The organism is Corynebacterium sp. HMSC072D12, from assembly GCF_001813925.1.
Taxonomy (GTDB): Bacteria; Actinomycetota; Actinomycetes; order Mycobacteriales; family Mycobacteriaceae; genus Corynebacterium; species Corynebacterium aurimucosum.
Genome location: NZ_KV814421.1, coordinates 1 through 40,874 on the forward strand (window position 1 = coordinate 1; position 40,874 = coordinate 40,874).

A 40,874-nucleotide genomic window follows, 5' to 3' on the forward strand; every position below is an offset into this window, starting at 1 on the left:
CCGGGCCTGCTGATCAGTCACGCTGCAGGTCTGTACTTCCACGTCTGCACTTTTGTGTTGCGGACCTTTATCACGCTCACGAACTAGAATGATGTCCGTGTACACACTTCGTCCTGAGGGGTCGTTGAGGAGCTAGCGATGAGGTTTCCACAATCGCCGAGTCTTTTTAGGCATTCTTATAACCCAGTCTTCCTCAGCGATCTGAAGTCCGTACCCTATTGCAGAGAGAACGATAGTCCCTCCCCCTATAACCTTTGTCCCGTTTTCGAGTCCGAGGCACGAGTTCCTCAGATGCGCGCTATTCGCGATGGGCTGGTCTTTTTCGGGGCGATAGCCTTGATAGCAAGTTTTATCTTGTTCTTTGGCTTGCTCTTGAATAGCATGCAGGTTCCAGGGCTATTGGCGCTTCTCCTTGGCGGGTTGTTGCTTTACCTCTTTTTCCTCGTGGCCCGGCATATGCTGTTGGCCTTTAGGATTAATAAGGCTTGGAAGAAAGGCTGGATCGACTTTTATCCAGTCCTCCTCGGCAGCTTTTTCTACGACAGCAAGAGCGGAAATACTGGAAAGAAGGGTCATTTTTATACCGCAAAAGCTGTTGTCGTGGCGCCGAGCGGCGAATCCCGGATGCTCAAGGTGTTGGTGGAAGGTCTGAGCCCAGACCGAATGATTGAGGAAGGCGCAGTCTTGGCGCGGGACCGGAAGGGTCTTCGGCTTGACGCGATTCACAATAATGGCTGGACATTCTGGGCTGTCGTCCGCGGCAAGCCATTGGAGCTCGGAAGCGTGGAACATGGACTCTCCGCTGCCCAGGTGGCTGCTGGCTTGGACCGCGTGCGGCATGATTGGTCACTGGAGAGGCTGGATGCTTTTTGGTTTTCCTGAGTCTTAGACGTCAAACGGTGGTTGCGGCCCGTTTCGCCTACCAGCCAGTGTATTGCCGGTTTTGCGAAGCTGACCTGTAGACTGGTTCGGTACATACGGACGCGTCTACCGCAGAAAGTGCATGGATTTAATGTCTGAATCTAACTCCCGCGACCACGGGCGTGGCCGCGAAGGTTTCTCGGAAAGCAACCGGGGAAACAGCCGCTCTGGTGGCCGGAAGTTTGAAAAGCGTGGCGGCGCATCGGGGCGTCGTCAAGAGCGTCGCGGTGATCGTCGAGGCGGCCGCGATGGTGCTAACCCTCGCCGCAATAATCCTAAGAGGCACGGTCGTGATAAGAACAAGGCCTCTCATCCGCAACGTTCGGGCTACCGTGAGGAGCGTATCAACCGCCGCATGACGGACCCGGATCTGCCTTCTGATATCGATATCACTGATCTCGATCCTTCGGTTCTGCAGGACCTCTCCTCGCTATCGAAGGAGAACTCTGAAGCTGTGGCTAAGCACCTCATCATGGCGGCAACCTGGCTTGATGATGATCCACAGCTGTCGCTTCGCCATGCGCGCGCAGCGAAGGATCGTGCCGGTCGTGTCTCGGTTGCTCGAGAGATGAACGGTATCGCCGCTTATCGTGCAGGTGAGTGGAAGGAAGCTCTCGCAGAGCTGCGCGCTGCACGCCGTATTTCTGGTGGTCCAGGTCTGATGGCGGTGATGGCTGACTGCGAGCGCGGTCTCGGCCGCCCAGAGAAGGCTGTCGAGCTGTGGCGTAGCGAGGACGCTAAGGAACTCGCCCCGGAGGACGCTATCGAATTGGCCATTGTCGCTGCAGGCGCGCGGCTGGACATGGACCAAGCAGACTCCGCTGTGGTCACGATTCAACGTGCGCAGCCCACGAAGGACGCCAAGGGTGTCTCCGCGTGCCGTCTTGCTTATGCCTATGCGAATGCGTTGCTGGAGGCCGGCCGTAAGGATGAGGCACGGGAATGGTTCCAGCATGCTATCGAGATTGACGAAGGAGACTGGACCGACGCCGCGGAGCGTCTGGCCGAGTGTAAATAATGAGTATTCTCAAAACTCACGATTCGTTGCTATTGGATCTTGACGGGACCGTGTGGGAAGGCGGACAGGCCCTTCAATGCGTCGTTGACGTTATTAACTCCTGTGGCATTCCCGCGGTGTATGTGACGAACAATGCGTCGCGTAGCCCCCAGACCGTGGCAGACATGCTCGGTGAGATCGGGCTGGACGCTGATGCCAATCGCGTTGTCACCTCAGCCCAAGCTGTAATAAAAATCGCGCGCGAAGATCTGCCCGCGGGCGCGAAGGTCCTTGTTATTGGCGCAGACTCCTTCCGCGCGCTCGCGCGGGACGCAGGTTTCATCGTCGTCGACAGCGCCGATGATCGGCCTGCCGCCGTGCTGCAGGGCATGGATAAGTCTGTGGGGTGGGAGCAGCTCTCTGAAGGTGCGCTCGCCATCAATCAAGGTGCCAAATACTATGCCTCGAACCTGGATACGTCGCTGCCGACGGAGCGCGGAATGGCTGTGGGTAATGGCTCGCTCGTCGCGGCCGTTGTTTCGACCACCGGTGTTGAACCTATTTCTGCAGGCAAACCGGAGCCCGCTATGTTTACGCAGGCGGCCAAGCTGGTGGGGTCGACCAAACCCCTGGCTGTCGGTGACCGTCTAGACACCGATATCGTCGGCGGCAACAATGCGGCCATGGATACCTTCCACGTGCTGACAGGCGTGTCTCGTGAGCTGGCGCTCATTGAAGCAACACCGGAGGAGCGTCCGAATTTCATTGGTGCCGGATTCCACGAGCTTTCCTTGTCGGAAGCGCAAGCGCGTCCGGGCGCCCAGGGCGGGTTTAGAGCACGTTTTGACGGCTATGACATCGTTCTGCAAGGCGGTAACGAGAAGTCTACGTCGGTCGAGGCACTGCGTACCGTTTTGGAAGTAGCCTGGGCAGGCTCTGAGCCTCCGCGCTACATTCAGCCGCGGAGCGAAGCCGCGGAGAGGGTAGTATCCACATGGCAGTAAAACCCCATGACCCACGCGCAGTGTTGGCTCCAGAGACCCTCAATGCGTCCATCACCGAGATTCTCACCGAGCCGACAGAGACTCTTGAGGAAGAGCTAGCCCAGCTGGACCGCGCTCATACCGTGTTGCGCGATGCGCTCCAAGATAATTAGCGCGAATCGCCAAGGAATCTAGGGGAAAGAGGACCTAATCATGCCACCGCAACGTCGCCGCCTTGACGCAGAATTGGTGCGCCGCAAGATTGCGCGCTCACGAGAACAAGCCGTTGAGATGATCAAGGCTGGTCGGGTGACGGTTGGGGGCTTCAAGGCTACGAAACCCGCGACAGTGGTCGAGCCTGAGGTGTCGATTAAGGTCGAAGCCAGCGAGGGTGATGATTGGGCGTCGCGTGGTGCGCACAAGCTCCTCGGTGCGCTCGCGGCTTTCGACGTGGACCTCAAGGGCAAGCGTGTCTTGGACGCGGGGGCGTCCACCGGCGGTTTTACTGATGTCTGTTTGCACCACGGTGCCGCAGAAGTGCTTTCTGTTGACGTGGGCTATGGACAGCTATTGTGGCGCTTGCAGAATGATGAGCGCGTTACTGTGCTTGACCGCACCAATATTCGCAACCTGACTCTTGAACAGACGAATGGGCCTTGCGACGCTATGGTGGGTGACCTTTCGTTCATCTCCCTAAAGCTGGTACTTCCGGCAATCGTAGAATGCATGGCTGATGGCGCATGGTTATTACCCATGGTCAAGCCTCAGTTTGAAGTAGGAAAGGACCGGATTGGGGCGGGCGGAGTAGTGCGCTCGCCTGAGCTTCGCGCGGAAGTGACTAAGGACGTGGCTGTCTTCGCCCAAGAGCTCGGGTTGAGCGTCAAAGGCGTGGCGGCATCCCCACTACCTGGACCAAGCGGCAATGTTGAATACTTCCTGTGGTTGGTCAAGGATGGCTTGTCCACCCCAGAAGATAAGCTGGATGTACTCATCGACACGGCAATCAAGGAAGGACCCCAGTGAGCAGGACTAGTGCCGCGGAGGGCGCCACTCGCCGCGAAATTCTTCTTGTCCCGCACGCTAGCCGCGAGGACAACCTCGCTGCCACACACCGTGCAGCAGAGCTGCTGCAGGAGGCTGGCATCAAGGTACGCGTTTGCGGAGCGGACACCGTTCTCCCTGGGCTGCAGCACGTGCGGCATACCCCGGCGGCAGCCGAAGGCTGTGAGTTAGTCCTCGTGCTCGGTGGTGATGGCACGTTCTTGCGCGCTGCCGACATGGCACGCGCAGTAGACGTCCCCGTCCTAGGCATCAATCTGGGGCACGTGGGCTTCCTCGCAGAATGGGAAGCGGAGTCCCTAGACCGTGCGCTTGTGCGCGTCATCGAGCAGTCCTATGACGTCGAAGACCGCTTGACCATCGACGTGAGCGTCTTTGATTCGGAAGGCGAGCTGCGGGAGCGTAGTTGGGCGCTCAATGAGGCCTCCATTGAGAACCTCAACCGCTCGGGGGTCCTCGATGCCATCCTCGAGGTAGATGGGCGCCCAGTCTCAGCTTTTGGGTGTGATGGTGTTCTTATCTCCACTCCGACGGGGTCTACGGCCTATGCCTTTTCAGCGGGTGGTCCCGTCTTGTGGCCCTCTCTCGATGCCATCCTGGTGGTTCCGAACAATGCGCATGCACTGTTTACTAAACCACTCGTAGTTTCTCCGGATTCGCAGGTGGCGGTCGAATCGGCCTCGGCTACGACTCCGGCCGTGGTAATCCTCGATGGTTTCCGTGAGATTTCTATGCCGCCGGGTTCGCGCGTGGAAATCGTGCGTGGTGAAAGGCCCGTGCGCTGGGTTCGCTTGGACCAGCAGCCCTTCACCGACCGCCTCGTGTCCAAGCTCCGCCTTCCCGTGGAAGGCTGGCGCGGACCGCGGCATTAACTGCCTTAGCGCGTTTTCAGGAAGGAAGATACCGCACTGTGCTCGTAGATATCAGCATCTCTGACCTCGGCGTTATCGAAAGCTCCGCTGCGGAGCTTTCGCAGGGTCTTACCGTGCTTACCGGTGAAACTGGCGCCGGTAAGACCATGGTTGTGACTGGACTACGCCTGCTGGCTGGCGGTCGCGCTGATGCCTCACGCGTGCGCGATGGGGCCGCGAAGGCGGCTGTGGAAGGTCATTTTTCCTCCGATTCACTGGCTGTGGCGGCGTTGGTCGAGGACGCAGGGGGAGAGCCGGATGAAAACGGTGAATATATCGCCTCCCGCACGGTGTCTGCGGCGGGACGTTCACGCGCGTACCTGGGTGGGCGTTCGGTACCGGCGGCGACATTGGGGGAATTCGCTTCCCACCTCATCACTGTGCATGGACAAAATGACCAGCTGCGCTTGCTGTCGGCTGATCAACAGTTGGCCGCCATCGATCGCTTCGAGCCTTCCATCGAGAAGTTCCGTACTGCGTATACCGAGGCTTTTAGGAAGTGGCGCGCATTGGCCAAGGACTACCAGCACCGGATGGAGTCCCGTCGTGAGATGGCCCAAGAGGTGGACCGCTTGCAGTTTGCCATCAAGGAGATTTCTGATCTCGAGCCGGAGCCTGGTGAGGATGCTGAGCTCGTGACCCTGATTAAGCGTTTGCAGGACGTCGATGCTTTGCGTGAAGGCGCAGCTACTGCTCTGAGCGCTGTGGACGGTGGAGAAGGTTTTGGTGATGAGGACACTGCTGTCAATCTTGTCGGCGCAGCTGAATCGGCACTAAATGGGGCGAGCGATGCCGAGCTGACCCGGCTGGGAGAGCGGTTGGGTGAAGTCACCGCGCAGCTGACCGATATCGCTGCCGAGCTCACCACGTATTTAAGCGATCTGCCCGCGGATCCCAACCTCCTTGAGGAATCTCTGCAACGTCAGCAGGAGCTTAAGCTCCTCACGCGCAAGTATGCCGCTGACATCGATGGAGTTTTGGCCTGGCGGGACGCCGCTGAAGCGAAACTTGCGACCTTAGATACCTCCACCGAAGCCCTCGAAGCCTTGAAGAAGGACGTAATGGAGGCCGAAAAGACGATGGTGGCCAAGGCAGAAGCACTCACTGCTGCCCGTACTAAGGCAGCGAAGAAACTGGGCACCCAGGTCTCCGAAGAGATCCACGGCTTGGCCATGCCCAACTCCACCTTGACGGTCGCCGTAAAGAAGGCCAAATATTCCAAAACTGGCGCGGATGAGGTTGAGTTCCAACTCAACGGCAAGCCGCTAGCTTCCGCGGCCTCGGGAGGTGAGCTTTCCCGCGTCATGCTGGCTATGGAGGTGGTCCTGGCCAGTGGCGACGGCACCACGCTGGTCTTCGATGAGGTGGATGCCGGCGTCGGAGGGCGTGCGGCGGTGGAAATTGGGCGTCGCCTAGCACGGCTTTCGACTACCAACCAGGTCATCTGCGTTACCCACCTGCCCCAGGTAGCTGCCTATGCAGATTCGCACCTGCATGTGTCCAAAGAGAAGTTCACGTCAGGCGTGGCGGATTTGACCCCTGAGGAGCGCGTCGAGGAGCTCGCTCGTATGCTCGCTGGTCTCGATGACACCGAGACCGGTCGCGCGCACGCTCAGGAGCTTTTCGATAGAGCTCAAGCAGAAGTGGAGACTTTCCGCGCGCCTTCCACACATTGAGCGCCTAACAGGGGAAACTGTCAGGCATGAGTCTGTTTTCCCGTAACACCGATCTGCCTGGAGAACACGGCGCGCTGCGTGATTGCACCCCGGGTGGCAAGGGCATGAAGAAGTTTAGCGCCGGTGACTTCGCCGTCATCAACGCCGCCAATATTTCCCGCCAAGAGGCCCAGACCCTCGTGGACATGAAGCCGGCCGCCGTTATCAACGTCGCCGAGTTTTCCACTGGTTCTATCCCGAACTATGGCCCGCATATGCTTCTCGACGCCGATGTCACCCTCGTTGAAGGCGTCGGTCAAGACTTCGTGAGTAACTTCAAGGATGGAAAGAAGGCTCGACTTACTGAGGACGGAGCGATTTATTCTGGCGATACCCAGTTGTCCTCCGGAACGGTAGTTACTCGTGACCGGGCGGAGAAGAATTTCGCTTCTGCTCAACAGGAACTCATCGATCACATGGAGGCATATTTCGGCAACTCCATCGAGTTCATTCACTCCGAGGGGCCGCTGCTCATCGACGGCCTAGGCGTACCCGATGCGGGTTCCGACATGGCTGGCCGTAAAGTACTCGTGGTCTCGCCCTCCGAGGAACACCGTAAGAAGCTAACACTTCTGCGTAATTTCATCCGCGAGTATGAACCCATCATCATCGGCGTGGATTCTGCAGCCGATACGTTGGTAGAGCTGGGCTACCAGCCTCACTTCATCGTGGGAAATCCCTCCGAGGTGAGCTCGGAAACCTTGCGCAGCGGCGCCCAGGTCATTCTTCCCGCTGAGCCAGACGGAACCGCTGAAGGGCTCGAGCGCATTCAGGATCTGGGGATCGGGGCGATGACTTTCCCAGCAGCTACGGACTCAGCCACCGACCTTGCCCTTCTGTTAGCGGACTACCACGAGGCCCAGATGATCGTGCAGGTAGGGGGAGCTCTCGACCTCGATGACATCTTCGCCAATGAGCCGAATGCTACGCCGGCAGCCTTGCTGTGCCACATGAAGGCAGGAACGCGCCTCGTGGATGCGGACGCTGTTATTAACCTCTATACTGCGCCGAATTCCGGCGCTATGGGGTGGCTGTGGGCGCTGCTCGGCATTCTCGTGGCGCTTGCTGTGGTTATTCTGATCGTCGGCTTGGGTGGCGATGAATCCTTCCTCCAGAACTTGATCGATACCTGGAATAACTTCGCACTGAGCGTGCAGGGGTGGTTCAAGTGATGATGTCTCCTAAATCCCTCGTCGTTGCCGGGCTCGGTTTCGGCGCAGCACTAGGCATTGCACTTGGCACATTGGTGATTGCCCCCAACATGGATTCTGCCCCTGGCCCCGGCGGTGAATCCACAGATGAGGTGCGGGAAAAGTACAGCGAGCTGGTACTGGACAATAAAATTGCAGAGGCTCAGCTGGACTCTGCGGATTCCGTCATGGGCGAACTCGGCCGTTTCGTAGTCGATGGAACCCTAGTCCAGCGCCCAGTCATGGTGCTGAGCATGCCCGATGCTGATGATGCCGATGTTAAGGCCGTGAAGGATCTGCTGGGCTCGGCGGATTCCACCGATGCCGGAAGCATCAAGCTGACCGATAAATTCCTTGCCCAAGATTCGGCAGACAAGCTCCTGTCCCTCGTCACCTCTACCTTGCCGGCCGGCGCGAAGCTCGACAAAAAGAAAGTCGACGCCGGTACTCATTCCGGCCAAGCTCTCGCCGCGGGCCTGCTGATGGATGCTAAAACAACCCAGCCTCTTGCCAGCGTTGAGGACCGGGCCACCTTGCTTCGTGCCTTGCGCGATGCCGGCTATATCGACTACAAAGACGGGACTATTCTTCCAGCCCAAGCAGTCGTTGTCGTGGGCGGCGGCTTGGTCCCAGGGGATGATGCGGACAGCCCTGCCAAGAAGTACGCTATCGATACCACCGTCAAATTCCTCGAAGGTTTTGATTCCGTAGACACCGCTATGGTCTATGCCGGTCGAGTGCAGTCTGCCGGCGATGATGGAGTATTGGATAAGCTGCGTGCCGCCAAGACAGGAATCAGCACTGTGGATTCTATTGATCACCCAGTGTCCCAGATGGCGACAGTCCTGGCGGTGAAGGAACAGCTGGATGGCGGTAAGGGCGTCTACGGTTCTGCGGCGAATGCTGAAGGCGCAGCTCCGGCACTGCCGAAGGACCTCTAGATGTCCCACGATTTTCGCACGGTAGGTAGCGAGATGCTTGTCGACGCTCCCATCATCGCCGTACGTCGCGATGACGTCATCATGCCAGGGGAGGTCGTAGCGCAACGCGAGATTGTAGAGCACCTCGGCGCTGTCGCCGTTGTGGCCTTGGATGAGAACAACCGGGTCGCCATGGTGCAGCAGTACCGCCATAGCGTCGCCAAGCGCCTGTGGGAGCTACCAGCCGGATTGCTCGACGTCAAGGATGAAGATGAGCTCAGCGGCGCGCAACGCGAACTCCAGGAGGAGGCCGGGTTAGCCGCCGAGGAATGGGCAGTGTTGACCGATCTGGTGACCTCCCCGGGCTTCTGTGAGGAAGCCGTGCGCGTCTTCTTAGCGCGTGGCCTGTCCCCCGTGGAGAAGCTCGCAGCCGAAGGCGATGAAGAAGCCGACATGGATTTCGCCTGGGTGCCCCTCGCAGAGGCCGTCGAGCGAATCCTCGCGGGGGAGATCGTGAACTCGATTGCGGTGGCGGGAATTCTCGCAGCTTATGCCTGCGTGCAAGAGGGACGCACAGCGCGCTCGGTCGAAGCGCCCTTCGAGCTGCGCCCGCAATCCCTAGCGCAACGGCGCCCCGGACCGGATCTGAAGAAGCTGTGACGCAGTCAAGCCCCGCCGCAGCTGCTGGACAAGCGTGGTTGATGCACCTCATGGTGGAAAAAGGTGCCTCAAAGAATACGGTGAGCAACTACCGCCGAGATATCAATCGCTACGTTGATTGGCTCGCGGAATCCGGCATCACGGATCTGCGCCGGGTGACCCGCGCGCACGTGGAAAACTACCTCGTTTTTCTCCGAGAATCTTTGGCGCAGTCCTCTGCTAGCCGCGCACTGATTGTGGCGCGCGGCTTGCACAAGTTTGCGCTAGCGGAGGGGATGATTGAGGCGAATGTGGCTGCGGAAGTGACCCCGCCCAAGCGGGCGCAAGCGTTGCCAGAGACACTCAGCGTGCACGACGTCGAGGCTCTCCTCAACGCGATCCCCACCAATGAATCCGCAACACCCATTGATATTCGGGATCGCGCCCTTTTGGAAATGCTGTATGGAACGGGCGCCCGTATTTCCGAAGTGATTTCGCTGAGTGTGGATGATGTGACGGGTGAGGGACCGACGTCGGTGCGCGATATTCTCCTGCTGAGCGGTAAGGGCGATAAGCAGCGCCTGGTTCCGCTGGGCTCGCATGCGGTGAAAGCGGTAGAGAACTACCTGGTGCGTGCCCGACCGGTTTTGGCAACGGGGGCCTCCCACGCCTTATTCCTCAACACTCGGGGAAGGGCTTTGTCACGGCAAAGCGCCTGGGCCGCGATCAAGACCGCAGCGCAGCGCGCACACTTGAGCACTAAAATTTCTCCGCACACTTTGCGGCATTCCTTTGCTACCCACCTGCTAGAAGGCGGGGCGGATGTACGTACCGTGCAGGAGCTCTTGGGACATTCTTCCGTGACGACAACACAGATTTACACGCACGTGACCGCGGATTCGCTCCGCGAAGTATGGCGCACTGCGCACCCACGTGCCTAAAGGCACCTAGAATCATCACGACGTCTACCAATGAAAAGGATTCTTATGGCTTCAACCGCATCTTTCTCCCGAGCTTATCGCGGGATGGCTCTGGCCTTCGCGATCACCGTAGCCCCGCTGTCCGGTATCGTCGCCGGCCCCGTGAGCGGGAAGGGTGGAATAGCTGGGTTTGGGTCGGCGGTTGCGCACGCGCAAGATGCCACCATCCCGGTGCCGGCTGGTCAGACGACAACCGTCTCCTTGCCTGTGCCTGTCGATGTCAACGTGGCCTCCGATGGATGGAATGTGAGCGCTTCTGGTGGTACGGCAACGGTGACCGCGCCGGCAGCTGGAGGACAAATCAGTGTTCCGGTTACCTACCAGGGCGTGACCATGACTATCGTGCTCGTGGCAGATGCTGAGGTAACTGCCGAGGAACTCAATGACGCGGCTGAAAGTGGTGATCCGGACAGCCTCGGAGGGGGACAGCAGAACCCAGGTGGTGCGGATGGTCTCGGGGATAACGGAGATCCACAGGGTGGCACAGGCGGAGATGAAAAAGAAGGCGGAAGTGATCCTGCCACCGGCGGCTCGGCACCTGCCACGGATGGCGGTGGAAAAGGCCAAGCGCGTCCTCCGCGCACTGGCCGCGGCTGGGAGGGTGTCGATGATTCCCACGCGGCTTATGTCAACCTGGAATCCACGATCGACGGACAGACAATTACCGCCAAGCTTGGCTTCAAGCAGGCTCTAGATCTGTACAACCGCTTCAAGCATCTCGAGGATGACGGGGTCACGCTGCGCTACCTCAATGCGGAGGGCGAGTTTGTGGAAGGCGTGAAGCGCGAGATTGATAAAGGCTCGCGCACAATGACGTTGACCTATCCAGAAGGTACGGAGCCTGACAATCCTTTCATCATGCAGTTCTTTAATAAGGACACTCAGTCCGCGGAGCTGGTAGTGACGCTTACGGATCCGACTCGTGAGAACGCTGGTGAGGTACCGCCGGAGCAGCAGCTCGATTCTGATGGCGCTAACGAGTCTGACAGCGAGGATCAGAATAGCTCGAAAGTGGGAGCTGGCGTGCTCGCAGCGGGCATTGTGGGCATCGGGATCATCGCTCTCATCGTCGGGTTTATCGTGAAAAGGCGCCGTTCGACATCGAAGGAAGAGCTTTCTTAATCTAGGCTGCAGGGTTTATTCTGTGGTTTGTGCTAGCTATAATCGCGGCGCGGGCACCCAAGGGGTACCCTATAATCACAAGGATGTAAGAATGTAGCGCCGGTCGGGGCTGCAGTGTCGAAGCGGAAAGGCCGCAGAGAGGCCGTAAGGTCAAGGAAGCAGGTGTGACTGTGAGCGACGAGGGACTGTTTGAGGCCTCAGAAGCACAGGTCGGGTTGACCGGCCGCCCACTGCGGGAGCTTCCGGAACCAAAGCCGTTGGAAAAGCATGGTCCCGCGACGATTATCTCCATGTGCAACCAGAAGGGTGGCGTGGGAAAGACCACGTCCACCATTAACATGGGCGCATGTTTGGCGGAGCTCGGGCGTAAAGTCCTCCTCGTTGACTTGGATCCTCAGGGTGCTCTTTCGGCTGGTCTGGGCCTGACTCACGACCAGATCCAGGACACCATCTATGACGTCATGCTTGACAGCGAGGTCTCGGTGCACTCGGCGATTGTGCATACCGGTGTGGCTGGGCTCGACCTTGTTCCAGCCAACATCGACTTGTCCGCCGCGGAGATCCAGATGGTCAACGAGGTAGGCCGCGAGCACACTCTAGCCCGCGCGCTGCGCCCTGTGCGCAAGGACTATGACTTCATCATCATTGACTGTCAGCCCTCCCTGGGCCTGCTGACCGTCAACGCCTTGGCCTGTTCGCAGGGCGTCATCATTCCTATGGAATGTGAGTTCTTCTCCCTGCGTGGTCTCGCCTTGTTGACCGATACTGTGGAGAAGGTGGCTGACCGAATCAATTTTGACCTCGAGATCATGGGTATTCTGGTCACCATGTTTGATCGCCGCACCCGTCACGCGCGCGAGGTCATGGACCGTGTGGTGGAGTACTTCGGTGACAAGGTTTTCGATACGGTGATTACCCGCACCGTGCGTTTCCCTGAGACATCTGTCGCCGGCGAGCCCATTACTACGTGGGCCCCGAGCTCCCAGGCGGCCAAGCAGTACCGCGACCTAGCTAAAGAGGTCATTGAGCGGGCTAACGGCTAGCCGCCTACTATGACCCAACCGGAGATCACCGGCTTTCGCATCGCGCTGGGCAACTTCGAGGGCCCTTTCGATCTGCTGCTCCAGCTGATTCAGGCAAAGAAGCTGGACGTTACGGAAGTGGCGCTGTCTGAAGTTACTGACGAGTTCGTGGCTTATACACGTGCACTGGGAGAAACTGCGGACTTGGATGAGACTACGGAGTTCCTCCTTATCGCCGCCACACTCCTAGACCTGAAGGCGGCGCGTTTGTTACCGCGCGGCGAGGTTGATGACGTGGAGGACCTAGAGCTTTTGGAGACCCGCGATCTTCTTTTCGCGCGTCTGCTTCAGTATAAGGCCTATAAACAAGTCGCCGACCAGTTCGCGCAGTGGCAACGTGCTGCCCAGCGGCGCTATCCGCGGGCGGTGGCCATGGAGGAACGCTTTAGTGATCTCCTCCCGCCGGTGAAGCTTGGGCACACTCCAGCGAGCTTCGCAGAGCTGGCCGCAGGTGTTTTCCGGCCTAAACCGCCGGAGGAGGTCGCGACGGGGCACATCCACCAAGTTGCCGTTTCCGTGCCGGAGCAGGCTGGAAAGATCCTCACTACGCTCAAGCTGCTGGGTACGGGGCAGTGGATGAGCTTCGATGCCTTAACGAGGGACTGTACTGTCTCTATGGAAATCGTCGGCCGCTTCCTGGCGTTGCTGGAGCTATATAAAGCCAAGGCGGTGGATGCTTCCCAGCCGGAATCTTTGGGGCCGCTCGAACTATCGTGGACTGGACTCGACGTAGATCCGGCCGTAGTCGCAGCAGCGAACTGGGATTAAGGTACGCTACCGAGACATGGACGACACGTCATCTCCGGCACCTAGCGAAGCGGCCACCTCCAGCGGACAGGGAGCTTTGCCCCTCATCCCGCAGCTGCGCTCACGCCTCGAGTCGATACTCCTCGTCGTCGACTCGCCTGCAAGCGTGGAAGAGCTGGCCCGCGTGTTGGACGCGGAGCCCACTGTTGTCAGCGATACCTTGCGGGCTGTGGAACGAGAACTGGCCGAGCGTGGTTCCGGAATCGACCTGCGCGAGACACCCGAGGGGTGGCGCTTCTATACGCGTAAAGAGAACGCAGATGCCGTCGAGCAGTTTGTTCTCGATGGCACCCAAACCAAACTCTCCCGCGCCGCCCTGGAAACCTTGGCGGTCATTGCATACCGCCAGCCGGTAACCCGAGCTCAAGTCGCAGGTGTTCGCGGCGTTAACGTTGATGGAGTTGTCCGGACGCTCTTGTTGCGTGGACTTATTCGGGAGATAGAAAGCCCTGAGCCCTCTGTGGGACATGCGCACCAGTATGAAACCACTGAGCTTTTCCTCGAGCTACTCGGCATTGATTCTCTTGAGCGCCTTCCGGATCTTGCTCCGCTGTTGCCAGACATCGAGCAGATCGAGGAGGACTACTCATAAGGGCATACTCTGCGGTAGGATTGCGGCCGGACAGAGGCGTGTTTTCGCGCCCAGCAAATTGAAGAACTATCGAGAGGACACACTCCCGTGACTCCACCCGCTCGCCGCGACGGCACACCGGAAAAGAAAAAGCGTGACAGCGACATGATCGTCTCGAACGCTAAGCCGGCTCGCCACCAGCATGTAAAGAAGAAGGCCACCGCAGATTCCGTCGCCCGAGACCTAGGCGCGGATTGGCTGGTAGGCGCCAACAACAAGAAGAATTCCCAGAATCAGGGCGAACGCCTCCAAAAGGTGTTGGCCAAGGCCGGCGTTGCTTCGCGCCGCCACGCTGAGATCCTGATCGATGAGGGCCGAGTCGAAGTTAACGGCCAGGTCATCATCAAGCAGGGCACCCGTGTGAACCCCAACAAGGACGTCATCCGAGTTGATGGCACCCGCATCAACGTCAACGAAGAGACACAGTACTTCGTGCTCAACAAGCCCCGCGGGATGCAGTCCACCATGTCGGATGACATGGGCCGGCCTTGTGTGGGTGATGTCGTGGCTGACCGCGTCGTGGCAGGTCAACGCCTATTCCACGTCGGGCGTCTCGATGCTGACACCGAGGGCCTACTTTTACTGACTAATGATGGCGAGCTTGCTAACCGCCTCATGCACCCTAAGTACGAGGTTTCTAAGACTTACCTGGCTACCGTGCTGGGGGAGGCCGATAAGAAGTTGGTTCGCCAACTGCGTGAGGGCATCGAATTGGAAGATGGCCTGGCACAGGCAGACTATGTGCAAATCGTGGACAAGAACCAGGGCTATTCGCTGGTGCGTGTCGAATTGCACGAGGGGCGCAAGCACATCGTTCGCCGCATGCTGAAGGAAGCCGGCTACCCAGTTCAGCGCCTCGTGCGCACCAAGCTTCACACAGTACAGCTGGGCGATATGAAGCCTGGCTCCCTGCGTGCTCTTAACTCCAATGAATTGACCAGCCTGTACAAGGCGGTGGGGATGTAATGATTTCAAATATGCCCGATCAAGGCCTCATCTTGGCTGTTGACGGCCCCTCTGGGACCGGTAAGTCCACGACGTGCCGTGCGCTGGCCAAGCGGCTTGAGGCGAAGTATGTCGACACTGGGGCCATGTACCGCGTAGCTACTCTGGCTGTACTGCGCGCAGGGGTGGACCCGGCAGATACTGAAGCGGTGATTGCCGCGACTGCAGACCTTCCCCTTGAGGTCTCCGATGACCCTGATTCCACCCAGGTTATCTTCGATGGTGAAGACGTTTCCCGCGTTATCCGTGAGGATGAGGTCACCCGCAATGTCTCGGCGGTATCGGCAATCCCGGAAGTACGTCAGAACCTTGTTGAACTGCAACGGAAGCTGGCGGCACAGGCCCACCGCGCGATTGTGGAAGGACGTGACATCGGCACTGTCGTTCTCGCGGACGCCCCCGCGAAGGCGTATATGACGGCCAGTGCCGAGGTCCGCGCGCAGCGCCGCCACGACCAGAACCTCGCCGCCGGCATTGAATCGGATTTTGACACCGTGCTTGCCGACGTCGAACGGCGCGACGCCGCAGATTCCTCCCGCGCCACCTCGCCGTTGCGCCCAGCTGAGGACGCGGTGCTCGTCGATACGTCCGAGATGACCCGTGAGGAAGTCCTCGACGCACTCATCGCCGTCGTGAAAGAATCTGCTGCAAAGGAGGCCTCGAATGACTAATGAACCGCAGAATCCGGACCTGAATCCCGAGCAGCAGCCGGAAGAATTCGAGACGGAGTTTCATTACCCGGTAGGCAAGCTCGAGGAAGAGGTCGTGCGCGATCCGCACGGCGGCTGGGCGCAAAAAGATTTCGATTCCGAGGACTTCGATTATGAGTTTGACGAGTCAGAATTCGATGATTCGGAATTCGGCGAAGCTGATTTCGGTGAGCAAGACGAACCGACCGAAGGTGATGCCCCGCTGAGCGAAGAGGAATGGGCAGCACTATCGCATGCCTTCGGAGTAGGCGAGGAGCACACTGAGGAAAACCTCTGCACTGTGGCCGTGGTCGGCCGCCCGAACGTGGGCAAGTCTTCCCTGGTGAACCGATTCCTTGGCCGCCGTGAAGCAGTGGTGGAGGACCATCCTGGTGTGACCCGTGACCGTGTGTCCTACGTGGCGGACTGGAATGGCCAGCGCTTCTTCGTTCAGGACACCGGTGGTTGGGATCCGAATGTCAAGGGCATCCACGCTGCCATCGCCCGCCAAGCAGAGCAGGCTATGGAGACCGCCGATGTCATCGTGTTCGTGGTGGACACCAAGGTGGGCATCACGGAAACCGATGCTGTGATGGCTCGAAAGCTGCAGCGCTCCGAAGTTCCGGTCATTCTCGTCTCGAACAAGTTTGATTCGGAGACGATGTACGCAGATATGGCCGAGTTCTACGCGCTGGGCTTGGGAGATCCGTGGCCGGTATCCGCCCAGCACGGCCGGGGTGGCGCCGACGTCTTGGATGAGATTCTGCGTTTGTTCCCTGAGGAACCGCGCCATTCTTCGATTACTTCTGGGCCCCGCCGCGTAGCGCTGGTGGGCAAGCCAAATGTGGGTAAGTCCTCGCTTCTGAATAAGCTGACGGCGGAGGAGCGCTCCGTCGTGGACAATGCTGCCGGCACGACTGTCGACCCGGTCGACTCCTTGGTGCAGCTGGATCAGCGGCTATGGAAGTTCATCGACACTGCGGGCCTGCGCAAGAAGGTCAAGAATGCGCAGGGGCACGAGTATTACGCTTCGCTGCGCACGCGCGGCGTGATCGACGCGGCCGAGGTGTGCATCATGCTTATCGATGCCTCCCAGGAAGTCTCCGAGCAAGACCAACGCGTTCTCAATATGATTTTGGAAGCCGGTAAGGCTCTGGTTATTGCCTTCAATAAGTGGGACCTTGTGGATGAGGATCGCCGCTACTACTTGGAGCGCGAGATCGATGAGAACCTGCGGCACCTGCCGTGGGTGACCCGCGTGAATATCTCGGCGGAGACCGGCCGCGCCCTGCAGAAGCTGGAACCCGCCATGATCGAGGCTCTCGAGAGCTGGGATCAGCGCGTGTCGACTGGTCAGCTCAACAACTGGATGCGCGAGGCAATCGCCGCCAACCCGCCGCCGATGAACAATAACCGCCTCCCGCGCGTGCTGTTCGCTACCCAGGCATCCACGCAGCCGCCGACCATCGTGTTGTTTACCACCGGCTTCCTGGATGCGGGCTACCGCCGTTACTTGGAGCGCAAGTTCCGCGAGCGCTTCGGATTCCATGGCTCGCCTGTGCGCATCGCGGTGCGCGTGCGCGAGCGCCGTCAACGCCGATGAGATGTCTGGTTAGTTGACTTTCTGATTGCTGTTGGGGCGGTGCGGCTCTCTTAACAGTATGGCCGTTACGCTGGCATTATACCCAATGAACCTGGTCATCCAGATGAATATGCTGGTGGCCGGCGCCATCATTTTGCTGAGCTGCAAGGTGGAACCGGCGAAGATCGCCTCAACTCCTGTCTTTAAAGCTGGTATGACCGCAGTGTTCTCAGTATTCGGCGTGGCCTGGATGGCAGACACCTTCTTCCAAGCCCACATCGATGCCCTGGAATCCAACCTTGGCAGCGTCGTCGAAGCCGCTCCATGGGCCTACGCTGTCGTCTTGGTTATCGTGTCTAAGCTGGTCAATTCCCAGGCTGCGGCACTCGTAGCTATTGCTCCCATCGGGCTCCAGCTAGGCATTGACCCAGCGGTCATCGTGGGCTTCTACGGTGCTGCTTACGGCTACTTCATTCTGCCGACGTACCCCTCCGATTTGGCCTGCATTGGCTTCGACCGAACCGGTACGACACACATCGGCAAATTCGTCATCAACCACTCGTTCATCATCCCCGGCGCCATCTCTGTCGTTACCTCCTGCGTAGTCGGTTCTGTGCTCGCGCAGATCCTGCTCTAAGTCCCTCCTAAATCCAGCCATTAGCTTCGGCTCGCCGTGCAGCTTCGAAGCGATTTGCTGCCCGCGTCTTCGCCATAATTGCGGAGACGTGGTTGCGCACGGTCCCGCCGCTGAGGTGAAGCTGTGAAGCGATGTCGGCGGAGCCGAGCCCACGCAGCAGTAGGCGACAGACCTCTACTTCTCTTTCGCTCAAAGGATTGTCGGGGGAGAAGAGAATATCTTGAGCAAGCTGCGGATCGATGACTCGCATACCGGAATGGACTCGGCGGATGGCATCAGCGAGTTCGTCGGGCGGGGTGTCTTTGACCAGAAAGCCATCGACACCTGCCTGGAGCGCACGCTTGACGTAACCAGAGCGCCCGAATGTGGTGACGATAAGGCTGCGGCAGCCAGTATCTGCGATAGTTTGTGCCGCATCGATGCCGTTCATGCCGGGCATTTCAATATCCAGTAGAGCCACGTCAACGCTGTGCTTAGCGACGAGTGCAGCGACCTCTGTCCCGGAAGCGCAGTCCGCTACGACTTCTATGTCCGGTTCGGTGTTGAGCAGTGCAGTGAGCGCTCCGCGGACCAGTGACTGGTCTTCGGCGATAAGAACTCGGATCGAAACTGTCATGGCTGCTGAAACTCCTTTACCTCGGTGGTGTTTTCAAGAGTCAAGAGGACAGAGGTTAAGCCGTCGCTACGCCGGATTATGAGGTCGCCGCCCGCGTCGTCAGCACGGCGGCGAAGGCCAGCAAGGCCTGTGAGGCCGGCGGCAAGCGCCTGCTTAGCGTCCTCCGTGAAGCCGCCGCCGTTATCCGTCACTTGCAAGGAGTTTTCGTCTAGGGTTACCCAGCACTCCGTGGCACCAGAATGCCGCACCACATTGGTGGTGAGTTCCCGCAGTGCCCAGGAGAAAAGATCCTCATGTGACTGGGGCTGCGTAAATGTATCGGGAAGGTGGGTTGTGATTCCGGCAGTGTCCAAGATGCGGCGGGCCGCCTGGATCTCACCGGCAAAAGTGGGGTTCTTCATCCGTGTAACTGTCGAGCGGATCTCTGCAAGGGACAGCCTTGAAAGAGCGCTAATTTCCTCGAGCTCGGCGGCTGCTGTCGACGGATCATGGTCGATCAGGCGGAGGGCTACTTCTGACTTGAGATTAATAGCCGTGAGGGTATGACCGAGGAGATCGTGAATATCTGCGGCGATGTCTTCACGTTGTTGAGCTAAATCCAAGTCGTGGCGCAAGGCGGTTTCAGTGTCATCGCGCTGGGACAAAGTGCCCAGCGTCAAGATGAGCAGCGGCCACCCGAAGAGGATGAGTGCGAAATCGATAAAGCGCTGCTCCGCGTAAAACCAAAGAGGGATACCAACTACGGCACCGGTCAGGGCAATGATGGTGGACGCTGTTTTGAGCGGTTGTGTGAAGGACACTAAGGCCCCAAGGTAGGGCGCGAAGACCACAGCCCAGACACCGTGAGATGGAATAGCTAAAAGCGCTAGCAGTGCGAGGATGAGCCACCACGTAGCTACGCGACGCTGGTAGGACCACTCCTGTGGGTAGGAGTGCAACGTTCCGAAAGCAAGAGAATAGGCCACGCAGAAGACGACGGTGATTGCCACTGCCCAGAAACGCCGTCCTGCAGAAGTAGTGGGTTGGAAGAGGATTTGCAGCAGTACAGGAAGGAGAAATATCAGCCAGACTGCGGCGAAGGCGGCATCGCGGGCCTTGAAGCTGTGCATCATGCTCGGTCTTTGTCGCGGCTGCGAAGAAGTAAGCACGTCCCGACGAAAACCACTGTCCATACCGCGATACTAACCCATGCGTACCAGAGAGGATCTTTGATAAAAAGCTGATGGCCATTGATCATTTGAGCTCCTTCAGACAGCGGCCAACGAGCAAGAGCTTGTGCGCCGTACATGGGGGAGAAGCGTCCTACGTCAAGAAGGTTTTCCTTGAGCGGCATGAAGACGTTTCCGGCAAAGGCGAGGATGACTATGCTAGAGGAAGCAATGGACACACTGTTTTCCGATGGAATGAGCATGGCCCAAGCCATGCCGTAGAAGCCGAAGGGGATGGCGCAGGCTACGGTAGCAAGAAAAGCCAGCACCCACTGTTCCAGCTGCATGTTGGCTTTGGTCAGCGCCCCAGTGATGAAAACGGCGGCGATAGGCAAGATAGCTCGAACCGCAATGTTGAGGAAGTGAGCGATTCCCAGCTGGACAGGCTGCAGGGGAGTAAGAGCCAATTGCCGGCCCCACCCCGCGCGGTTCTCTGCGATCATTGAGCCAGCAGCGCCTACAGCACCTGTGGCACCGGCATAGAGCGCCATGCCGATCATGACCATGGCAGCAACGTTTCCGCCGTTGAACTCAACGTCGCCATATTCTTGCATCGCGCCGAAGAGAATGTAGAAGATGATCGGTAGCCCAATACTAAAGAAGAGCGTTGGTAGGTCGCGGCGCAATCGCTTGAGGTCGTGACCGGCGTACCGTAGCGTGGCGGCAAGGTTGGGTGATGCCATGCGTGTGCTCATGGTGGTTGTCTCCTTAAAGATTGGCGGTAGTCGGGGATGCGTTGGAAAGCTCCAAGAAGGAATCCTCCAAGCTATGGCCAGCGATGGTGATATCGCGAGCTGCAGTTTTAGTGAGCAGGAAGCGGGCCACAGCGTCAGAGTCCCGTGTAGTGATGGTGAGGCCAGTTTTGGTGCGTTCTAGGCGGACAACTCCCGGAAGATCAGCACTCAAGAGGGAATCAGGCAGCCCATCGGGAAAGGTGGCGCGAATAATCCGGGTGGAGTTAGATTTGCGGATCTCCTCCGTGGAGCCGTCGGCTTGAACCTCGCCCTTGTTGAGCATGACGATGCGCTGGGCAAAAGAATCTGCTTCCTCAAGGTAATGAGTAGTAAGGACGATGGTCCGGCCGGATTCAGCCTCGTGGTGCATGGCCTCCCAGAAGTGACGCCGAGCCGCGGCATCCATGCCGGCCGTGGGTTCGTCGAGAAGCAACAGCTCCGGATCCCCCAACAGCGCTAAGCCGAACCGCACACGCTGTTGCTCGCCGCCGGAGCATTTCCCCACCCGGCGCGAGAGAATATCGCCTAAGTTCGCGCGCTCAATAATGTCCTTTAATGGGCGGTGGGATGGGAAAGCCGCGCCAAGGAGCTCGAGGGTTTCCTTCACCGTGATATCTGGGAGTAAGCCGCCGGATTGCATGACCGCGCCGATGCGTCCAGTCTTCGCTGCTTCCTTTGGCGAGGTGCCGAGCACGTTAATTGTCCCTGAAGTTGGACTCGTGAGCCCAAGGATGAGGTCAATGAGCGTGGTCTTGCCAGCGCCATTCGTACCCAGCAAACCGACGATTTCACCCCGTTGAATGGTGAGGGAGACATCGTGAAGCGCTGGAACAGGTTCTCGGGAGGATGCGTTGAAGACTTTGCCGACGCCCCTGACATCTACGGCCGGCGGGAGTGTAGGTGTTGTGCTCATATCTTCACGCTATGGCTGTGAAGTATTTGCAGCGTAGAAGAGGTGTCACCAATCGGTGATGACAGTTGTCATGGCTGCCGAAGGCCCGCTCCTGGCCATGGCGGAACTACTCGCCATGGCGGCCCAACAAGAATACATCCGTACGGTACGGGATGCTCAGCGCTTGTCCGGGGCTAAACCCCATGTGCTCGTAGAGGTACCAGTTGAGGTTGTGCGTCATGCGTTCATGGATTTTCGCTCCATTGCGAAGCCAGTATGAGCGAGTATGCATGAGTGCATGCAGATCTTCGGGGCACAGCTCGTGTTCCCACGTTAAGCGAAGCTCCTCACGGAGCGTCCACGGATCGCTCAAAGCGGGATAGAAACCGGGACGGTGGATATCACCTGAATGCATGATGCGGGAGAGCCGGAGGATCCATGGGTCAGCGTGAACGTCTAGAGTATTCCACACCAAAAGCACTTTTCCCCCTGGGCGGAGCACTCGGTCAAATTCCGCACAAGCTCGATCGACATCGACCCAGTGCCAGGTTTGAGCACAGGTGATGGCGTCGAGGGAGGCGGTATCCGCAGCTGTGTTCTCAGCGGTGGCGCGCCAGCAGGGAATCCCCAGGCGTACCAATACTCGTGCCATATCAGGGGAAGGATCGCTGGCGTAGACGACAGGATTGTGCAGTGACTCGGTCAGTTTGCCGGTTCCTGCCCCAACGTCGAGGACGGTGTGTGCAGAGGAAATAAGTTGCGATACTTCCGGCGGATATCCAGGACGAGCATCGTGGTAGACGTCGGCTCCTTGTTGGAAAGCTCGGGCAGAATGCACCCGCTGTTGAGCAGTGCCGAAGTTAGGAGATTCTTTTCCGGATGCGTGCCGGTAGCTGGGGTAATGCTCGGGTAGTGGGTGCGGAGAGGGTACGCCCAAGGAATCGGATGGGTCGGAAGGCAAAGAGCTCATGATGCCCTCAAACTTACCGTGGTGCTGCAGGTTCGTGGATGTTGGTGGGATGTTTTAAGGTGGACGAGGATATTTTCCGATAATGAATGTGGCGAGGGGAATGATGGGCGAAGATTCCGCAACGCGGCTGCGCCGGTTGCGTGCGCTCGCTGGGTCTGTCGCCGTCGCGGCAACTGTCATGGCGTTGGCGTCGTGCAGCTCGCCTGAAGAGGAAGCACCTACGTCAACCTCCCCAGCAGAGTGGACAAATGATCTCGGTATCCCACTAGCTCCTATGCTGGTCGGCCCGGAGCCTGGACACACGAAGAAAGTTCGGTTGGCCTCTGGTCGGAGCTTCCTTCTCCATGTGCCTGAAAACTACACGCCTGAGCGTTCCTGGCCGGTGCTGCTATCTTTCCACGGGTATACAGATTCTCCGGAGAATATGGAGCAGTACACCCAATTCAATGCCGCTCACGCCATCGTTGCCTACCCAGCGGGGGAGAAGGCCGCGTGGGCGCCAGCCCCCTACGCTGCTACTAGCGCTGAAGAAGACCTAGAATTCGTTCGCTCTCTCGTGGATAGTCTGCGTTCTACTTACGAGGTGGACGATAACGCCATCTATGCCGCAGGTCTGTCCAACGGCGGGGGGTTCGCAGCCTTCCTGGCCTGCCGGATGCCGGGCACCTTTCGATCTGTAGCGACAGTTTCGGCGGCATATTACGAAGGAATCCATACCAATTGTTTGGATAAACCTGTCGGCCGTTTGGATATCCACGGTACAAAAGATCCCGTAGTTAATTACGAAGGCGGAGTGCGCCACGATACTGCCTATTCTTCAGTAGCAGAGGTGCTCGGGCAGGATCAGCGGCGCAATGACTGTCGAGGGGACGTCGATTCCGTGCGCCTGACAAACGGTGCCACTAGAGAGACCTGGACTGCCTGTGAAGCACCGCTACAGCACATCCGCATCGAAGGCGGATCTCACGTATGGCCGGGCGGAAACAATGACACGAAAATCGAAGTCGGACAAGGATTCGCCACCGATGCAGTACTGGATTTCTTTGGCATCCCCGGGCGCCCAGAAGGCACCGAAGAGCACGGCGTGGCCTAGGGGGCGTTACTGCGCGGTTTTGCTAGTCCAGGGTGAAGTGGTCAAAGGGCACATCGAGTGAGCGAACTCGTGCGAGACAGATATCTGCAACCGTGTCGAAGCCTGCTTGGCGCGCCGCACTGGAGGCCTCTGTGGGGGCGGGAATCTGCACCAAATGGAAAGAGCGATGGCCACCGTCCTCGCGGTTGAGCTCGACGACGGCTTGAGCGGTTGTCCCCGAGCCAGCGAAAAAATCAAGGACTACCGCGTCTGGCCCACCGGCGATGGCAATGAGGTGCTTGAGAAGCCGTACGGGTTTAGGGAAGTCGAAGACACCTGTGATGCCGAGAGCTTCTTCGGCATCGCGACGGCCTGTGCGTGTGACTCCGAATCGCTGCCCATCCAGGATGGAACGAGGTCGTGCACCCTTCTTTTCATAGTTTTTGGTGTAGACAAAACCACGCCTGAACACCAATTCTTCGTAGTGTTCAGCAACCTTGTCCTTGCCCCATCGCCAGCGAGCTACCTTTGATTTTCCTTCTGGTTGATGGGGCCAGTACTCGCGGCCGTCGGGGGCGACGATGGGGAAGTCCAGACTGGGTAGGTAGCCCAAAGTTTTAGAGTCCAATCGGACTAAGGAGTAGTTGCCCTTCTCGTCACTGTGGTTGTAGCGGGTCGAGGTCTGCGCCTCTACATCCACATTGAACCCAGGATTTGCTGGGGACTTGGCGTAACACAAGATGTATTCATGTTCTAGTACGGCATACTTCGAGTCATTCTTGCCAGTCCCGCCCTTCTTCCAAATGAGTTGGCCAGCAAAGCAATCTTCACCAAAAACTTCATTCAGAAGGAGGCGTAGATGGGCCGATTCTGATTCGCCGATTGACACGAGGATGAAGCCTGCGTCAGCAAGCACCTCACGCGCCAGGATTAAGCGTGGCAGCATCATGGAAAGCCATTCTGCATGCCACTGCCCAAAATGCTCTGAGCGCATATCGCGGCGCTGTCGGAAGTTGTCACGATAGACAAAGTCTTTACCAGTGTTGTACGGCGGATCGATGTAGATGATGTCCGCGCGCATACCCCGCTCAATAAAGTCATTCAGTGCAGCTAGATTATCTGCCACGCTAACACTGTTAGGGGAAGAACCCCGGCCGCTGATGAGCTTTCGCTTGCTCACAGAGTCTTCTTTGGCCAGCGCAGCAGCTTGTTCCTTGCCCGGCCATACAAGCCCAAAACCGACCCCACATCGGTGGAAGCGCGCTCTACGGGGGATGGTGCGGTGACGCGAGGGCGCGTGGCAGGAAGGCAATCAGGGGAGGAATGAGACGAAGACATCGTGGCGATTAGTGTGTTGGTTATAGAGATTAAGGACCAAGGGGGGCGTTGAACATCGGGCCCTTTACTCGTTTCCCGCGGCAAAGAGGGAAAAGAGCACAAAAGGATTGTGTCTTAGAGTACAGGCGTTCACAAATGAGAGGGTGATGGCACGTACCAAGTTGTTGAACGAAAAGGGGTAGATGGTGGGGGTGGGGCATTATAGAGATACTTAAAACTCTTAGAATCTAGTTTTCCAAAACTGCCATGCGCTGTTGACAGCGTTAATTTATAAACGCTGTGGCGAAGAACTCAGGGCGTCGGTACGGTGGGGGTGTGTCGGCGCGCACGCCGAAGGCAGCGACCGTAGAGCATCTGTTCGTTGCGTGGGGAGTCTAAGGAGGCTTCACGCAATAGTGAACACGGCTCTGGTGTAGGTGCCTTCGGGTGTTGGAAGCCAGCACTGTTAGAAACAGTAAAGCAAAGGAAGGACTGTAGAAATGGGTATTTTTGACAAGGCAAAGGATGCGCTGAACACCGATAAGGGTGAGCAGATTTCGGATAGCGCACTGGACAAGGGTGCAGACTTGGCTAAGGGAAAGCTGGGCGAGGACAAGGCAGATAAGATTGACTCTGTGCGTGACCAGCTTGATGAACGTATCGGCAACCAGGGTGCTGAGGCTCCCGAGGGCGATGAGCAGAAGTAAAGACTAGCCGCCTCTCCGGCATGGTAGCCTTGGGCGACTAGGGCATGCCCAGTAGTCTAAAAAGTCCTGTCCACAAAGTGGGCAGGACTGTATAAGTTTTACACTAATGTATAGTTCAACCTGTTTTGGTTCAGTTGCGGACTGATGCGGCCAGGAAGGAAACTGAGAATATTCTATAAAGTTTCCTATCTTGCGTTTATGGAATTAGAATTGACCTATTCCTGGGTAGGCTAATGACCGTGATTACTTCAGTAGATGTGGAACACGGTAACCGCCCCTCTCGGCAGCTACTTATTGAGCAAGCCGGCCGGGTCATTGCCAAGGCGGGTATTGATGAAGTCCGCCTGCGGGAGGTTGCAGATCAAGTCGATGTGCCTTTTGGGGAAGCACGGGCACTGTTTGCATCTGAGGCTGAGCTTGTTGAAGCTACTAAGCATTCGCTCAATGAAGCATTGACCTCAGTAGTTGATTTACATCTAGAACGCTTACCTGAAAACGCAACTGCAGTGGACAAGCTCCGGGCCACAGCTCTGTCGTATTTCTCTTTTGCGGTTGAGGATCCTTCCGCCTTCGCAGCATTTACTGCGGTCCACGCAACGCCGCAGGTGGGGCTGAAGGCGGAAGATTTTGGTGACCGAGGCGGGCGCGCCGAGACGTGCCCTATAATGCGGATGCTTTTTGAGCTGACTGAAGACGCTATAAGGGAATCCGGCGGCCGAGAGGTCGATGCAAAGGGGACTCTGCTTTCAGCGTTGTCTATCTTCTCGCATTTGCACGGCGTAACGCAGCTCGCTGCTGAAGGAATCTTGCGTTACCTTTCGCCAGCAGCCAAGAAGCAGACGTTTAGTGCTGTTATGGATACTCTCAGCGTTGGTCTTTACCCATTTTTTAGGGGTGAGCGAATTGAACGCACCATTCCTTATGGATTGGTGGGGGAGCAGCCGGAAGCGCTTTTGACAAAGGCTAAGGATCTTCCACGCACGACAGAAGAAGAGCAGCGTTCAGCGCTGCTTCGGGGTGCTGTCGAGGAGATTCTTGATCGTGGTGTAACCGGACTGTACATCGGCGGAGCTGCGAATCGAGCAGGCCTCAGCGTTCAAGAGGCTGAACACCTGTTTGAAAGTGATAAGGAACTAGCTAACTATCTTGAGCGCTATCTGGACAAGATCAACTATGAGTTCATTTACCGTCAGGTGGCTGCATTGCCTGAAGATGCTAGTGCCGTATCCAAGATTAAGGCCACAGGTTATGGGTATGTCTCACATGCCCTGTATGACCCACAAGGTTTCGATACGCTGATCAAGATTGCATCTGGGCCAATCGTCCCCATGTCATTCGAAGATAATTTCCTCCCGAATGCAAACAAAGCGGTCGAGCTCGAGCGCGACTTTAGCGAGTTTGGACGAGCTTTTGGCTTCATTATGTCTCTTGTGCGCGAGGTTATCGATGAGGTTGATGGACCACGCACCCCGTGGGTGCTTTTCACCCTAGTTATTTCGGTATGGGCGGGTGCTCATGGTCTTTCCATGTTGAGCACAAAGGGTCCATTGCGTGGTTATGACTCGGACTTCATTTTTGAAGTCCTCACGCAGTATATGGATATCGAATTTGGCGGTATCATGCGAAGCCTTAGCGGTATGGCAAACTAGTTTCACTCTCGTGACGGTGCAGCGTTCCTAGTTGGCCGCAACGCTTATCACGGCTAATCTCCACTTCCTTAAGGGGAAGCGGAGATTTTTCTTCTTAGTTCTTCCGTGTGAAGTTACTTTGTGGCGGGTGAGATATGCGTAGTTTCTAGGTGCATTTGTGTGGCCGGAGGAGGAGAAAGCCCGCCGGGGTGGGAAGGCGCCGCTCCGATGCCGTCGTAGACCTAGAGCTCACCAGCCAGGCGCAGGCGCCGCATCTGGTTTTCGGTGAAGGTCCGTTCGGCCAGTGATTCGCCTGCACCGTCCTGCAGATGCACCACGACGTTAAGCCCGAGTTCCTCGAGGTCTTCTACGTCCTCGCGGTACATTGCCACCGAGCTAATGGTGCATTCCTCGGGGTTGATATCGGAGGCGAAGATCTCCTTGACTGCGTCGACGTTCGCGTGCTGGGCGGGCATAGCAAGCATGATCATGTCAATGTGGTGACTGTCCTTGACACGCTCCCAGAAGTCGACATCGGTGGCATCGCCTTCCACGACATTGAAGCCGCGCTCTTGGAGGTGGCGCACCCGGGCTGGATCATGCTCCACGCCTAAGACTTTCGCGCCATAGACCTCTGTGAGCTCCTTGTAACAGGAAAGTCCTAGGCGGCCGACCCCAAGGACCAAAGCATGGGCATCCCCCAGCTCGATCGGACGATCTTCCGGGTGAATCTTGTGCGGTGGGCGCGTAGGTAAGCGTTTGGCCACGTGCGTGGCCCGCGAGACGCTCTGTGGGTTGAAAATGGCGGAGATGACGAAGCTCAAGGACACTGCGAGAACCAATGAAAGTAGCCAGCGCTGATTCAGCCAGCCGTCTTCCACCCCGAGGGCAGCAATGATTAACGCGAATTCGGAATAATTGGCCAGGAGCAAAGACGCGAGGACGGAAGTACGGTTGCGCAGCCCTAGTGTCCACAGGATGGCCCAGTAGGCGATTCCCTGGACAGGCAAAAGCATTAGGAGCAGGCTGGCGTCAAGGAGGTGCTGCCACGTCGGGAGGCCCAGGAAGCCGATGTTGACGAAGAAGCCAACCAGCAGCAATTCTTTGAGTGTGAACAGTGAATGGCTGAGTTGTTCCGCACCAGGGGAGCGAGAGAGAACCACGCCCATGATGAGAGCACCCAGACTGCCCGAGAGTCCGACCCATTCGAAAAGAGCATAACCAGGCAGAAGGGCCATCACGATGCCGAATAGTGCGCCCAGCTCACCGTGGCCGAGCTTGTACCAGCGGCGCGTTGTCAATGCCAGTAGCGGCACGATGAGTACAAGCAAGAGGGCAGTCAAGCTGGGCGGCTCCCCGCGGAGAATGCTCATGAAGGCAACAGCGATGATGTCCTGCATAATGAGTACGCCAATACAGATATTTCCGTACAGGGCTTGTTCATCGCCGCGGTCCTGCAGGATTTTTAAGACCACGATGGTGCTTGAGAAGCTCAGTACCAGGGCGATGTTGACAGCTACCGAAAAGCTCGTAGGCCCAAATACACCAAGAGCCCCGAGTGCTGTAATGAAGCCCGCTCCGAGCAGAGTCATCACGAGTACATGTGCGCTGGCTGTCAGCCACACAGCTTTATCAGTTAAGGCCCTGAGATCGAGGCGTAACCCGATTGCGAAAAGCATGAGAGTAACGCCAATGTCCGCGAATAGATTTAATGCTTCGACATGCTCGACTCCGCCGGCGTTGAGCGCAAAGCCAGCGGCGAGAAATCCAATAAGTGGAGGCAGGCGCACTGCCCACGCGATGAGGCCGCAGCCAAACACCACAGCGAGGTAGGTCAACAACAATTCCATGAATTGTAATAGTGCCTCAACCCAGGTTATAGCCCTAGTTAGAAACGCTCTTTAGCCCATGAGGGGGAGAAACATAGGGGCAGCGCTGCTTGGCGACGACACATTAGGCACTTTGAAGTTCTGAGTTACGGTGGACTAGCCGGCTAGTCCACCTCAGGATGGGAAAGGAAAACGTGAGAAAAGGCTGACCAGAATCGCTCTGACCAGCCGTAATACTGTCGGACTAACAGGATTTGAACCTGCGACCCCTACACCCCCAGTGTAGTGCGCTACCAAACTGCGCCATAGTCCGCCGTCGCACTATTTCGTGCAACTGCTACAGATTACACCAACGGTATTCGCTTCGACAAATCCCAGCTCAACCTCTGTTTTAAAGGCTCTAAAACTCTCCGGTGGAATAGACCCACTGCCCGCCTTGGCGGCGAAAAGAGGAGCGCTCCCGTTGAGAGCCCTTGGCAGCTCCCTTATAGAAAGCCTCGAATTCAACGATGCCGGTCTGGTCCAAGGGGCCGCCCGCGACGGTGTCGATAATGTCGAGGCGATAAAAGCGAATGCCGGTTTCGGCGAGGTCGAGGCGCTCCGGGCGGGTTTCGGGGTCCCAGGTGCGCAGCAAATAATCCTCGTCGCCGGTGACGAAAGCGCTGAAACGCGAGCGCATCAGGGCCTCCGCTGAGGGGGCGGGTGTGCCGGCATGGTAGCGCGAGCAGCACTCGCCGAAGCTTAGGCCGGTACCGCAGGGGCAGCGGGCGGCAGGATCAAGTGGGTTAAGAACAACCATGGGCGGCTTATTCTGCAGTGGTTGCCACGGCGGTGGCGATGTCCACAGCGAGGAGGGAGTCGATGGTGGTGGAAGCGGCGGCGTCGGCAAGCGCGCGTTGTTGATCGGCACTCAGAGAAGCAGGAAGCGTCACCGTACGTGTGAGACGAGATTCGGATTCTTGGCTAACCCTTACAGATACCGCTTCGAGTACCTTCGCGTCGATTTTCTGCGCCTTGCCCGCTTCTTTGATGGCCTGGGTGCTTGCCGCAGCCACAGCGGACATAAGAAGGCCTTCCGCGGTGAAACCTTGGCCTTTGCCGCCGTTCTTTTTCGTGCGGTCAGCGCTCACCGATCGGTCATTGTGGCGCACGACGACGCCCATCCTGGTTCCAACTGCCGGGATTGCAAGCGCTGAGTCCTCAGCAACTGGGGTGGGAAGGTTCTCCGGAACAATAAACTGCTCCGCCCACGCCCCGATGAGGTCGGCGGCACGGGCTGCCGCGCCCTGCTTAGTCACCAGGTGATCGGCCTTATCCAAGGCGACGAGGGACTTGGGATAACGCGTGGTCCGGAAAATATTTTGCGCGTTATCAATGCCCACCGTTTGATCAATGGGGGAATGCAGCACCATGAGGGGCTTGCGCAGACGCGGAAGATAGTCCTCCGGGTTGGTCTCAGCAAGGTCTTCGAGGAAGAGACGCGAAATGGTCAGCGCCCGGCCTCCAAGGGTGACCTCGACTTCACCGTTGGCGTCGACCTCGCCGATCTTGTCGGCGTAGTGCAGCACGGAGTGTGCAGGATCGAAGGGGGCGCCGATGGTGGCCACGGCCTTGAGGGAGCGAATGTTGTTGGCCGCGGCCAGAGCGGCAGCCCCGCCCAGTGAATGGCCCATGAGTAGCTGCGGTGCGGAATAGTTCTGTGCTAGCCAGTCAGCGGCGGCCTGGATATCGGCAACATTCTGGCTGAAACATGTGTCCGCAAAATTTCCTTCGGATTGGCCTAGGCCAGGAAAATCAAAGCGCAGGGTAGCGATGCCAAAGTTAGTCAGCTGTTTGCTCACGCGGGCAGCGCCCGGGGTATGGCGCGAGCCGGCAAAGCAGTGCGCGAAGATGGCGAAGGCTTGCGGAGGGGAGTCAGGGAAGTCGATGGTTCCGGCCATCGTGGTACCGGTGCTGGAGGGGAGCGACACGTTCACGGATTGCATGACCATAAGGATATAAGGGCGAACGCACGCCTGCGAACCGGGGTTGACTAGAGTCGATAGAAGACCTGTATGACGCACAAGGATGGAGGAGTGCTCATGGGCGCATTCGATTGGTTCTGGAAGGCAATGGGCGCGCAGTCCGAACGCAACAACAAGAAGTCGAAAGCCGTTGTGACGGCCGCAGATTCCGCGGTAGAGGATATCGCGAACCTGTCGGATGCAGAGGTTGCCGCCACCGCACGGGAGTGCGTGAAGGACGGCAAGATCGCGGATAAATCCCGCTTCCTCGCAGCCCTAGCCGTGGCCAGCGAACGCAAGCTTGGCATGCGTCCCTTTACTGTCCAGTCCCAAGCTGTGCTGCGTCTTCTTGAAGGCGACGTTATCCAGATGGCCACTGGTGAGGGAAAGACGCTGGTGGGAGCCATGGCCGCGACGGGTTTTGCGCTGACCGGCAAGCGCGTGCACCTGGTGACAGTGAACAATTATCTAGCAGCGCGCGACGCTGAATGGATGCGCCCGCTCGTGGAGTTCTTTGGACTCACGGTGGCCCCGGTAACGGAGAAGCTCGGCCCGGAAGAACGCCGCGCGGCTTACTTATCCGACATCATCTATGCACCAGTCAATGAGCTCGGTTTCGATGTGCTACGGGATAACCAGATCACGTCCCGCGAGCAAACGGTGCAAGCGCGCGCGGATGTGGCGTTGGTGGATGAAGCGGATTCTGTGCTTGTCGACGAAGCCCTCGTCCCCCTCGTCCTCGCCGGAAATCGCCCCGGTGAGGAATCTACGGGCCACATCACCAACGTGGTGTCCCGGCTGCGAGAGGAGCAGGACTACGTTATTGCGGAGGATGGGCGCACGGTAGCGCTCACCGACGAGGGCGCGGCGCGTGTGGAGCACGAATTGGGACTCGACTCGCTCTACTCGGAGGAGAACATCGGCTCCGTGCTGGTCAAAGTTAACTTAGCGCTGCACGCTAAGGCATTGCTTATCCGCGATATTCACTACATCATCACGGACGGAAAACTGCAGCTTATCGACGCCTCCCGCGGCCGCGTAGCGGAACTGCAGCGCTGGCCGGATGGCCTCCAGGCCGCGGTGGAGGCCAAGGAAGGCCTAGAGGTGTCAGAAGGAGGGCGCATCCTCGACACCATTACGCTCCAGGAGCTCATGCGGCGCTATCCGCTGGTGTGCGGCATGACCGGAACCGCAGTGGAGGCAACAGACCAACTGCGTCAGTTCTATGACCTGCACGTCTCGGTCATCGACCGTAACAAGGAACTGCAGCGCTTCGACGAACCTGACCGCATTTATGCCTCCGTGGATGAAAAATCCCGTGCCATCGTCAATGAAATCGTGGCAATCAATAGCACTGGCCAGCCGGTACTCGTGGGTACCCACGATGTTGCTGAATCAGAAGACCTCGCCGAAGCCCTACGTGAACAGGGGATTACGGTCAACGTCCTCAACGCAAAAAATGATGAGGACGAGGCGCGCATCGTTGCGGAAGCAGGCGACGTGGGGCGAGTGACTGTGTCTACCCAGATGGCGGGCCGCGGCACCGATATCAAGCTGGGCGGCGCGGATGAGTCTGACCGTGAAGCCGTTGTTGAAAAGGGCGGTTTGGCAGTGCTCGGCACCTCGCGGCACCGCTCCTCCCGTTTGGATAACCAGTTGCGCGGGCGTGCAGGCCGCCAAGGAGATCCGGGCATGTCGCTCTTTTTCGTTTCCTTGGAGGATGACGTGGTCAAACAGGGCGGTGAAGATGAATCCTTGTCCGCGCGCCCCGATGCCGATGGGCTCATCGATTCCAAGCGCGTCCGGGACTTCATTGCACACTGCCAACGCGTGACGGAAGGGCAACTGCTGGAGATTCACGCGCAAACCTGGAAGTACAACCAGCTGCTCGCGGACCAACGCATCATTATCGATGAGCGCCGTGCCAAGTTGCTCGACACTGATCAAGCCTGGCAGGAGTTGGCTGAACGGGCGCCCGAACGCGCAGCCGAGCTTGGCGACGTCCCCGCGGAAGCTCGTGAGCGGGCTGCCCGCGAGATTATGCTGTACCACCTAGATTTGGCGTGGGCCGACCACCTAGAGCTGATGGATGACGTTCGTGAATCCATCCACTTGCGCGCCATCGCCCGCGAGACGCCCATCGACGAATACCACCGCATCGCGGTGCGTGAATTTAAGGACTTGGCGCAGCGGGCAGTTGATGATGCTCTAGATACTTTTAAGACTGTGCTTATTGATTCTGAGGGTGCCCACCTCGAGGATCATGGGCTGTCTCGACCGAGCGCCACGTGGACTTATATGGTCTCTGATAACCCACTATCTGGGGGCGGAAATTCCGTGCTCAAGGGCATAGGAAACATTTTCCGCTAATGTAAATGCGCCAGAGGTGACTCGCGCGGACAGCGGAGTCGCTAATATGGAATGAGTCAACATCGATCCGACCCTTCGGAGGTAAAAATGAGCGAGAATACCGGAACGCCGGAACCGCAGGCAGAGACTACTTCTGTCTTCCGCGCTGATCTTCTCAAGGAGATGGAAAACGGCACCGCGGCGGGTTCTGACGCCTCCGTTGCCGGCGCTGAGAACCTGGCAGAGGGCCAGGCGCTGCTCGTCGTAAAGCGCGGTCCCAACGCTGGCGCACGCTTCCTGCTGGATCAGCCGACCACTACCGCCGGACGCCACCCAGAAGCAGACATCTTCCTTGATGATGTCACGGTGTCCCGCCGCCATGCCGAGTTCCGCTCCAAAGACGGCCAATTTGAGGTTGTCGATGTCGGATCGCTCAACGGCACTTACGTCAACCGTGAGCCGCGCAATGCGCAGGTGCTGGAAGTAGGCGATGAAATCCAGATCGGTAAGTTCCGCCTGGTTTTTATTGCCCCTCAATAAAGCAGTTCTAGTTAGCAGGAACTAACGGGTGCGAGGGGAGTAGGTTTATTTCGCACCCTGCCCACGTTCCCGCTGTGTCCAAGTGAAACCGTGTAGAAAGCAGTAGTAGTCCTATCGTGAGTGCGCAGAAGTCCACCGCCGCTGCCGCAGCAGCGTCTTCCGTGGCCAAGAAGACCAAGCCTGCTAAGCAGAAGCCCATGTCTATTGGCGTAACGCTGAAGCACGTTCAGAAGCAATTTCCGGACGTGACGGTGTCGAAGATTCGCTTCTTGGAGTCTGAGGGGCTGATTACTCCGGAGCGCACCGCAAAGGGCTACCGTCGCTATTACCAAAAAGACTTGGACCGCCTGCGCTACATTCTGACTGCGCAGCGTGATCACTACACGCCGCTCAAGGTCATTCGGGAACAACTGGATGCGATGGACTCGGGGCAGGTGACCGCTATTGTCTCCTCCCAGGCTGAGGCCCTTATCAGCGCTGAGCAGCTACGTGCGCCGGTAGTTACCCGGCTTACCGACGCCGACGTGGCCGACCAAGCCGGAACAACGCAGGAAAACATCGCGAAACTGGTCTCGGTGGGCCTGATCAAGCCGGATCCGGCGGGCTTCTTCGACACGGATGACGTGTCCATTGTCTCCGCGGCCGTGGCGCTGGAGTCCTTTGGGCTCGAGGCTCGGCAGTTGAAATCGCTGCGCAATGCTGCCCGACGCCAGGCGGACATGATTTCGCAGGTGGCAACGCCGGTCGCGCATTCGAAGTCTGATACCGCCCCGCAACAGGCGGAGGAACTGTCACAGCAGATGGCGGCCCTGGTTTTATCGCTCCACGGGACGTTGGTCAAGACCGAGCTTCGCGACGAATTCCGGCCTTAAAACCTGATGCCTGGCTCGCGATGGAATGTGGCCTAACCCAGGCTTCGTGTCGCCTTCTCGTGCCACTCCGAGTATCTTTACGCTGCCTAGCTGGCCCGAGAACCATGTGCAAGAAAAGTGTGTAAAAGTGGGTCCCATGACTACTGAAGTACTGAAATTTTTAGGAATCCATCCCGTCGGACCCGAAAACAATCTGTGCGCTCTTTTCTACTGGGAAGAGGCGGACCGGCACGTGCCAGTGTGGGTCTCACCGATTGATGGGGCGCGCGTGCTGCAAGTCCTCGAGCGCCATTTCAACGCGCGGCCAAGTACCTACGAGCTGCTCATCGCCTTCGCGGACCAGCTCGATGGCATCGAGCACATCTGCGTCTCCGAGTACCGCAAAGGCGTTTTCATGGTTGATCTTGTGGACGGAACCGGCGAAGAGCATGATGCCCGTCTGTCCGATGCACTCGTCCTGGCAGACCACTATGGGCTACCCATCCATTTTGAAAAGGATGTGCTCGACGAGGTGGCCATCTACATTAGCGACGAGGACCTTAAAGAGTATTACGACCTAGAGCGCGAGGCGGAATCCCCGGAAACCTTTCCAGAGAAGCGCATGCGCGACTTTCAAGAGCGAGCTGCTCAGCAGAAAACGCAGGAAGATGATGGCTTCGAGCAGATGATGCGTGATTCTGGCATATCGGAGGAGGACTTGCTCGGAGGAGAGGAAGGGGAGGACTAACTCCTTCACTGTGAGGAGCCTAGGTTCCGCGTGGTTCAATAGCGGACTTATGTTCTAAACCGACCTTTGATGGACAGAGCGGCGCCCTTACGGGCGCCGCTTTTCTCGTGCTGTCACTGAAATTTTTTAATGACACGCGTGTGACTAATGATGACAAAGTGAATCAAAAAGTCTAAAGTTCTACTAGAGGTTCACCGATGACGACCCTTGACGCCGTCGCTGACGTGTCCTTTAATAGAAAAATAGAACTCCCCTCAAGTATCACTGGAGTAATTACGTGAGCAGTAAGAATAATCGTACTGAGTCCAGCGCCCTGCCGCTCGACGAGATTGCCGCCAACACCTACGTTCAGGAATCTCTCTTCGATGTAGGGCCTGATGAGGAGCTGGGCTACCGCGTTCCCATCGCGTGTCAGGTAGCTGGAATCACCTATCGCCAGCTGGACTACTGGGCGCGCACCGACTTGGTTAAGCCCTCGATCCGTACTGCCCGCGGTTCCGGTTCCCAGCGCTTGTACTCCTTTAAAGACGTGCTGGTCCTGAAGATTGTCAAGCGCCTTCTGGATACCGGAATCTCCCTCCAGAACATCCGCCTCGCCGTGGAGTCTTTGCGCGACCGTGGTGTCAACGATCTTGCTGAGCTCACCTTGGTGTCGGACGGCACCACGGTCTACGAGTGCCGGTCTAACGACGAAGTTATCGACCTGCTGGCCGGCGGCCAAGGCGTGTTCGGCATCGCTGTGCCGGGTATTCTCAAGGAACTCTCTGGTACCATTACTTCCTTCCCAGCCGAGCGTGTTGTAGAGGAAGAAGACATCGACGTTGTCATTGGCCTCGACGAGCTGGCCGCTCGCCGCAAGCGCAAGACCTCCTAAAACGCCTACCACAGGAAGCCGCCGCCGCTCCTCCTCCTGCGCACTGCAGCTCACGTCAGTGCTGTTGAGGATGCGGCGGCTTTTCTTCTCTGCAGCCCTGCACCCACATGACGGTTTTACGTGCCCGCACACCGTCGCTTCAAGCAAGGCCGCGCATCCTCCAGGTGCGTACCTAAATTATTACGCCCCAGCGGCGCTCGCGATGCTTTCTTGTGCATTGGAAGGATTCGAGACAGTGGAATAATCGTCTGCGAGTTTTTCCAACTCTGTGTCCTTTTCGCCATCACCGATATGGACCACACTCAAACTAACGCCTTCACCGCGAGCGTTCTTGGCTGCCTCCGCAAAGCTTGCGTCATCCATATCCTGTTGGGTCCCAGTGGTAATCAGCACGACGCGAGTGTTTTCGCCACTACCAGCTGTTTGATCCGTGGCGTTATCGAGTGCCGCAACGACGGCGCTGCGTGTTTGTGGTACACCGCCGGTGCCGAACTGCCCCACGGCAAAGGCGACGTTCTCGGCGTCGCCGTAAGCAACATTTTGACGGAAGCCCACGATGGCTGTTGCGGAAATGGGGGAGGAATAGTTCCAGAGAGCCACTTGGCTTCCCTTCGCGCCGACCGCCGTTGCCGCCTCCGCCACGCCCTGAGTGACAGCATCGAAGTACGGAGCAAGGCTGTCGGATGTATCGAGCAGGAACAGCGTATTTGGCGCGACATCTTCAGGGGCCTTGTCTTCCGAGCTGGGCGCGGCCGAAGAAGGCTGCTCTGATTCCGAAGACGTGGCGGATTCCGGAGTCTTGGCCGCAGTGCTGGTGGGGGCTTCCTCAGTGGAAGTCTCAGCGGTTGTGTCCGCAGCCTCTGTTTCAGATTTTGAGGAATCTCCCTCTCGGAAAAGGAAGAAACCGCCGATGGCCAGCGCCAACACCGCCAGGACGGCCACGATGATGACCCACGGTGCAAATGCGTAGTTATTTTTTCCATCCGAGTGCCGAGCCATCTTTTTCCTTCCGCGCTGAGGTCTCGGGGCCGCGCAATGCGTCCCGATGGGTCACATCAATGGTCTCTCATTGTAGCGCTCAGCGCTGCTCTAATTTGGGAGACAAGCCGCGCGCGGAGTGGCTCGGAGGCGTCGGCAAGCGCGCGTTGGCGTCGCACGTACTCCGACTTTCCCTCGGGCGTTTCGATAGGAACGACACCAAAGCCCCATTCTCGACAATCGTAGGGAGAGGCCTCCATATCGAGCGTGCGTGCGGCGACGGCCAGACGGAAGGTGTCAAGAAACAACTCACCCGGCACCAGCGGCCCCAATTTCCACGCCCACTTATAGAGATCCATGCTCACATGGACGCACCCTGCTTGGTCGTTTTCCGGCTGGTCTTCGCGGTTCAGCACCGTGAGATTGAGCGGACGCGCGGGCTCCGTAAAGAAACGGAAGGCATCGTAATGGGTGCACTTGATGCGGTGCTTGTCGACGACCTCATTCGTCCCCTCCGCCCCTAACCGCAACGGCAGGTCATGGCGAGGAGCATCAGTGCGGTAGACCATGGCCCATTCATGCAGCCCAAAACAATCAAATTGGGTGGGGTTGCGTGTGGTCTTTTCCAGTAGGTCAAGGATGTAGCGCACGGTACCGCCGCGGCGCTCGAGGAAGGCCTCGGTGTCTACCGCAATTCCCTCAGCAGTGCGGTGGTAGTAGCGCCAGTCGCTGTGTGGAGCATCCCCTGCCAGGGTGATGCCTACCCCTGGGTGCCAACGCCGCAGATGCGAAGGGCGAACAGGGTAGTATTCGAAGAGAAAGTCGTAGACAGGGTGGTAGGAACCAGGGTGCCGAAAGCGCTTGAGGAACTCATCTGCTGATTCCTCATGCTTGCGCATTCGAGCTTGCCAGTCTGTGGTCTGCAGAATCATCGTTGACCTGCGTTGCCCCGTCGGCGGCGCGAGCTACGGTGGCGCTGGCCTTGGGTGCCCGCCCGCTGACGCGATGTCTGCTTCTTAGATGGTTGCTGGTGTGGTGGGCCGAGCGGTTCGCCCTTTGGCTTGCGTGCACCGGTCATCTGGGCAAGCTCAGGACTGCTGGCAGGGTTGGCGCGGTCGCTGATGTCGAGGTCGGTGTGTTTGACCCCCGCTTTCGCGATGAGTTTAGCCACCTCGTCGCGCTGTTCATCAGTGACGAGCGTGACAACGGTGCCTGAATCTCCACCGCGCGCCGTGCGGCCGGAACGGTGCAGGTAGGCCTTGTGTTCCGCGGGCGGGTCAACGTGGACGACGAGGGAAACGTCCGCGATGTCGATTCCCCGCGCGGCGATGTCGGTGGCGACGAGCACAGGAACGCTGCCGTCGGCGAAGCCCTCTATAGCCTTTGTCCGTGAGCCCTGGCCCTTATCGCCGTGGAGGGGCAGCGCATTGATACCGACTCTGCGGAGCTTTTTGGCTTGCCTGTCGACGCCGTGCTTAGTGCGCATGAACATGATGGTCTTGCCTTTGCGTGCACCTAGGCGCAGGACGACGTCGTTGCGCGCCTCACGCGTGCCGATATATATCAGGTGGTGTTCCATCGTGTCCACGGCGGCCTCGACAGGCGCGGTGGAGTGAGTTACGGGCTCGTGCATGAACTGCTGGACCAGCTTGTTGACTTCACCGTCGAGGGTGGCGGAGAAGAGTAGGCGTTGGCCGTCTGGTGGGGTGAGCTTAAGTAGTTTGCGCACTTGGGGGAGAAACCCCATGTCCGCCATCTGGTCGGCCTCGTCGAGGGCAGTGATAGCGACGTGGTCGAAGAAAAGCTTGCCCTGGTCGATCAGATCCTGTGCTCGCCCCGGTGTAGCAACGAGCAGGTCGACCGGGCGCGCGAGTGAGCGAATGTGGTTGTTGATGTTGACGCCTCCGACTACCGCAAGCACACGCAGGCCGAGGGCAGCTGCTGGTTCTTCCAGGCGCTGCTGGATCTGGGTTGCCAACTCGCGTGTTGGTGCCAGAACGAGCCCACGTGGGTGCGCGGGGCGGGAAACACCAGATTTTGCCAGCCGGGACAACATAGGAAGACCGAACGTAAAGGTTTTCCCCGAACCGGTGGGGCCGCGGCCGAGGACGTCCTTGCCGGAGAGGGTGTCGGGGATCGCGGCTTCTTGGATAGGGAAGGGGGTCGTGATGCCCTGCTTATCTAGAACACGGACAACATCGCGGGGGAGGCCGAGATCGGCGAAAGTACTCATCGGATGGCAGTCTAATGCGCTGCACCGTCAGATCGAAAAGCTATGACGGGGAACGGGCCTCGCATCCTGGATTTTTCACAATATTGTGACGTGGTTCTCTGTTAGATTGATCGGCATGACGAACCCTTTCGCTAACCCGCAACAACCGCCCGGTGGATTTGGACAGAACCCACAGCAAGGCCACCCAGCGCACAACCAAGCAGCACCTGGATTTAACAATCAGAATCAAGGGCCTAACGCCAGCGGACCGGCAATGCCGCAGCCGCCGGAAAAGAAGTCGAGCTCGAAGAAGGTGCTGTGGATTGTACTGGCAGTAATCCTTGTACTCGCTATTATCGCAGCCGTCGCAATCTTTGCTGCGGTTTCCTTCTTCAAGGATGTCGCAGCCGACTTCGACGAAGCACCACGAAACGTCGCGGCTTCTGATGACACGTATTGGAATAGTACATACGACGCTGATGATGTCGACAGTATCCGAGCCTCCGAGGTATCTGCTCCGGTGCCCGAACCGCTTATTGGGCTTTCGGACGAGTGCTATGAGGACACGTCTTTCTTTGGGCAGTCGGACTATCTGGGCTTGGACGTGCAGTGGGTTCCGACGATCTCTTGTATTTATGGCCCGGACAGGGAGTTCGTGGCTCAGTACACAGAGAACGCGGATGCGATTCGCGATACAGAAAGCGTTGGGCTAAGCGATTCCGTTAAGGACTTTACTTCGGCCCGTGGCTCGCAGATTGCCGCCTTTGGGGAGGCAGAGGAGTACGTGATTGCGGAAGTTCTCGAGGATGGCGACGCGGTCATTGAGTACGTCATGGATGGTTATGACGACAACGGGGAGGAAGCTGATTTGAATGATCTAGCAACCTATCTTGTGGGTGCGGGCATCCTTGAGCTGACTCCGGGAGGCCCGCCGGTGGATGCCTAGCTTTTAGCGCCGCACCTCCCAGCCACCCGCCGGCTGCACAGCCCGCGAGTGCGCATTTGTCATCCGCAGGCGGTGTGGATAGCCGGGATAGCGGGCAGTAAAGTTCTCGGCCGCTCCTGCTTCAGGTCGATTGCTTTCGAGAACTAGCTTGAAAGTGTTTCGCTGCGGTGGGGCATCGCACGGTCGACTTGTTGTCACACACCACGGGTATCCCGTTAATCTTTCGGTTGGCGGGTCTCGTTCTTTAAGGGCTTAAACCCGGCCTTACTGTCACTGCCGTTGCATCTGGGTGGCGGGTTTCTCCTTTAAGGGCTCAAGAGTCCCGGTACACCCCGCTGCATTTTGTGGCGCATTAGCCGTGGTCAGGGATCCCCGCGTACCTTGTTGTGGTTTGTGGGTGGTGTTGTCTTGAAGGATCGCCGATGTGCCCGCGAACCTTCCCTCGGTTGGCGGGTGGCGGTATTGGTGCAGGTGGTAAGCCGTTTCCTTTCAGTCGTTGTTGTGTGTGGTGGCTGGGGTTAGCTGCTGTC

39 protein-coding genes, 1 tRNA gene and 1 pseudogene are annotated in these 40,874 nt (G+C 58.1%); 28 read left to right on the forward strand and 13 right to left on the reverse strand.

What is annotated here, in order from left to right; translation table 11 throughout:
* Window positions 1-291: 291 nt before the first annotated feature.
* From HMPREF2943_RS11845 to HMPREF2943_RS11930, 19 genes and pseudogenes are all read left to right on the forward strand, one after another.
* Window positions 292-882 carry a hypothetical protein gene (locus tag HMPREF2943_RS11845; protein ID WP_246817317.1) on the forward strand — a complete coding sequence of 197 codons (591 nt, stop codon included), beginning with the start codon at window positions 292-294 and terminating at the stop codon, window positions 880-882.
* Between the two features lie 130 nt (window positions 883-1,012).
* Complete coding sequence (locus HMPREF2943_RS11850; protein WP_070711829.1) at window positions 1,013-1,939, forward strand: tetratricopeptide repeat protein; 927 nt, start codon at window positions 1,013-1,015, stop codon at window positions 1,937-1,939.
* On the forward strand, window positions 1,939-2,922 hold the full coding sequence (locus HMPREF2943_RS11855) for an HAD-IIA family hydrolase (protein WP_070445064.1): 984 nt from the start codon (window positions 1,939-1,941) through the stop codon (window positions 2,920-2,922). Before HMPREF2943_RS11850 ends, HMPREF2943_RS11855 begins: the two co-directional genes overlap by 1 nt.
* Window positions 2,913-3,074, forward strand: coding sequence for a hypothetical protein (locus tag HMPREF2943_RS12550; RefSeq protein WP_168165683.1), 162 nt, complete (start codon window positions 2,913-2,915; stop codon window positions 3,072-3,074). The genes HMPREF2943_RS11855 and HMPREF2943_RS12550 overlap by 10 nt, the downstream gene beginning before the upstream one ends.
* Before the next feature lie 40 nt (window positions 3,075-3,114).
* Window positions 3,115-3,924: a TlyA family RNA methyltransferase gene (locus HMPREF2943_RS11860; protein WP_070711830.1), complete on the forward strand. Its 810-nt coding sequence runs from the start codon at window positions 3,115-3,117 to the stop codon at window positions 3,922-3,924.
* Window positions 3,921-4,832, forward strand: coding sequence for an NAD kinase (locus tag HMPREF2943_RS11865; protein WP_070445071.1), 912 nt, complete (start codon window positions 3,921-3,923; stop codon window positions 4,830-4,832). Before HMPREF2943_RS11860 ends, HMPREF2943_RS11865 begins: the two co-directional genes overlap by 4 nt.
* Window positions 4,833-4,870: 38 nt before the next feature.
* The gene (gene recN, locus HMPREF2943_RS11870; protein WP_070445074.1) at window positions 4,871-6,547 is read left to right on the forward strand and encodes a DNA repair protein RecN; all 1,677 of its coding nucleotides are present in this window, start codon (window positions 4,871-4,873) and stop codon (window positions 6,545-6,547) included.
* 26 nt (window positions 6,548-6,573) lie between these two features.
* The gene (gene steA / locus HMPREF2943_RS11875) at window positions 6,574-7,758 is read left to right on the forward strand and encodes a putative cytokinetic ring protein SteA (protein WP_070445078.1); all 1,185 of its coding nucleotides are present in this window, start codon (window positions 6,574-6,576) and stop codon (window positions 7,756-7,758) included.
* Window positions 7,758-8,717 carry a copper transporter gene (locus HMPREF2943_RS11880; RefSeq protein WP_070711833.1) on the forward strand — a complete coding sequence of 320 codons (960 nt, stop codon included), beginning with the start codon at window positions 7,758-7,760 and terminating at the stop codon, window positions 8,715-8,717. Before steA ends, HMPREF2943_RS11880 begins: the two co-directional genes overlap by 1 nt.
* A complete protein-coding gene (locus HMPREF2943_RS11885; RefSeq protein ID WP_070445084.1) occupies window positions 8,718-9,356 on the forward strand; it encodes an NUDIX domain-containing protein in 639 nt (212 codons plus the stop codon).
* 41 nt (window positions 9,357-9,397) lie between these two features.
* The gene (gene xerD / locus HMPREF2943_RS11890) at window positions 9,398-10,276 is read left to right on the forward strand and encodes a site-specific tyrosine recombinase XerD (protein ID WP_070445087.1); all 879 of its coding nucleotides are present in this window, start codon (window positions 9,398-9,400) and stop codon (window positions 10,274-10,276) included.
* A 45-nt stretch (window positions 10,277-10,321) separates the two neighbouring features.
* A complete protein-coding gene (locus HMPREF2943_RS11895; RefSeq protein WP_070711836.1) occupies window positions 10,322-11,437 on the forward strand; it encodes a hypothetical protein in 1,116 nt (371 codons plus the stop codon).
* A gap of 164 nt (window positions 11,438-11,601) precedes the next feature.
* Window positions 11,602-12,480: a ParA family protein gene (locus tag HMPREF2943_RS11900; protein ID WP_210386006.1), complete on the forward strand. Its 879-nt coding sequence runs from the start codon at window positions 11,602-11,604 to the stop codon at window positions 12,478-12,480.
* A 9-nt stretch (window positions 12,481-12,489) separates the two neighbouring features.
* The gene (locus HMPREF2943_RS11905; protein ID WP_070711839.1) at window positions 12,490-13,287 is read left to right on the forward strand and encodes a segregation and condensation protein A; all 798 of its coding nucleotides are present in this window, start codon (window positions 12,490-12,492) and stop codon (window positions 13,285-13,287) included.
* A gap of 16 nt (window positions 13,288-13,303) precedes the next feature.
* Window positions 13,304-13,918 carry an SMC-Scp complex subunit ScpB gene (scpB, locus tag HMPREF2943_RS11910; RefSeq protein ID WP_070711842.1) on the forward strand — a complete coding sequence of 205 codons (615 nt, stop codon included), beginning with the start codon at window positions 13,304-13,306 and terminating at the stop codon, window positions 13,916-13,918.
* An 87-nt stretch (window positions 13,919-14,005) separates the two neighbouring features.
* Window positions 14,006-14,923 carry a pseudouridine synthase gene (locus tag HMPREF2943_RS11915; RefSeq protein WP_070711844.1) on the forward strand — a complete coding sequence of 306 codons (918 nt, stop codon included), beginning with the start codon at window positions 14,006-14,008 and terminating at the stop codon, window positions 14,921-14,923.
* Complete coding sequence (cmk, locus tag HMPREF2943_RS11920) at window positions 14,923-15,633, forward strand: (d)CMP kinase (RefSeq protein ID WP_070711848.1); 711 nt, start codon at window positions 14,923-14,925, stop codon at window positions 15,631-15,633. Before HMPREF2943_RS11915 ends, cmk begins: the two co-directional genes overlap by 1 nt.
* On the forward strand, window positions 15,626-17,254 hold the full coding sequence (gene der / locus HMPREF2943_RS11925) for a ribosome biogenesis GTPase Der (protein ID WP_070445106.1): 1,629 nt from the start codon (window positions 15,626-15,628) through the stop codon (window positions 17,252-17,254). Before cmk ends, der begins: the two co-directional genes overlap by 8 nt.
* A gap of 85 nt (window positions 17,255-17,339) precedes the next feature.
* A pseudogene (locus HMPREF2943_RS11930) lies at window positions 17,340-17,870 on the forward strand (anaerobic C4-dicarboxylate transporter family protein); the annotation flags it as partial.
* 7 nt (window positions 17,871-17,877) lie between these two features.
* On the opposite strand, the gene HMPREF2943_RS11935 reads toward HMPREF2943_RS11930, so the two are convergent.
* The 5 genes from HMPREF2943_RS11935 to HMPREF2943_RS12320 form a co-directional block, all read right to left on the reverse strand.
* Window positions 17,878-18,486 (reverse strand): response regulator transcription factor, encoded by a 609-nt coding sequence (locus HMPREF2943_RS11935; protein WP_070445109.1) that lies wholly within the window; start codon window positions 18,484-18,486, stop codon window positions 17,878-17,880.
* Entirely contained in the window at window positions 18,483-19,598 is a 1,116-nt protein-coding gene (locus tag HMPREF2943_RS11940) for a sensor histidine kinase (protein ID WP_070445112.1), read from the reverse strand. The genes HMPREF2943_RS11935 and HMPREF2943_RS11940 overlap by 4 nt, the downstream gene beginning before the upstream one ends.
* Window positions 19,595-20,389 carry an ABC transporter permease gene (locus tag HMPREF2943_RS11945; RefSeq protein ID WP_070445115.1) on the reverse strand — a complete coding sequence of 265 codons (795 nt, stop codon included), beginning with the start codon at window positions 20,387-20,389 and terminating at the stop codon, window positions 19,595-19,597. The genes HMPREF2943_RS11940 and HMPREF2943_RS11945 overlap by 4 nt, the downstream gene beginning before the upstream one ends.
* Before the next feature lie 13 nt (window positions 20,390-20,402).
* On the reverse strand, window positions 20,403-21,341 hold the full coding sequence (locus tag HMPREF2943_RS11950) for an ABC transporter ATP-binding protein (RefSeq protein WP_070644628.1): 939 nt from the start codon (window positions 21,339-21,341) through the stop codon (window positions 20,403-20,405).
* 106 nt (window positions 21,342-21,447) lie between these two features.
* Complete coding sequence (locus HMPREF2943_RS12320) at window positions 21,448-22,290, reverse strand: class I SAM-dependent methyltransferase (RefSeq protein WP_083315688.1); 843 nt, start codon at window positions 22,288-22,290, stop codon at window positions 21,448-21,450.
* Window positions 22,291-22,372: 82 nt separating this feature from the next.
* Between HMPREF2943_RS12320 and HMPREF2943_RS11960 the strand changes: the two genes are divergently transcribed.
* Window positions 22,373-23,383 carry a CE1 family esterase gene (locus HMPREF2943_RS11960; protein WP_236659268.1) on the forward strand — a complete coding sequence of 337 codons (1,011 nt, stop codon included), beginning with the start codon at window positions 22,373-22,375 and terminating at the stop codon, window positions 23,381-23,383.
* Between the two features lie 22 nt (window positions 23,384-23,405).
* Here HMPREF2943_RS11960 and HMPREF2943_RS11965 read toward each other — a convergent pair whose 3' ends face one another.
* A complete protein-coding gene (locus tag HMPREF2943_RS11965) occupies window positions 23,406-24,488 on the reverse strand; it encodes a site-specific DNA-methyltransferase (RefSeq protein ID WP_236659420.1) in 1,083 nt (360 codons plus the stop codon).
* A 691-nt stretch (window positions 24,489-25,179) separates the two neighbouring features.
* Here HMPREF2943_RS11965 and HMPREF2943_RS11970 point away from each other — a divergent pair.
* Window positions 25,180-25,386 (forward strand): antitoxin, encoded by a 207-nt coding sequence (locus tag HMPREF2943_RS11970; protein ID WP_070445127.1) that lies wholly within the window; start codon window positions 25,180-25,182, stop codon window positions 25,384-25,386.
* Window positions 25,387-25,619: 233 nt separating this feature from the next.
* A complete protein-coding gene (locus HMPREF2943_RS11975; RefSeq protein ID WP_246815726.1) occupies window positions 25,620-27,035 on the forward strand; it encodes a TetR/AcrR family transcriptional regulator in 1,416 nt (471 codons plus the stop codon).
* 221 nt (window positions 27,036-27,256) lie between these two features.
* On the opposite strand, the gene HMPREF2943_RS11980 is transcribed toward HMPREF2943_RS11975, so the two are convergent.
* The 4 genes from HMPREF2943_RS11980 to HMPREF2943_RS11995 all read right to left on the reverse strand — a co-directional run bounded on the left by HMPREF2943_RS11980 (window position 27,257) and on the right by HMPREF2943_RS11995 (window position 30,828).
* Entirely contained in the window at window positions 27,257-28,864 is a 1,608-nt protein-coding gene (locus HMPREF2943_RS11980; protein WP_070445130.1) for a cation:proton antiporter family protein, read from the reverse strand.
* Window positions 28,865-29,082: 218 nt separating this feature from the next.
* Window positions 29,083-29,156: transfer RNA gene (locus tag HMPREF2943_RS11985), tRNA-Pro, on the reverse strand.
* An 87-nt stretch (window positions 29,157-29,243) separates the two neighbouring features.
* Window positions 29,244-29,642: a YchJ family protein gene (locus tag HMPREF2943_RS11990; RefSeq protein WP_070644630.1), complete on the reverse strand. Its 399-nt coding sequence runs from the start codon at window positions 29,640-29,642 to the stop codon at window positions 29,244-29,246.
* Between the two features lie 7 nt (window positions 29,643-29,649).
* Window positions 29,650-30,828, reverse strand: a complete 1,179-nt coding sequence (locus HMPREF2943_RS11995; protein ID WP_210386007.1) for a bifunctional alpha/beta hydrolase/OsmC family protein — start codon at window positions 30,826-30,828, stop codon at window positions 29,650-29,652.
* 96 nt (window positions 30,829-30,924) lie between these two features.
* On the opposite strand from HMPREF2943_RS11995, the gene secA2 reads away from it, so the two are divergent.
* The 5 genes from secA2 (at window position 30,925) to HMPREF2943_RS12020 (ending at window position 36,208) form a co-directional block, all read left to right on the forward strand.
* Window positions 30,925-33,216, forward strand: a complete 2,292-nt coding sequence (gene secA2 / locus HMPREF2943_RS12000; RefSeq protein ID WP_070711870.1) for an accessory Sec system translocase SecA2 — start codon at window positions 30,925-30,927, stop codon at window positions 33,214-33,216.
* 87 nt (window positions 33,217-33,303) lie between these two features.
* Window positions 33,304-33,735 (forward strand): oxoglutarate dehydrogenase inhibitor Odhl, encoded by a 432-nt coding sequence (odhI, locus tag HMPREF2943_RS12005; RefSeq protein ID WP_070445142.1) that lies wholly within the window; start codon window positions 33,304-33,306, stop codon window positions 33,733-33,735.
* 116 nt (window positions 33,736-33,851) lie between these two features.
* Window positions 33,852-34,607, forward strand: a complete 756-nt coding sequence (locus HMPREF2943_RS12010) for a transcriptional regulator FtsR (protein WP_010186535.1) — start codon at window positions 33,852-33,854, stop codon at window positions 34,605-34,607.
* Window positions 34,608-34,743: 136 nt separating this feature from the next.
* Window positions 34,744-35,334, forward strand: a complete 591-nt coding sequence (locus HMPREF2943_RS12015; RefSeq protein ID WP_070445145.1) for a bifunctional nuclease domain-containing protein — start codon at window positions 34,744-34,746, stop codon at window positions 35,332-35,334.
* 313 nt (window positions 35,335-35,647) lie between these two features.
* On the forward strand, window positions 35,648-36,208 hold the full coding sequence (locus HMPREF2943_RS12020) for a MerR family transcriptional regulator (protein WP_168160900.1): 561 nt from the start codon (window positions 35,648-35,650) through the stop codon (window positions 36,206-36,208).
* A 180-nt stretch (window positions 36,209-36,388) separates the two neighbouring features.
* On the opposite strand, the gene HMPREF2943_RS12025 is transcribed toward HMPREF2943_RS12020, so the two are convergent.
* Genes HMPREF2943_RS12025 through HMPREF2943_RS12035 form a run of 3 tightly spaced genes read right to left on the reverse strand, consistent with a single transcriptional unit; the run spans window position 36,389 to window position 39,419 of the window.
* Window positions 36,389-37,207 carry a vWA domain-containing protein gene (locus tag HMPREF2943_RS12025; protein ID WP_070711852.1) on the reverse strand — a complete coding sequence of 273 codons (819 nt, stop codon included), beginning with the start codon at window positions 37,205-37,207 and terminating at the stop codon, window positions 36,389-36,391.
* Window positions 37,208-37,263: 56 nt separating this feature from the next.
* Window positions 37,264-38,118: a 3-methyladenine DNA glycosylase gene (locus HMPREF2943_RS12030; protein WP_070711857.1), complete on the reverse strand. Its 855-nt coding sequence runs from the start codon at window positions 38,116-38,118 to the stop codon at window positions 37,264-37,266.
* Entirely contained in the window at window positions 38,115-39,419 is a 1,305-nt protein-coding gene (locus HMPREF2943_RS12035) for a DEAD/DEAH box helicase (protein WP_070711860.1), read from the reverse strand. The genes HMPREF2943_RS12030 and HMPREF2943_RS12035 overlap by 4 nt, the downstream gene beginning before the upstream one ends.
* 115 nt (window positions 39,420-39,534) lie before the next feature.
* On the opposite strand from HMPREF2943_RS12035, the gene HMPREF2943_RS12040 reads away from it, so the two are divergent.
* Window positions 39,535-40,344 (forward strand): hypothetical protein, encoded by an 810-nt coding sequence (locus HMPREF2943_RS12040; RefSeq protein ID WP_246817318.1) that lies wholly within the window; start codon window positions 39,535-39,537, stop codon window positions 40,342-40,344.
* The last annotated feature ends 530 nt before the right edge of the window (window positions 40,345-40,874 follow it).

What these genes read in the sequence shown, in the direction of transcription:
- HMPREF2943_RS11850 (WP_070711829.1), top strand. Translation starts at nt 1,013, where the DNA reads ATGTCTGAATCTAACTCCCGCGACCACGGGCGTGGCCGCGAAGGTTTC.
- HMPREF2943_RS11860 (WP_070711830.1), top strand. Translation starts at nt 3,115, where the DNA reads ATGCCACCGCAACGTCGCCGCCTTGACGCAGAATTGGTGCGCCGCAAG.
- HMPREF2943_RS11990 (WP_070644630.1), bottom strand. Translation starts at nt 29,642, where the DNA reads ATGGTTGTTCTTAACCCACTTGATCCTGCCGCCCGCTGCCCCTGCGGT.
- HMPREF2943_RS11950 (WP_070644628.1), bottom strand. Translation starts at nt 21,341, where the DNA reads ATGAGCACAACACCTACACTCCCGCCGGCCGTAGATGTCAGGGGCGTC.
- scpB (WP_070711842.1), top strand. Translation starts at nt 13,304, where the DNA reads ATGGACGACACGTCATCTCCGGCACCTAGCGAAGCGGCCACCTCCAGC.
- HMPREF2943_RS12035 (WP_070711860.1), bottom strand. Translation starts at nt 39,419, where the DNA reads ATGAGTACTTTCGCCGATCTCGGCCTCCCCCGCGATGTTGTCCGTGTT.
- HMPREF2943_RS11845 (WP_246817317.1), top strand. Translation starts at nt 292, where the DNA reads ATGCGCGCTATTCGCGATGGGCTGGTCTTTTTCGGGGCGATAGCCTTG.
- HMPREF2943_RS11935 (WP_070445109.1), bottom strand. Translation starts at nt 18,486, where the DNA reads ATGACAGTTTCGATCCGAGTTCTTATCGCCGAAGACCAGTCACTGGTC.
- xerD (WP_070445087.1), top strand. Translation starts at nt 9,398, where the DNA reads ATGCACCTCATGGTGGAAAAAGGTGCCTCAAAGAATACGGTGAGCAAC.
- HMPREF2943_RS12550 (WP_168165683.1), top strand. Translation starts at nt 2,913, where the DNA reads ATGGCAGTAAAACCCCATGACCCACGCGCAGTGTTGGCTCCAGAGACC.
- HMPREF2943_RS11895 (WP_070711836.1), top strand. Translation starts at nt 10,322, where the DNA reads ATGGCTTCAACCGCATCTTTCTCCCGAGCTTATCGCGGGATGGCTCTG.
- HMPREF2943_RS11960 (WP_236659268.1), top strand. Translation starts at nt 22,373, where the DNA reads ATGAATGTGGCGAGGGGAATGATGGGCGAAGATTCCGCAACGCGGCTG.
- HMPREF2943_RS12015 (WP_070445145.1), top strand. Translation starts at nt 34,744, where the DNA reads ATGACTACTGAAGTACTGAAATTTTTAGGAATCCATCCCGTCGGACCC.
- HMPREF2943_RS12040 (WP_246817318.1), top strand. Translation starts at nt 39,535, where the DNA reads ATGACGAACCCTTTCGCTAACCCGCAACAACCGCCCGGTGGATTTGGA.
- odhI (WP_070445142.1), top strand. Translation starts at nt 33,304, where the DNA reads ATGAGCGAGAATACCGGAACGCCGGAACCGCAGGCAGAGACTACTTCT.
- cmk (WP_070711848.1), top strand. Translation starts at nt 14,923, where the DNA reads ATGATTTCAAATATGCCCGATCAAGGCCTCATCTTGGCTGTTGACGGC.
- HMPREF2943_RS11995 (WP_210386007.1), bottom strand. Translation starts at nt 30,828, where the DNA reads ATGCAATCCGTGAACGTGTCGCTCCCCTCCAGCACCGGTACCACGATG.
- HMPREF2943_RS11855 (WP_070445064.1), top strand. Translation starts at nt 1,939, where the DNA reads ATGAGTATTCTCAAAACTCACGATTCGTTGCTATTGGATCTTGACGGG.
- HMPREF2943_RS11885 (WP_070445084.1), top strand. Translation starts at nt 8,718, where the DNA reads ATGTCCCACGATTTTCGCACGGTAGGTAGCGAGATGCTTGTCGACGCT.
- HMPREF2943_RS11940 (WP_070445112.1), bottom strand. Translation starts at nt 19,598, where the DNA reads ATGATGCACAGCTTCAAGGCCCGCGATGCCGCCTTCGCCGCAGTCTGG.
- secA2 (WP_070711870.1), top strand. Translation starts at nt 30,925, where the DNA reads ATGGGCGCATTCGATTGGTTCTGGAAGGCAATGGGCGCGCAGTCCGAA.
- HMPREF2943_RS12030 (WP_070711857.1), bottom strand. Translation starts at nt 38,118, where the DNA reads ATGATTCTGCAGACCACAGACTGGCAAGCTCGAATGCGCAAGCATGAG.
- steA (WP_070445078.1), top strand. Translation starts at nt 6,574, where the DNA reads ATGAGTCTGTTTTCCCGTAACACCGATCTGCCTGGAGAACACGGCGCG.
- HMPREF2943_RS11970 (WP_070445127.1), top strand. Translation starts at nt 25,180, where the DNA reads ATGGGTATTTTTGACAAGGCAAAGGATGCGCTGAACACCGATAAGGGT.
- HMPREF2943_RS12320 (WP_083315688.1), bottom strand. Translation starts at nt 22,290, where the DNA reads ATGAGCTCTTTGCCTTCCGACCCATCCGATTCCTTGGGCGTACCCTCT.
- HMPREF2943_RS11880 (WP_070711833.1), top strand. Translation starts at nt 7,758, where the DNA reads ATGATGTCTCCTAAATCCCTCGTCGTTGCCGGGCTCGGTTTCGGCGCA.
- der (WP_070445106.1), top strand. Translation starts at nt 15,626, where the DNA reads ATGACTAATGAACCGCAGAATCCGGACCTGAATCCCGAGCAGCAGCCG.
- HMPREF2943_RS12025 (WP_070711852.1), bottom strand. Translation starts at nt 37,207, where the DNA reads ATGGCTCGGCACTCGGATGGAAAAAATAACTACGCATTTGCACCGTGG.
- HMPREF2943_RS11905 (WP_070711839.1), top strand. Translation starts at nt 12,490, where the DNA reads ATGACCCAACCGGAGATCACCGGCTTTCGCATCGCGCTGGGCAACTTC.
- HMPREF2943_RS11945 (WP_070445115.1), bottom strand. Translation starts at nt 20,389, where the DNA reads ATGAGCACACGCATGGCATCACCCAACCTTGCCGCCACGCTACGGTAC.
- HMPREF2943_RS11980 (WP_070445130.1), bottom strand. Translation starts at nt 28,864, where the DNA reads ATGGAATTGTTGTTGACCTACCTCGCTGTGGTGTTTGGCTGCGGCCTC.
- HMPREF2943_RS11975 (WP_246815726.1), top strand. Translation starts at nt 25,620, where the DNA reads ATGACCGTGATTACTTCAGTAGATGTGGAACACGGTAACCGCCCCTCT.